General features: G+C 63.3%; 52 protein-coding genes (2 of these 52 only partly in view). 35 read left to right on the top strand and 17 right to left on the bottom strand.

Annotated features, from left to right (window positions below; genetic code table 11):
* The 6 genes from IYW40_RS17200 to IYW40_RS17175 all read left to right on the top strand — a co-directional run.
* Positions 1 to 2596, top strand: the 3' portion of a protein-coding gene (locus tag IYW40_RS17200) for a bifunctional [glutamine synthetase] adenylyltransferase/[glutamine synthetase]-adenylyl-L-tyrosine phosphorylase (protein WP_196401519.1). 362 nt of this gene lie to the left of the window's left edge; only the last 2596 of its 2958 coding nucleotides appear in the window; the start codon falls outside the window, past its left edge; the stop codon is at positions 2594 to 2596.
* Positions 2597 to 2722: 126 nt separating this feature from the next.
* On the top strand, positions 2723 to 3625 hold the full coding sequence (locus IYW40_RS17195) for a peptidylprolyl isomerase (protein WP_196401518.1): 903 nt from the start codon (positions 2723 to 2725) through the stop codon (positions 3623 to 3625).
* 203 nt (positions 3626 to 3828) lie between these two features.
* The gene (gene argJ / locus IYW40_RS17190; RefSeq protein ID WP_196401517.1) at positions 3829 to 5076 is read left to right on the top strand and encodes a bifunctional glutamate N-acetyltransferase/amino-acid acetyltransferase ArgJ; all 1248 of its coding nucleotides are present in this window, start codon (positions 3829 to 3831) and stop codon (positions 5074 to 5076) included.
* Between the two features lie 8 nt (positions 5077 to 5084).
* Positions 5085 to 5765 (top strand): HAD family phosphatase, encoded by a 681-nt coding sequence (locus IYW40_RS17185; RefSeq protein WP_196401516.1) that lies wholly within the window; start codon positions 5085 to 5087, stop codon positions 5763 to 5765.
* Positions 5766 to 5832: 67 nt separating this feature from the next.
* On the top strand, positions 5833 to 6351 hold the full coding sequence (locus IYW40_RS17180; RefSeq protein ID WP_196401515.1) for a carboxypeptidase-like regulatory domain-containing protein: 519 nt from the start codon (positions 5833 to 5835) through the stop codon (positions 6349 to 6351).
* Positions 6352 to 6368: 17 nt separating this feature from the next.
* On the top strand, positions 6369 to 6761 hold the full coding sequence (locus tag IYW40_RS17175; protein WP_196402201.1) for a (deoxy)nucleoside triphosphate pyrophosphohydrolase: 393 nt from the start codon (positions 6369 to 6371) through the stop codon (positions 6759 to 6761).
* 21 nt (positions 6762 to 6782) lie between these two features.
* On the opposite strand, the gene IYW40_RS17170 is transcribed toward IYW40_RS17175, so the two are convergent.
* Complete coding sequence (locus IYW40_RS17170; protein WP_196401514.1) at positions 6783 to 7847, bottom strand: HWE histidine kinase domain-containing protein; 1065 nt, start codon at positions 7845 to 7847, stop codon at positions 6783 to 6785.
* Between the two features lie 163 nt (positions 7848 to 8010).
* Positions 8011 to 10026, bottom strand: coding sequence for a DNA topoisomerase IV subunit B (gene parE / locus IYW40_RS17165; protein ID WP_196401513.1), 2016 nt, complete (start codon positions 10024 to 10026; stop codon positions 8011 to 8013).
* Between the two features lie 209 nt (positions 10027 to 10235).
* Here parE and IYW40_RS17160 point away from each other — a divergent pair, with 209 nt between their 5' ends.
* The 6 genes from IYW40_RS17160 (at position 10236) to IYW40_RS17135 (ending at position 15776) form a co-directional block, all read left to right on the top strand.
* The gene (locus tag IYW40_RS17160) at positions 10236 to 11786 is read left to right on the top strand and encodes an alpha/beta hydrolase (protein WP_196401512.1); all 1551 of its coding nucleotides are present in this window, start codon (positions 10236 to 10238) and stop codon (positions 11784 to 11786) included.
* A complete protein-coding gene (locus tag IYW40_RS17155) occupies positions 11783 to 12268 on the top strand; it encodes a DUF6790 family protein (protein ID WP_196401511.1) in 486 nt (161 codons plus the stop codon). The genes IYW40_RS17160 and IYW40_RS17155 overlap by 4 nt, the downstream gene beginning before the upstream one ends.
* A 61-nt stretch (positions 12269 to 12329) precedes the next feature.
* Positions 12330 to 13067, top strand: a complete 738-nt coding sequence (locus IYW40_RS17150) for an MBL fold metallo-hydrolase (protein ID WP_196401510.1) — start codon at positions 12330 to 12332, stop codon at positions 13065 to 13067.
* Positions 13068 to 13349: 282 nt separating this feature from the next.
* A complete protein-coding gene (locus tag IYW40_RS17145) occupies positions 13350 to 14333 on the top strand; it encodes an ABC transporter substrate-binding protein (RefSeq protein WP_196401509.1) in 984 nt (327 codons plus the stop codon).
* Complete coding sequence (locus IYW40_RS17140) at positions 14330 to 15085, top strand: ABC transporter permease (RefSeq protein ID WP_175093650.1); 756 nt, start codon at positions 14330 to 14332, stop codon at positions 15083 to 15085. Before IYW40_RS17145 ends, IYW40_RS17140 begins: the two co-directional genes overlap by 4 nt.
* The gene (locus tag IYW40_RS17135; RefSeq protein ID WP_196401508.1) at positions 15027 to 15776 is read left to right on the top strand and encodes an ATP-binding cassette domain-containing protein; all 750 of its coding nucleotides are present in this window, start codon (positions 15027 to 15029) and stop codon (positions 15774 to 15776) included. The genes IYW40_RS17140 and IYW40_RS17135 overlap by 59 nt, the downstream gene beginning before the upstream one ends.
* On the opposite strand, the gene IYW40_RS17130 is transcribed toward IYW40_RS17135, so the two are convergent.
* From IYW40_RS17130 to IYW40_RS17120, 3 genes are all read right to left on the bottom strand, one after another.
* A complete protein-coding gene (locus tag IYW40_RS17130) occupies positions 15749 to 16594 on the bottom strand; it encodes an SDR family oxidoreductase (RefSeq protein ID WP_246720884.1) in 846 nt (281 codons plus the stop codon). The genes IYW40_RS17135 and IYW40_RS17130 overlap by 28 nt on opposite strands.
* 23 nt (positions 16595 to 16617) lie before the next feature.
* Positions 16618 to 17502, bottom strand: coding sequence for an RNA polymerase sigma factor RpoH (gene rpoH, locus IYW40_RS17125; RefSeq protein ID WP_196401507.1), 885 nt, complete (start codon positions 17500 to 17502; stop codon positions 16618 to 16620).
* Between the two features lie 255 nt (positions 17503 to 17757).
* Positions 17758 to 19275: a helicase HerA-like domain-containing protein gene (locus tag IYW40_RS17120; RefSeq protein ID WP_196401506.1), complete on the bottom strand. Its 1518-nt coding sequence runs from the start codon at positions 19273 to 19275 to the stop codon at positions 17758 to 17760.
* 153 nt (positions 19276 to 19428) lie between these two features.
* Between IYW40_RS17120 and IYW40_RS17115 the strand changes: the two genes are divergently transcribed.
* From IYW40_RS17115 to yidD, 14 genes are all read left to right on the top strand, one after another.
* A complete protein-coding gene (locus tag IYW40_RS17115; RefSeq protein ID WP_196401505.1) occupies positions 19429 to 19779 on the top strand; it encodes a hypothetical protein in 351 nt (116 codons plus the stop codon).
* Between the two features lie 71 nt (positions 19780 to 19850).
* Complete coding sequence (locus IYW40_RS17110; RefSeq protein WP_196401504.1) at positions 19851 to 20498, top strand: SCO family protein; 648 nt, start codon at positions 19851 to 19853, stop codon at positions 20496 to 20498.
* Between the two features lie 117 nt (positions 20499 to 20615).
* The gene (locus IYW40_RS17105) at positions 20616 to 21383 is read left to right on the top strand and encodes a SprT family zinc-dependent metalloprotease (protein ID WP_196402199.1); all 768 of its coding nucleotides are present in this window, start codon (positions 20616 to 20618) and stop codon (positions 21381 to 21383) included.
* Positions 21380 to 21907: a DUF3280 domain-containing protein gene (locus IYW40_RS17100; RefSeq protein ID WP_196401503.1), complete on the top strand. Its 528-nt coding sequence runs from the start codon at positions 21380 to 21382 to the stop codon at positions 21905 to 21907. Before IYW40_RS17105 ends, IYW40_RS17100 begins: the two co-directional genes overlap by 4 nt.
* Positions 21908 to 21922: 15 nt before the next feature.
* The gene (locus IYW40_RS17095; protein ID WP_246720882.1) at positions 21923 to 22915 is read left to right on the top strand and encodes a bifunctional enoyl-CoA hydratase/phosphate acetyltransferase; all 993 of its coding nucleotides are present in this window, start codon (positions 21923 to 21925) and stop codon (positions 22913 to 22915) included.
* A gap of 323 nt (positions 22916 to 23238) precedes the next feature.
* Positions 23239 to 24318, top strand: a complete 1080-nt coding sequence (gene pheS, locus IYW40_RS17090; protein ID WP_196401502.1) for a phenylalanine--tRNA ligase subunit alpha — start codon at positions 23239 to 23241, stop codon at positions 24316 to 24318.
* 188 nt (positions 24319 to 24506) lie between these two features.
* Positions 24507 to 26921: a phenylalanine--tRNA ligase subunit beta gene (gene pheT, locus IYW40_RS17085; protein WP_196401501.1), complete on the top strand. Its 2415-nt coding sequence runs from the start codon at positions 24507 to 24509 to the stop codon at positions 26919 to 26921.
* Positions 26897 to 27310: a hypothetical protein gene (locus tag IYW40_RS17080; protein WP_196401500.1), complete on the top strand. Its 414-nt coding sequence runs from the start codon at positions 26897 to 26899 to the stop codon at positions 27308 to 27310. The genes pheT and IYW40_RS17080 overlap by 25 nt, the downstream gene beginning before the upstream one ends.
* A gap of 497 nt (positions 27311 to 27807) precedes the next feature.
* The gene (gene rplJ / locus IYW40_RS17075; protein WP_018407366.1) at positions 27808 to 28323 is read left to right on the top strand and encodes a 50S ribosomal protein L10; all 516 of its coding nucleotides are present in this window, start codon (positions 27808 to 27810) and stop codon (positions 28321 to 28323) included.
* Positions 28324 to 28365: 42 nt separating this feature from the next.
* Positions 28366 to 28743 (top strand): 50S ribosomal protein L7/L12, encoded by a 378-nt coding sequence (rplL, locus tag IYW40_RS17070; protein WP_196401499.1) that lies wholly within the window; start codon positions 28366 to 28368, stop codon positions 28741 to 28743.
* 180 nt (positions 28744 to 28923) lie between these two features.
* Positions 28924 to 33063 carry a DNA-directed RNA polymerase subunit beta gene (rpoB, locus tag IYW40_RS17065; protein WP_196401498.1) on the top strand — a complete coding sequence of 1380 codons (4140 nt, stop codon included), beginning with the start codon at positions 28924 to 28926 and terminating at the stop codon, positions 33061 to 33063.
* Positions 33064 to 33220: 157 nt separating this feature from the next.
* Complete coding sequence (gene rpoC / locus IYW40_RS17060) at positions 33221 to 37402, top strand: DNA-directed RNA polymerase subunit beta' (RefSeq protein WP_196401497.1); 4182 nt, start codon at positions 33221 to 33223, stop codon at positions 37400 to 37402.
* A 92-nt stretch (positions 37403 to 37494) separates the two neighbouring features.
* Positions 37495 to 38001 (top strand): ATP-binding protein, encoded by a 507-nt coding sequence (locus IYW40_RS17055; protein ID WP_196401496.1) that lies wholly within the window; start codon positions 37495 to 37497, stop codon positions 37999 to 38001.
* A gap of 145 nt (positions 38002 to 38146) precedes the next feature.
* Positions 38147 to 38485, top strand: coding sequence for a membrane protein insertion efficiency factor YidD (yidD, locus tag IYW40_RS17050; RefSeq protein WP_196402197.1), 339 nt, complete (start codon positions 38147 to 38149; stop codon positions 38483 to 38485).
* Here yidD and IYW40_RS17045 read toward each other — a convergent pair.
* The 6 genes from IYW40_RS17045 to IYW40_RS17020 form a co-directional block, all read right to left on the bottom strand.
* A complete protein-coding gene (locus IYW40_RS17045) occupies positions 38482 to 39051 on the bottom strand; it encodes a L,D-transpeptidase (RefSeq protein ID WP_124737527.1) in 570 nt (189 codons plus the stop codon). The two genes, yidD and IYW40_RS17045, sit on opposite strands and share 4 nt — an antisense overlap.
* 102 nt (positions 39052 to 39153) lie before the next feature.
* Positions 39154 to 39825 (bottom strand): phosphoribosyltransferase family protein, encoded by a 672-nt coding sequence (locus IYW40_RS17040; RefSeq protein ID WP_196401495.1) that lies wholly within the window; start codon positions 39823 to 39825, stop codon positions 39154 to 39156.
* A 7-nt stretch (positions 39826 to 39832) separates the two neighbouring features.
* Positions 39833 to 40897 (bottom strand): hypothetical protein, encoded by a 1065-nt coding sequence (locus tag IYW40_RS17035; protein WP_196401494.1) that lies wholly within the window; start codon positions 40895 to 40897, stop codon positions 39833 to 39835.
* Positions 40898 to 40912: 15 nt separating this feature from the next.
* Positions 40913 to 42343: an RtcB family protein gene (locus IYW40_RS17030; protein WP_196401493.1), complete on the bottom strand. Its 1431-nt coding sequence runs from the start codon at positions 42341 to 42343 to the stop codon at positions 40913 to 40915.
* A 15-nt stretch (positions 42344 to 42358) separates the two neighbouring features.
* Entirely contained in the window at positions 42359 to 42802 is a 444-nt protein-coding gene (locus tag IYW40_RS17025; RefSeq protein WP_196401492.1) for an archease, read from the bottom strand.
* A gap of 10 nt (positions 42803 to 42812) precedes the next feature.
* A complete protein-coding gene (locus IYW40_RS17020) occupies positions 42813 to 43376 on the bottom strand; it encodes an HPF/RaiA family ribosome-associated protein (RefSeq protein WP_196401491.1) in 564 nt (187 codons plus the stop codon).
* Between the two features lie 148 nt (positions 43377 to 43524).
* Here IYW40_RS17020 and IYW40_RS17015 point away from each other — a divergent pair, with 148 nt between their 5' ends.
* From IYW40_RS17015 to IYW40_RS17005, 3 genes are read left to right on the top strand one after another with little or no spacing between them, the layout of a single operon-like run.
* Entirely contained in the window at positions 43525 to 44181 is a 657-nt protein-coding gene (locus tag IYW40_RS17015) for an alpha/beta family hydrolase (protein ID WP_196401490.1), read from the top strand.
* Between the two features lie 29 nt (positions 44182 to 44210).
* Entirely contained in the window at positions 44211 to 45731 is a 1521-nt protein-coding gene (prs, locus tag IYW40_RS17010) for a ribose-phosphate diphosphokinase (RefSeq protein ID WP_196401489.1), read from the top strand.
* Between the two features lie 53 nt (positions 45732 to 45784).
* Positions 45785 to 46627, top strand: coding sequence for a GNAT family N-acetyltransferase (locus IYW40_RS17005; RefSeq protein WP_196401488.1), 843 nt, complete (start codon positions 45785 to 45787; stop codon positions 46625 to 46627).
* Here the strand turns inward: IYW40_RS17005 and IYW40_RS17000 are convergent.
* Together IYW40_RS17000 and IYW40_RS16995 are read right to left on the bottom strand one after the other, a co-directional pair.
* On the bottom strand, positions 46597 to 47340 hold the full coding sequence (locus tag IYW40_RS17000; protein ID WP_196401487.1) for an SOS response-associated peptidase: 744 nt from the start codon (positions 47338 to 47340) through the stop codon (positions 46597 to 46599). The genes IYW40_RS17005 and IYW40_RS17000 overlap by 31 nt on opposite strands.
* Before the next feature lie 19 nt (positions 47341 to 47359).
* Positions 47360 to 47662: a hypothetical protein gene (locus IYW40_RS16995; RefSeq protein WP_246720880.1), complete on the bottom strand. Its 303-nt coding sequence runs from the start codon at positions 47660 to 47662 to the stop codon at positions 47360 to 47362.
* A 383-nt stretch (positions 47663 to 48045) separates the two neighbouring features.
* Between IYW40_RS16995 and IYW40_RS16990 the strand changes: the two genes are divergently transcribed.
* From IYW40_RS16990 to IYW40_RS16980, 3 genes are read left to right on the top strand one after another with little or no spacing between them, the layout of a single operon-like run.
* Positions 48046 to 48288, top strand: coding sequence for a hypothetical protein (locus IYW40_RS16990; RefSeq protein WP_175093678.1), 243 nt, complete (start codon positions 48046 to 48048; stop codon positions 48286 to 48288).
* A complete protein-coding gene (locus IYW40_RS16985) occupies positions 48285 to 48626 on the top strand; it encodes an antibiotic biosynthesis monooxygenase (protein ID WP_196401486.1) in 342 nt (113 codons plus the stop codon). The genes IYW40_RS16990 and IYW40_RS16985 overlap by 4 nt, the downstream gene beginning before the upstream one ends.
* Positions 48627 to 48655: 29 nt before the next feature.
* Positions 48656 to 49213, top strand: coding sequence for a peroxiredoxin (locus IYW40_RS16980; RefSeq protein ID WP_196401485.1), 558 nt, complete (start codon positions 48656 to 48658; stop codon positions 49211 to 49213).
* On the opposite strand, the gene IYW40_RS16975 is transcribed toward IYW40_RS16980, so the two are convergent.
* Together IYW40_RS16975 and IYW40_RS16970 are read right to left on the bottom strand one after the other, a co-directional pair.
* Positions 49197 to 50135 (bottom strand): arginine deiminase-related protein, encoded by a 939-nt coding sequence (locus IYW40_RS16975; RefSeq protein ID WP_246720879.1) that lies wholly within the window; start codon positions 50133 to 50135, stop codon positions 49197 to 49199. The genes IYW40_RS16980 and IYW40_RS16975 overlap by 17 nt on opposite strands.
* Positions 50136 to 50149: 14 nt before the next feature.
* Entirely contained in the window at positions 50150 to 51217 is a 1068-nt protein-coding gene (locus tag IYW40_RS16970) for an ornithine cyclodeaminase (RefSeq protein WP_196401483.1), read from the bottom strand.
* Positions 51218 to 51351: 134 nt separating this feature from the next.
* On the opposite strand from IYW40_RS16970, the gene IYW40_RS16965 reads away from it, so the two are divergent.
* A complete protein-coding gene (locus IYW40_RS16965) occupies positions 51352 to 51768 on the top strand; it encodes an Lrp/AsnC family transcriptional regulator (protein WP_196401482.1) in 417 nt (138 codons plus the stop codon).
* Between the two features lie 74 nt (positions 51769 to 51842).
* Here IYW40_RS16965 and IYW40_RS16960 read toward each other — a convergent pair whose 3' ends face one another.
* Both IYW40_RS16960 and IYW40_RS16955 read right to left on the bottom strand, forming a co-directional pair.
* Complete coding sequence (locus IYW40_RS16960) at positions 51843 to 53282, bottom strand: ATP-binding protein (RefSeq protein WP_196401481.1); 1440 nt, start codon at positions 53280 to 53282, stop codon at positions 51843 to 51845.
* Positions 53279 to 53998, bottom strand: coding sequence for a response regulator transcription factor (locus IYW40_RS16955; RefSeq protein ID WP_196401480.1), 720 nt, complete (start codon positions 53996 to 53998; stop codon positions 53279 to 53281). The genes IYW40_RS16960 and IYW40_RS16955 overlap by 4 nt, the downstream gene beginning before the upstream one ends.
* A gap of 386 nt (positions 53999 to 54384) precedes the next feature.
* On the opposite strand from IYW40_RS16955, the gene IYW40_RS16950 reads away from it, so the two are divergent.
* Both IYW40_RS16950 and hyfB read left to right on the top strand, forming a co-directional pair.
* Positions 54385 to 56052 (top strand): SulP family inorganic anion transporter, encoded by a 1668-nt coding sequence (locus IYW40_RS16950; RefSeq protein ID WP_196401479.1) that lies wholly within the window; start codon positions 54385 to 54387, stop codon positions 56050 to 56052.
* A 56-nt stretch (positions 56053 to 56108) separates the two neighbouring features.
* Positions 56109 to 56866: the 5' end (the start) of a hydrogenase 4 subunit B gene (gene hyfB, locus IYW40_RS16945; RefSeq protein ID WP_196401478.1), read on the top strand. The gene runs 1240 nt beyond the window's last position; the window shows 758 of its 1998 coding nt (coding positions 1-758); its start codon is at positions 56109 to 56111; the stop codon falls past the right edge of the window.

Raw genomic sequence — 56866 nt, 5'->3', positions numbered from 1 at the left:
CATCGCCCTCGCCGATCTTGCCAAAGTCTGGGACATGCCGGAGGCGACGCGGGCGCTAACGCGGATCGCCGACGCCACCCTTTCCGCCGCCATTCGCTTCACGCTGCGCGCCGCTGCGCTCGCCGGCAAGATCGAACTCGCCGATCAGCGCGACCCGGAACGCGGATCTGGATGGATTTTCCTCGGCATGGGCAAGGGCGGCGCCTTTGAGCTGAACTACTCCTCCGACATCGATCTCATCGTGTTCTTCGACCGCTCGCGCGCGCGCCTCGCCGACCCGTCAGAGGATGTTGATTTTTTCGTCAGACTGACGAAGCGGATCGTGCGGATCATGAGCGAGCGCACGGTCGACGGCTATGTGTTTCGCACCGATTTGCGGCTGCGTCCCGATCCGGGCGCGACGCCGATCGCCATCCCTCTCGAAGCGGCGCTCAGCTATTACGAAAGCATGGGTCAGAACTGGGAGCGCGCCGCCTATATCAAGGCGCGGCCTGTCGCGGGCGACATTTTCGCTGGCGAACAATTCCTGCAGGAGCTCGCGCCCTTCGTCTGGCGGAAATATTTCGACTTCGCCGCGATCGCCGACGTGCACTCCATCAAGCGGCAGATTCACGCCCATAAGGGACACGGCAAGGTCGCCGTCGTCGGCCACAACATCAAACTAGGACGCGGCGGCATTCGCGAGATCGAATTTTTCGTTCAGACGCAGCAGCTCATCACCGGCGGCCGCGATCGGCGCCTGCGCGGGCGTTCGACTCTGGCGATGCTCGACCAGCTCGTCGAGAGCGGCTGGGTGGCGCGCGAGGCGCGCGACGATCTGCGCGAAGCCTATCTCTTTCTGCGCGACGTCGAGCATCGCATTCAGATGGTCGCCGACGAGCAGAAGCACACGCTGCCGGAAACTGAAGACGGCGTCGCCGTTATCGGCTGTATGATGGGCTTTGCGGGCTACGCCGACTTCGCCGCAGCGCTGCTGAAGCGGCTCGACGTGGTGCAGAGCCATTATGCAAAGCTTTTCGAAAGCGCGCCGCAGCTCACATCATCCGCCGGCAATCTCGTCTTCACCGGCGACGACGACGATCCGGGGACAATCGAAACGCTCGCGAATATGGGCTTCGCCAACCCCAAGACGGTGACAGCGACCATTCGCGGCTGGCATTTCGGCCGCTACGCTGCGACGCGTTCGACGATCGCCCGCGAACGGCTGACGGAGCTCACCCCCATCCTGCTCGAAGCCATCGCCGCGACGGAGAACGCCGACGCCGCCTTTCTCGCTTTCGACAGGCTCATCTCCAAACTGCCGGCCGGCGTGCAGCTGTTTTCCCTACTCGTCTCGCAGCCGCGGCTTCTCAAACTCCTCGCCGCGATTACCGGCGCGGCGCCCAAGCTCGCCGAAACGATCTCTCGGCGCCCGCGCGTGCTCGACGCGCTGATGGAGCCGGCTTTTTTCGAGACGGTGCCGACGCAAAGCGAATTGGAGGAGCGCCTTGCCGGGCAATTCGCCGAGGCGCGCTCTTACGAAGACGCGCTCGACCGCGCCCGCGTCTTCGGACAGGAGCAGAAATTCCTCATTGGCGTGCGCATCCTGACGGGCTCACTGTCGGTAGCGGAAGCCGGGTTCGCCTATACGCGACTCGCCGAAACGCTGATCGCTCAGCTCTTCGCGCGCGTCTGCGAGGAATTCGCCAAAACTCATGGAACGATCGATGGCGGCGCGTGCGCGGTCGTCGCCATGGGCAAGCTCGGCGGGTGCGAGATGACGGCCGCGTCCGATCTCGATCTGATGCTGCTCTACGACGCCGACCCGATGGCGGAATCACAGGGCGGCGGACGGCCGATTTCAACGCAGCAATATTACGGCCGGCTCACGCAGAGGCTGATCAGCGCCCTTTCCGCTCCCACGGCCGAAGGCCTGCTCTACGAGGTGGATTTTCGTTTGCGCCCTTCCGGCAACAGCGGGCCGCTCGCCGTAAGTCTCGCCGCCTTCTCGGACTATCAGGCGAATGAAGCGTGGACATGGGAGCACATGGCGTTGACCCGCGCTCGCGTCGTCGCGGGTCCTGATGCGTTCACACAACGGGTCGAAGCGGCGATCCGCGTGGCGCTGACGCGTCCTCGCGACGCGCAAAAACTAAAGGACGACGTGTTGTCCATGCGCCGGCGAATAGAAAAGGAAAAGGGCTCGACGAGCCCCTGGGAGGTTAAGCAGGTCCCCGGCGGATTGATCGACATCGAGTTCATCGCGCAATATTTGATGCTGCTGCATGGCCCGCAGCATCCTGAGCTTTTTTCAACGAACGCCACGCTCGCCCTGCAGCGTGTAAAAGACGCCGAGTTTCTCGACGCGAGCGCGGCGGACGCGCTGGCGGAGGCCTCAAAGCTCTATCAAGGGCTGACGCAATTGCTGCGGCTTGCCATCGACGACGCTTTCCGTCCCGCCGACGCGCCGCGCGGATTGACGGAGCTGTTGCTGCGCGTCGGCGACGCGCCAGATCTTTCCAACCTCGAAGCCCTGCTCGCCGATACGCAGAAGAGAACCCGGGAAATTTTCACGAGCGTCGTCGGAGAGGTCGCCGAGCGCCCGGTTTCGGCCTAAGCCGGGAGTTGTCAGAACCGCCTCCTCGGGCATAGATACGCCGGATTCCTCGCGCAGGAGCATTTCCCGCCGGCGGCGACGGCCGCTTTTGTTCAGGGCCGCCCTGGCCTCTTTTTGGAGCACATCATGTCTCACGCCCGCAAGAATGCGCGTTCTTTCGCCCGCGCCGCGCTCGGAACGACCGCGCTCGCCGTCCTGCTGGCGATGAGCGCCGTCGGCGCCACATCTGCGGTCGCGAAAACCCTCGCCAAGGTCAATGGCGTCGAGATCACCGACGAGGACCTGAAGCTCGCGATGGAGGATCTTGGCGCCGCCATTCCGCGTCAACTCGAAGGAAAGGCGCGCGAAACCTATGTGCTCGACTTCCTCATCGACGAGCAGCTCGTCGTGCAAAAGGCGCAGGCCGACAAGCTCGCCGAGACGCCGGAATTCGCCAAGAAGCTCGCCTATCTGCGCGACAAGGCGCTGATGGAGACGTTGCTCGGCGACGTCGCCAAGAATGCGGCGACTGAAGCGGCCGTCAAGCAGACCTATGACGAGGCGGCGAAGAACCAGAAGCCCGAAACGGAATATCACGCGCACCACATTCTGGTGCCAACCGAAGAAGAGGCGAAGGCCGCGCTGAAGCGCGTCAAGGCCGGCGAGGATTTCGGCAAAGTCGCGACAGAACTTTCCAAGGACCCCGGCGCCAAGGGTGGCGACCTCGGCTGGTTCACGAAAGACCGCATGGTGCCGGAGTTCGGCGACGCGGCGGCGAAGATGGAGCCGGGTCAGGTCTCCGATCCGATCAAGACGCAATTCGGCTGGCACATCATCAAGCTCGACGAGAAGCGCCCGAAAGTTTTCCCGCCGCTCAATGAGGTGAAGGATCAGGTCGCCCGCTATGTCGTGCAGAAAGCGCAGAGCGAACTCGTCATGAAATTGCGCGAGGGCGCCAAGATCGAACGTTCCGACGCGCCGGCCGAGGGCGCGCCCGGCGCCAAGCCGGCGGCCCCGACGCAAAAGCCGGCTGACGCCAAGAAGAAGTAAGCGCCGAGCCCTTCGCCCTCCCCTTTAATGGGGAGGGTTGAAGCGCGAAGCATATTCGGGTGGGGGCGCCCCCGCGTGGATGACGGCGCGACTCTCCCCCTCAAGGGGGAGCGTGAATTGCGCGGGTCCGCTTCTCGGCCTTGACGCGGAGCTGTAGCGCCGGGCACATCCGCGCAGGTCCACTCCATTGACAAGGCTCCGCTATGCCTCATGACGCCACTGTCTCCCCGCTCGCGCCGAAATCCGCGCCCGAAATCCCGCCGCTCGAGGGCGTGCGCTTCGGCGTCGGCGCCGCGGGCGTGCGCTATGCCGGACGCACCGATGTGATGCTGGCGTTGCTCGACGCGCGAACGACGGTCGCCGGCGTCTTCACCAAATCCAAATGTCCCTCGGCGCCGGTGGACTGGTGCCGCGACCGACTCAAAGGCGGCAAGGCGCGCGCGCTGCTCGTTAATTCCGGAAACGCCAACGCCTTCACCGGCAAGACCGGCGCACAGGCGGTTAAGTTCTCGGCGAAGCTCGCCGCCGCGGCCACCGGCGCGCCCGAGCGCCAGATTTTTCTGGCGTCCACGGGGGTCATCGGCGAACCGCTCGACGCGCATAAATTCGATGGCGTGCTTGAGAAGCTCGCGCAGGAGGCGCGGCCCGACGGCTGGCTGGACGCCGCGCGCGCCATCATGACGACCGACACCTATCCGAAGCTCTCGACCCGAAGAACGACGATCGCCGGCGTCGAAGTGACGATCAGCGGCTTCGCCAAGGGCGCGGGCATGATCGCGCCGGATATGGCGACGATGCTCGCCTTCGTCTTCACCGACGCCGCCATCGGCGCAGAGGCGCTGCAGGCGCTGCTCGAGAGCGGCGTTAAGGGCAGCTTCAACGCCATCACCGTCGACGGCGACACGTCGACGTCAGACACGCTGCTGCTTTTCGCCACCGGCGCAGCGAAGACGCGAGGCGTGCCGAAGATTGAGAAGGCGAGCGACAAGCGACTGATCGAATTCAAGCGTGCGCTCGACGCCGTGCTGCTCGATCTCGCCCATCAAGTGGTGAGGGACGGCGAAGGCGCGCGCAAATTCGTTGAAGTGACGGTGACGGGCGCCGACAGCGCCAAGGCGGCGAAGCGCGTCGCCTTCTCCATCGCCAATTCGCCGCTTGTGAAGACGGCGATCGCCGGAGAGGACGCCAATTGGGGCCGCATCGTCATGGCGGTCGGCAAGGCCGGCGAGAAGGCCGATCGGGACAGGCTGGCGATCTGGTTCGGCGGCGTGCGCGTCGCCCACAAAGGTCTGCGCGACCCGGACTATGACGAAGCGGAAGTGTCGCAGATCATGAAGCGGAACGACATCGTCATCAACGTCGATCTTGGTCTCGGCAAAGGCGCGGCGACCGTGTGGACCTGCGATCTCACCAAGGACTATGTCGCGATCAACGGCGATTACAGGAGCTGATTCGCCGGATGATCTTCCCGAACGCGGTTCGCGCCGCGATCTTCGACATGGACGGCACGCTCCTCGACACGGAGCGGCTCTATCTGCGCGCGATCAGCGATGCATGTTCCGCCATGCGGTTAGTCGCGGACGACGGCTACTTTCTGCAGATGCTCGGAACGCCCTGGTCGAATTGCTACGCGCTGATGGAACGCCGGTTCGGCGGCGGTTTCGTTCGGGAGCGTTTCGACGGCCTGTTCGAGGATCGCTTTGGCGCGCTCACCCGGGACGGCATTCCTGTTAAGCCCGGCGTCCGCGAACTCCTGGCGCATCTTCAGTCAAGGTCCACGCCCATGGCCGTCGCGACGTCGACGAGCGGCGAGGTTGCAAGACGCCAGCTCGAAAGCGCCGGCCTTCTGAACTATTTCACGGCGCAAGTCACGGCGGATATGGTGAAAGAAGCAAAGCCCGCGCCGGAGACCTTTCTGAAGGCCGCGGAGGAGCTTGCTGTTGCGCCTCAATATTGTCTCGCGCTTGAAGACTCCCCTGCTGGCGTCCAGTCCGCCGCTGGCTCGGGCGCGATGACGATCATGATTCCCGACCTCGCGCCGGCGACGGCGGCTGAGCGGTCGCTGTGCGTCGCAGTCGTCAGATCGATGCATGACGTGCTAGATTGCCTGATCGCCGCCGAAGCCGCCTCTTCGGTCTGATCCGCGGGGCGTGGGCGTCGGCGCTGGTCAAAGTGTGCGACCCGCGTTCTGGTGGAGCGTTATTGTCATGCGTTGCGTCAAGCTTCTCTTCGTCGCGCCGCTCGTACTGCTCTCAGCCTGCAACGCCGGGCGCGGCCCGACCCCCGGCGTCGGCTTCGATCCGTCGCAGGCGAATTACATCAGGGCGCCCGGCAGGGGCGTCATTGCCGGACAGGCCTTTCTGCGCGACGCCTCGGGATCGAATGTGCGCTACGCCGCCGGCGAAACCGTGAGGCTGATACCGGCCACGACCTATGCGCAGACCCGCATTAAGAATTTTTACGGGTCGGTGAAATTCCTGCCGGCCGCGTCAATTCCAAAGGTCGAGCCGGACACGCAATACGCCTCTCTGACCCGCACGACGACCACGGAGTCGAACGGACGATTCACCTTCGAGAATGTCGCGCCCGGACGCTATTATCTGACGACCCAGCTCATCTGGAAGCCGAAGGATGCGCCTACGCCTAAAGGCGGCGCGATGTATGAAGAAGTGACGCTCACCGGCAAGGAAAACGGCCCGGTGAAAGTCGTTCTCTCCGGCAATTGAGCGCGCCTGTGACTCTATTGCTCGTCGTGGCGGCGGCGCTCGTCGACGCCGACAATCGCGTGCTGATCGCGCAACGTCCCGAAGGCAAACAGCTCGCCGGTCTGTGGGAGTTTCCCGGCGGCAAGCTACATCCCGGCGAGCGACCGGAAGACGCTCTCGCGCGCGAACTCGAAGAGGAACTTGGCGTGCGGATCTGCGCGCCCTGCCTCGCGCCTTTGACCTTCGCGAGCCACGCCTATGACGACTTTCATCTTCTGATGCCGCTTTACGTCTGTCGTAAGTGGGAGGGCTTTATTTCGCCGATGGAGGGACAGGCGGTGAAATGGGCGCGCGCCCGCGATCTGCGCAACTATCCGATGCCGCCCGCCGACGCCCCGCTGATTGGTCCGCTGATTGATCTGCTGGGATGAGTGCGACAGGAACTTGAGTGATCAGACCTGATCGTCCCTGACGGTCGCGTAGCTCGCCGGGATCGACAGAGTCCAAATCAATCCGTCGGGCGGAAAGTTGAGCGTCGCCGTTCCATCGAGCGCCTGCGCGACAAGTCGCTTGATGACCTTATGGCCGAAGCCTTCGCGCGGCGGCATCGCCACCGCCGGGCCGCCGCTCTCGCGCCATTCGATATTGAGCCGCCCGTCCTCGAAGCGCCATGTCAGCGACACGGCGCCGTCCGGCCGTGACAGGCCGCCAAAGCTTAGCGCGTTCGTGGCGAGTTCATGCAAGGCGAGGCCGATGTTCTGCGCCGCCTCCGGCTTCAGCATGATTTTCGGGCCATCGATCGTCGCGCGCGACGACACGTCGCCCTGCGGCACGTCCATGCAATAGGCGAGCTGAGCGCGCACCAATTCGCGCATCGAGGCGCCGCGCCAATCCTGCGACACGAGCAGATCATGCGCCATCGACAGCGCCTGCAGGCGAGCGCCGAATTTGCGCTGAAAATCTTCGACCGAGGGCGAACCGGCGGCCGTCTGCCGCGACATCGCCTGCACGACGGCGAGCAGGTTCTTCGAGCGATGCACGAGTTCGCGCAAGAGCACGCGCACATGCTGCTCGCGCTGTTTGCGCGGCGTGATGTCGCGCGCAGTGCCGAGAATGCGGACCGCGCGGCCTTCGTCGAAAAAAGTGCGGCCGCGCACCGAGACCCAGCGCTCGATGCGGTCGGTCTGACCGATGACGCGATATTCGATCTCGTAATCGCCCTCGTGGGTGGGATCGAGCGCGACGCCGACAGCCTCTTTCGTACGCTTCTTGTCCTGCGGATGCAGCGCGCTGCGGAAGATTTCAAAGCTTGCCGGAACGCCCTCGGGAAGGCCCCACAGGCGGCGCACGCGCTCGTCGATATGCACTTCGCCCGTCAGGAGGTTCCAGTCCCAGATGCCGGTGCGCCCGGCGTCGAGCGCAAGCTGCATCCGCTCCAGGGCGAAGGCCTGCTCGTCGCAGACGGACCGCGGGGGGCGCGCATCCTCGGTCGTTGGGCGAATTTCCGTGTCGGTCACGCGGCGCCTATCGTCGTGGGAGGACGACACCATACTCCCGGACGCGTCCGGGCGCGAGGGGCTTGGCAAAGGGTTTCCTCATCCTGATGAGGCCTCATAGAGGCCGTCTCGAAGGACGAGGAAACCCGTTTTCGCGTATGTTTCCTCACCCGATCGCCCTGGGCTAGATATCCACGAGTTCCGTCGCGAACGCGGCGCGCTCCTGGATGAAGGCGAAGCGCGCTTCCGGCCTGTTGCCCATCAGCCGCTCGACGCAGTCCGCGGTCTCCTCGCGATCTTCCGGCTCGACGACGACTTTGAGCAGCGTGCGCTTGCTCGGGTCCATCGTCGTTTCCTTGAGCTGAGCCGCGCTCATCTCGCCAAGCCCCTTGAAGCGGCCGGTCTCGATTTTTCCCTTCCCGGTCAGTTCCTTGGCGATCAATTCCTCGCGATGTTCATTGTCGCGCGCATAGACGGTCTTCGCGCCTTGCGTCAGCTTATAGAGCGGCGGCTGCGCCAGATAGAGATGGCCGTTCTCGATGAGGCGCGGCATCTGCCGATAGAAGAAGGTGATGAGCAGCGAGGCGATGTGCGCGCCGTCGACGTCGGCGTCGGTCATCACGATCACCTTCTCGTAGCGCAGATCTTCGTCGCGGTAATGCGCGCCCAGTCCGCAGCCGAGCGCCTGGGCCAGATCGGCGAGCTGCTGATTGGCGAGGAGCTTGTCCTTCGTGGCCGAGGCGACGTTCAAAATCTTGCCACGCAGCGGCAAAATAGCCTGCGTCGTGCGGTTGCGCGCCTCCTTCGCGGAGCCGCCGGCGGAGTCGCCTTCGACGATGAACAGCTCCGAGCCCTGCGCCGAATTATTCGTGCAGTCGACGAGCTTGCCGGGCAGCCGCAGCTTGCGGGTCGCGGTCTTGCGGGCAATGTCCTTCTCGGCGCGCCGGCGCAGGCGCTCCTCGGCGCGCTCAACGGCGAAATCCAAGAGCTTATTGGCCTGCGAGGGGGCGCCGGCGAGCCAATGGTCGAAAGCGTCCCGCACCGCGCTTTCGACGATGCGCGCCGCCTCGGCGCTCATCAGCCGGCTTTTGTTCTGGCCCTGAAACTCCGGCTCGCGCATGAAGACCGAGATCATCGCGGCCGACTGGCCCATGAGATCGTCGGCGCCGATGTCCTTGGCGCGCTTCGCCTGTCCGACCCGCTCGGCGTGATCCTTGAGCGCCTTTAGGAGCGCGGCGCGAAACCCTGCTTCATGCGTGCCGCCGTCCGGCGTCGGAATCGTGTTGCAATAGGAATGGACAAAGCCGTCATCCTCGGCGAGCCAGGAGACCGCCCATTCCAGCGAGCCATGGCCGCCTTCGCGCGCGATTTTGCCGACGAAGGGCTGATCGGCGACGAGTTCCTTCCCATGGATTTCGCGCGCCAGATAATCCTTCAAGCCGCCGGGAAAACGCAGCACCGCCTCAGGCGGCGTGTCCGCGCCGGGGTCGATCAGCGAAGGATCGCAGCGCCAGCGAATTTCGACGCCGCCGAAGAGATAGGCCTTGGAGCGCGACATGCGGAAGAGCCGCGCCGGCTTCCAATGCGCGCCCGCGCCGAAAATCTGCGCGTCGGGCTTGAAGCGCACCTTGGTGCCGCGCCGGTTGTTGACGCGGCCAAGCGTCTTGAGCTTGCCGAGCGGCAGGCCGCGCGAAAACTCCTGGCCGTAAAGCTGGCCGGCGATCGCCACCTCGACGTCGAGCTTTTCGGACAGCGCATTGACGACCGAGACGCCGACGCCGTGCAGACCGCCGGAGGTCTGATAGGCGCCTGAATCGAACTTGCCGCCCGCGTGGAGCGTGGTCATCACCACTTCCAGCGCCGATTTCTTGGGAAATTTCGGATGGGACTCGACCGGAATGCCGCGGCCGTTGTCGTTGACCGTGAGCCAGCCGTCAGTTTCCAGCGTCACTTCGATGAAGGTCGCATGGCCGGCCACGGCCTCGTCCATGGCGTTGTCCAGCACCTCGGCGAAGAGGTGATGCATCGCCGCCTCGTCGGTGCCGCCGATATACATGCCGGGGCGCCGGCGGACGGGCTCGAGCCCCTCCAGCACTTCGATCGAGGCGGCGGAATATTCCGCCGGCCCGCGCTTTGGGGCGGGTTTCGACGCGGGCGCCTTGCGCGGCGCGCCGCTGAACAGATCGGGTTTTGAAGCCATGAGCGATCTTAGCGCGATTCGGGACAGTGTGGGTCGGTTCGGCGCAAGCGTCCTCGCCTGGCCGACATAGGGAGTTCACAAAAAAGGCAGACAGCGCTTCAGCTTGTCGCACAGGCGGCTTGTCGCACAGGCGACGCTGAGGCATGCTCGGACCCGGCTAAATACTCACCTTAGGTTTATCGCTCAATCAAAAATTTCGGAGCGGCCCCATGGCGCACGACAAACAATTAGCGGTGTACGAGGTCGCCCTGCCACCTGCCGCCAAGGCCTTCACGCCCGCTTTTTTCGTCGAAAGCACAGCGCCCGATAATATCGACGACAAGGAAAGCGCGCCGTCAACTCCTGAAAATTGCGAACCTTCGGAGATCGATAGGATCGTCAAGGTATTCAGCAAACAGGAGAACCCTAAACTCCTGATTACCGTCCACGGCTTCAACACGCCGCGAAAGAAAGTTCTCGAAACCTTCAAAGAGTCGTTCATCGCGTTGAACGACGACGACGCGCTCGAGAACCGCGGCCTCGTTTGCATCGGTTATCGTTGGCCGTCAGAAGCGATGGGAACCCCTTGGCGAAGCGGCTTGAACGCTGCGCCATTATTCCTCCTCGGCATTCTCTTCGTCTCGCTCGCAGCCGTATATTTCGTGAACTTCTCTTTCGAGATTTGCGACTGGTGGAAGCTCACGCGCGTCGTCGTGACGGCTGTGACTGCGGCGATGGCCATCATTCCCCTCACCCTTTTTGGCTTGCGGCTCATCGTCTATTTTCGTGACGGCTTCCGGGCGACGAATTACGGCGTGCCCGATCTCGTCAATCTTATTCGCGAGATCGACGACAGGCTTCCCAAACGGCCGAGCGAGGACCCCGACGATCTTATCGGAAGGGTCGACCTTTCCTTTATCGGCCACAGCATGGGCGGCTTCGTCGTCACCAACGCCGTGCGCATTCTCTCCGACGTGTTTTCCCCCCTCGCGATCGCCGCCATGCGCCACGGCCCAGAGACGCTTGGAAGCGAAGAGGAGCGCATGCGGCGGGAGCTCAGATCGAAGATTGGAAAGAATTTTATATTGCGCCGCCTGGTTCTCGTCTCGCCCGACATTCCCTCGGAAGTGCTGCTGCTCGGCCGAAGCAATGCGCTGCATTCGTCGTTGATCCGCTTTCAGGAGGCCCATCTTTTCTCCAATGAAGGCGACGAAGTTTTGCGCGACATTTCGACGGCGGCGAATTTCTTTTCGCTGCCGACGAAGAGCCGCAGGTTCGGCTATCGCCTCGGCAATGTCGGCGTGCTAACCGGCTGGGGACTTTCCGAACAGCTGACGCTCGGCAATCTGCGCGTCGGCGCGCGCACCCTTTACGAGCTTTACGCTGAACTCGACGCCGTGCAGTCGGAAGAATCATTCGCGCAGAGGCTGACCTATTTCGACTGCACCGACAGCATCGACGCCGAGGGCCATGGGGTGGTGACGGACGCTGCGCCCGGAGTATCGCCGAACTTATCCTGGCTAGGACATCTGCGCCTGCTTTGGGTCTATGTCAGAGGCGAGGCTGACGTCCACTCCGGCTATTTCCTGAAGCCGAGCCTGGTACGTCGGCTCATTTATCGATTCGCGTCCATCGGCTATGGCGATACTCAGGAGCTTTACGGTGGCCTCGCAGCATTGAGCGCGGAATGTGAAAAATATCAGATCAAGGCGCTGAAGCCGGGCCAGCGCAGCGTCGCCGCCGCTGCGGCCGAAGACGCGAAAGCGGCCGCGTCGTCATGATCGGCCTCATCGTCGCGCTCTTCAGCGTGCTGCTGCCGCTGGCGCATCTCGCGCTAAGCAGAGTCCCAAGGACTCGTGCGCGCGTGGTTCGTCTCCTGCTGCTTTACGCGCTGGTTCTCGACGTCGGCGTCATCGGCCTGCCGCTCGGCTTCGTCCCGCATGTGTTCTTCGCCGATGAGACCGCTCGCAGCATCGGCTGGGCGCCAGGCAGCCCGTTCCAGTTCGAAGTCGGCGTTCACGACGGCGCCTGGGGCGTTCTCGGTTTTCTCTGCATTTGGATCCGCGGCGCCTTCTGGCTCGCCACCGGGCTCGGATGGTCGTTGTTCATGCTCGGGGCGACCTACGGCCACATCGAGCAGACGCTTCGCGCTGGGGACTATGCGCCCTACAACTTTTTGACGATCTTCTCCGACGGCTTTATCGCCTTCTGGCTGCTCCTGCTGCTTTACCTTCGCCATCGATGGGACGTGGAGAAAGGCTAGGCGCAGATGAAGGGCCGCGCGGATTCACGCATGCGGCGACCGAATGCCGTCAGAGGGTGAGATGGAAACGAAGGTCGATGAAGTCGCCGAGCGCATCTATCGCCTGTCGACGTTCGTGCCGGAGATCGCGGCGCCCGCCGGATTCACCTTCAACCAGTTCCTCATTCATGCGGACGAGCCGCTGCTGTTTCATTGCGGCCCGCGTTCGCTGTTTCCGTGCGTCTCGAAGGCCTTGGCCGCGATCATGCCGATCGAGCGGCTGCGCTGGATTTCCTTCGGCCATGTCGAAGCGGATGAATGCGGCGCGATGAATCTCTGGCTCGCCGCGGCGCCGCAGGCGCAGGTGGTTCATGGCCAGACCGCCTGCATGGTGTCGCTCAACGATCTCGCCGACCGGCCGCCGCGCGCCCTTGCCGACGGCGAAATCATGGACATCGGCGGAAGGCGCGTGCGCTACATCGATACGCCGCATGTGCCGCATGCGTGGGAATCGGGGGTGATCTACGAGGAGACGACCCGCACGCTGTTCTGCGGCGATCTCCTCACGCAGATCGGTCACGGACCGGCCGTCACGAAAGAGAGTGTGCTCGAAGCGGCGATGACGGCGGAGAACGCCTTTCAGGCCACGTCGCTGACGCCGATGACGGGCCCGACGATCCGCACGCTCGCGGCGTTGGAGCCGCGCCGCCTCGCCGTGATGCATGGCTCGAGTTTTGAAGGCGACTGCGCCGCCCTGCTCTCGCGGCTCGCGGATTTTTATGACGCGGCGCTTGCAGCGAATCGACAAACCTCTCCTTGAAGGCAACCGTCATGGCCGGGCGAAGCCGTCGAAGACGGCATTGGCGCACCCAACCGTCATGGCCGGGCTTGTCCCGGCCATCCACGTGTCGACATTGCGTGCGCCTTGCAGCCGTTGCGTAACGTCCCGGCGTGGATGCCCGCGACAAGCGCGGGCATGACGAGGAGAGTCTGCGCCTGCGCCGATGGTCGCCAACCAACGGGGGAGACACGGCCAGCGTGCGCGCAATCGACGCCATGTCCATCCTGCGGTAAGACATTCAGCGAAAACCTCAAGGAAAACATGCAACGCTTCTTCGTCGCTCTCGCCGCCGGCCTCGCCAGCCTCTTCTTCGCCGCCGCGCCGGCGCAGGCGGAAAAACTGCGTATCGCGCTGCAGAAGACCGGCACGCTGGGCTGGGAGCTTGCCGTCGCTAAGGCGTTCGGCCTCGATACGGAAGCTAAGCTCGACATCGACGCCACCGAGCTCGCCTCGACCGACGCCGGCAAGATCGCCATCCAGGGCGGCGGCGCCGACATCATCATCTCCGATTGGCTATGGGTCGCCCGCCAGCGCGCGCAGGGCGCGAAGCTGACCTTCTACCCGCACTCATCGGCGATCGGCGCGGTGATGACCAAGAACCCCGCGATCAACAGCGTCAAGGACCTCGTCGGCAAGAAACTTGGCGTCGCCGGCGGGCCGCTCGACAAGAGCTGGCTGATGCTCAAAGCCTATGCGCTTAAAGATGGCGTCGATCTCGACAAGTCTGCAACCGTGCTCTATGGCGCGCCGCCGCTCATCGCCGAAAAGGCGCTGCAGGGCGAGATTGACGCGGCGCTCGAATTCTGGAATTTCGCCGCCGATCTTGAGGCGCAAGGCTTCACGCGCGCCGTCGAACTCACCGACGTCGAAAAGGCGCTCGGCGCCAAGGGCGACGTCGTCGTCACCGGCTATGTCTTCGACGAAGATTTCGCGGCGAAGAACAAGGACGTGCTGGCGCGGTTCTTCTCGATGACGAAGAAGGCCAAGGAGCTGATTGCGACATCCGACAGGGCCTGGGGCGCAGTCATCGCCCAGCGCCTCGGCGGCAAGGACGCCAAGACAGTCGACATCTACCGCAAGCGCTATGTCGCCGGCGCGCCGAAACGCTCGGTCGCGCAGGAAGAAGCCGACGCCCGGACGCTCTATGGCGCGCTCGCCGCGCTCGGCGGCGCAAAGCTTGTCGGCCCCGGCAAAACGCTCGATCCCGGAACCTTCTACAAGGACGCCAAGGGCAAGCCGCGTTGATCCGTTTCATCTCGCTTGCGGCTCTGCTCCTGCTTTGGCAGATCGGCGCGTCTCTGTCCGATCCGCGCCGACTTCCGGGACCCACGGCCGTTTTCGAGAAGATTTACGAAGAGGCGGTCTCCGGCGGGCTGTTCTTCAATCTCACGATCACGCTCGCGCGCGTCGTCGCCGCCTTCGCGCTCGCCATGAGTTTCGGGTCGGCGATCGGCTATGTCATGGGTCGCAACAAGCTCGCCGACCGGCTGCTCGATCCCTGGCTCGTCACGCTGCTCAATTTGCCGGCTTTGGTCGTCATCGTGCTCGCCTATGTCTGGGCCGGCCTCACGGAAGTCGCCGCGATCGGCGCCGTCGCGCTCAACAAGCTGCCCAACGCCATCGTCGTCGTGCGCGAAGGCGCGCGGGCGCTCGATCCGCATCTTGAGGACATGGCGCATGTCTTTCGCTTTTCGCCCGCCGCGCGTTTCAAGCATCTCGTCCTGCCGCAGCTCGCGCCCTATCTTGCGGCGGCGACGCGTTCCGGCCTGTCGCTCGTCTGGAAGATCGTCCTCGTCGTGGAGCTGCTGGGGCGCTCCAACGGCGTCGGTTTTGAAATCAATATGGCCTTTCAGCTCTTTGACATGAAGCTTCTGCTTGCTTACGCGCTTCCCTTCGTCGCGCTGATGCTCGGCGTCGAAACTTTTCTGGTGCAGCCTCTTGAACGACACGTCTCGCGCTGGCGGCGCGGCGTCTCTCGACGTCTCGATCGCGTCTAAGGATTATCATTCCGCCGGCGGCAGCCCGCTTCGCGCGCTGCAAGATTTGCGGCTGACGCTGCCTGCGGGACAGGCGGGCGCGGTGGTCGGCCCTTCCGGCTGCGGCAAGACGACTCTGCTGCGGCTCATCGCCGGACTCGACAAGGACTACGTCGGAACGATCGTCCTGCCCGAACACGGCCGACTCGGCATGGTTTTCCAAGAGCCGCGATTGCTGCCTTGGCGCAGCGTCATCGACAATATCCGCATCGCCGCGCCGCATGCGCGCGAAGACGACATCGCCGCGCTTCTCGACGAACTCGGGCTCGCCGAGCACGCCGCGCTTTTTCCACGCGAACTTTCGCTCGGCCTCGCCCGGCGTGCAGCGCTTGCGCGGGCGCTCGCGGTCAAGCCGGACCTGCTGCTACTCGACGAGCCGCTTGTGTCGCTCGACGCCGCGCTCGCCCGAGATCTGCGCGAGATGATCGCAAGGCTCATCGACGAAAGGCGCATCACGACCCTCATCGTGACGCATGATCTCGCCGAAGCGATTGCGCTCGCGGACAGGATATTCCTTTTATCACCGCGTCCTGCGCGCGTCGTCGCGACGCTCGATGTGCCGACGCCGCGAAGAGCGTTGGCGAGAGAGACGGTAGAGAAAATCGAGGCGCAGGCGCGGGCCATTTACCAGGGAAGCCCTTCGCCGCGATAGTCGAGATAGCGGCGCGTATCGGCAAGCGTCAGCGACTCGACGGTTCGAATGATGCCCGCCACGCTGTCGCGCACGTCGAGCGTGGCGTCCGGCCCGCCCATGTCGGTGCGCACCCGACCCGGACTGAGGGCGACGACGACGACGCCTTCCGCCTTCAGATCGTCAGCGAGACATTGCGCGATCTTGTTCAGACCAGCCTTCGAGACGCGGTAGGCGACATTGACCGTCCCGCCCAGCGACATCGAGCCCAGTCTGCTGGTCATCAACACGATGCGGGGATGTGCGCTGCTCCGCTTCACCAGCGGCAGGAAGGCCTGAACGACGCGCAGCGGGCCGAGCGTATTGACCGAGAGAAGATCGAGCGCGCCGTCGAAATCCATGTCGGTCGAGGATTGGCGCTGCGGCCCATAGGCGCCGGCGTTGGCGATCAGCACGTCGATCGGATCGCTGACTTGCGCGGCGGCGGCCTCGATCTCGGCCTCATTGCGCACGTCGAACTGCAGGGGCGCCGCCTGCGGCGCTGCCGCTTTCAGCGCCGCCAGGCCCGCCGCGCTGCGCACGCTCGCGGTCACGCGCTCCCCTCGCGCCGAAAGCTGACGCGCAGTTTCAAGTCCGATGCCGCGGCTGGCGCCGACAATGAGCCAGTGAGACATGTCGCTGTTCTGGCGCGCCTCCCAGTCCTCGCCAATATAGAGCGAGCGAAGGCTTGGGGCAGGTGCAACAGCTCTGGTGAGTTCGTGCGACTTTTGCGGAGAGCAAACCGACTTGGCGTAACCGGACTGAAAGCCGCGGCGCGCTTCTTGCGCCGCGTCGTTCAATCATTCCTCGGATTCCGGAGCCGTTACGCAGCCGGCGCGGACGCCGACTCGATGCGCGCGACGCCGTCGCGCACCGCCGCCTGCACCTTCTCGAAGGCGCGCACCTCGATCTGGCGCACGCGCTCACGCGACACGCCGAATTCCTCGGAGAGCGTTTCGAGCGTGAGAGGATCATCCGAAAGCCGCCGCGCCTCGAAGATGCGCCGCTCGCGCGGATTGAGCACGTCAAGCGCGCCGCGCAGCGCCTTCAGGCGATTGTCGCTTTCTTCGTGGGCGACGAGCAGATGCTCCTGATCGACGCTGTCGTCGACGAGCCAGTCCTGCCATTCGCCTTCGCCCTCCTCGCGCAATGGCGTGTTGAGCGAAGCGTCGCCGCCCATGCGGCGATTCATGTCGATGACGTCCTGCTTGGACACGCCAAGCCGATGCGCGATCTTCTCGACGTTCTCGGGCTTCAGGTCGCCTTCCTCGAAGGCGGAGATGCGGCTCTTGGCCTTGCGAAGGTTAAAGAAGAGCTTCTTCTGACTCGCGGTGGTGCCCATTTTGACGAGCGACCAGGAGCGCAAAATATACTCTTGGATGGAGGCGCGGATCCACCACATTGCATAGGTCGCGAGGCGGAAGCCGCGCTCGGGCTCGAAGCGCTTGACGGCTTGCATGAGGCCGACATTGCCTTCGGAGACGATTTCCCCGATCGGCAAGCCGTAACCGCGATACCCCATGGCGATCTTCGCCACGAGCCGCAGATGCGACGTGATCAGGTCCTGCGCGGCTTTAGCGTCTTCATGCTCGCGCCAGCGCTTGGCAAGCATATATTCCTGCTGCGGCTCCAACATTGGAAACCGCCTGATTTCAGATAGATAGCGGGCTAGGCCGTCTTCTGAGACGATTGGCAAGGCATTCGCCATAAGTCCCTCCTGGCGAACCCCCTGAGTATGGCGGGTCCGCAAAGCGCGGCCACGAAACGCCGGCCGCGACAGGGGGACATTATAGGGCGCCCCTAGAGGGCTGGAAAATGACAATTGCGTGAAGGGAGGCTAAAGCACGGATTAAGATTCAGCAATGTGAATGGCGCGTTTCAAAGGCTCGGCCGCGCAAGTTTGGCCGCGCAAGTTTTGGCAAAGATCCTGCCCGTTATGATCCCGCGATCTTCGGGCGCGAATTCACTTCGACATGCCGCCCAGCACGCCGCGCAGAATTTGGCGCGCGATCTGCGTCCCGGCGGACCGCGCCGCCGATTGAATCGCGGCGCGCGCCGCAAGTTCCGCCGGCGACATGCGCTTCTTGTCGCCCTTGCCAAAAATGCCGCCCAATATGCGGCCGAGCGCGCCGAGCAGACCGCCGCCTGCGCCGCTTTCGGCCTCGCCCTTGACGGCGCGCGCCTGCAGCATTTCGAAAGCGGATTCGCGATCCACCATCGTGTCGTATTTTCCCCCGAAGGCGCTCGCCGCCATGACGGCCTTCCGCTCCTGCGGCGATATCGGTCCAACGCGGGCGGACGGCGGCGCGATCAGCGTTCGTTCGACGACTTCCGGCGTTCCCTTGGCGTCGAGCATGGACACCAGCGCCTCGCCGACTCCAAGCTGCATGATCGCCTCGGCTTCCTCGAGGGCGCGATTGTCGCGAAACGTCTCGGCGGCGGCGCGCACCGCCTTCTGATCGCGAGGCGTGAATGCGCGCAGCACATGTTGAATGCGGTTGCCGAGCTGGCCCAGAACCGTGTCCGGCACGTCGAGCGGGTTTTGCGTGATGAAATAGACGCCGACGCCTTTCGAGCGGATGAGACGCACGACCTGCTCGATCGCGGACAGCAGCGCCTTCGGCGCGTCGTTGAACAGAAGATGCGCCTCGTCGAAGAAGAAGACGAGCTTCGGCTTGTCGAGATCGCCGACTTCCGGCAGGGCTTCGAACAGCTCGGAAAGCATCCAAAGAAGGAAGGTGGCGTAGAGCCGCGGCGCGCGCGACAGCCTGTCGGCCGCCAGAATATTGATCACCCCGCGTCCGTCGCGATCGACGCGCAGGAAATCCATGATGTCGAGCGCCGGCTCGCCGAAGAAATTTGCGCCGCCCTGCGTCTCCAACACCAACAGCTGCCGCTGAATGGCGCCGACGCTCGCGGGCGCCACGTTCCCGTGTGTCTGCTTGTATGTCGCGGCGGCCTCCGCAACATGCGCGAGCATCGCCCGCAGATCCTTCAAGTCGAGCAGCAACATGCCCTGCTCGTCGGCCGCCTTGAAAACGATATTCAGAACGCCCTCTTGCGTGTCGTTCAGATCAAGCAGGCGCGAAAGCAGCAGCGGCCCCATTTCCGAGATCGAAGCCCGAACCGGGTGTCCCTGTTCGCCAAAAACGTCCCAGAAGGCGACGGGAAACCGATCGGGCTCGTAAGCAACGCCAATCTCCTTGGCGCGTGCGACGAAGGCCGACTTGCCTTCGCCCGGCTGCGACAGTCCCGCGAGATCGCCTTTGACGTCGGCGAGAAAGACGCAGGTTCCGGCGTTCGAGAAGCCTTCGGCGAGCAGCTGCAGCGAAACGGTTTTGCCGCCGCCGGTTGCGCCCGCGATTAAGCCATGGCGATTGCCCAGCGCGAGCAGAAGATAGTGGTAAGCGCGCGGTTTCCCGTCCGTCACGCTTGCGCCGACGAGGATTTTGCCTGGAACGGCGCTCGAAGTTTCGCTCATGGTTAAAGCGCTTTCATAGTCAGGAATCGCAATTGCGCGAAGCTACACCATCGGCGAGGGACGCGCATGTCAGGCCCGTTCGGCGCGGTCTCGGCGCGACAGCGCTTGGCGAATGCAAAAGGGCGGGATAAGTTCCCGCCGGGAGAAGGTCCAATGAAGCTACGCTTGGCGATGATCGGCGTCGTCGCCGCCGCCGGCGTCGCGCAGGCGGTCGGCGCAACGAAGCCGCGAACGGCGCCGGCGAAGCTGGCGCAAACCGTCGATCTGGAGAACCAGCGTCCCGTGCCGCTGAAAAGCTTCGAGATCGTCATGGCGGCAAAAGATAAGTCCCCGGAAGCCATCGTCGGCAAGCTCGATACGCCGCTGGCCGCGGGAGGCCGCATGCGGTTTCCGATCACCGGCGCCAGAGGTTGCCGCTTTGAGGCGCGGTGGGCGTTCGACGACGCGAAGGATTCAGGCGACGTGGACTTATGCAATGACGCCCATATAGTTTTCGCGGACTGATCCTATCCGCGGTTCGCTAAGCGGACCCGCTGCGGCGCGCGCCGCCCATGACAACAATCAGGAAACGCACGATGGCCAACGGATCGAAGGGTGGCGCAAAGGGAATGAAGCGCAGCGCAAAGGGCGCACAATCCGCCAGCGGACCAGGCATCTCGAGGCCGCTGCTGATCGGCGTCGGCGCTGTCTTCGCGCTCATGTTCGGCGCCTTTGTCTACTTCACCAGCGGCAAGCCCACGACTTCGACGGAAATCATCGGCGGACCTTTTCAGCTCACCGCTCATACCGGGCAGCAGGTGACAGAGCAGGATTTTCTGGGCCGCCCCTTCCTCGTCTTCTTCGGCTATACGCACTGTCCCGATATTTGTCACACCACGCTCTTCGAGATGTCGGAGATCTTGCGGGCGATGGGACCGGATGCGAAAGTTGGCGCGCTGTTCGTCACCGTCGATCCGGAACGGGACACGCCCGAGTCTCTCAAAGACTATCTCTCCAATTTCGATCCGCGCATCATCGGCGTCACCGGTCCGCGCGCGTCGCTCGATCCCGTGTTGCGCGAATATCGCATCTTCTCTAAGCGTGCGCCCGGCAAGGACGAGGACTATTCCGTCGACCACACCACTGTCGTGTATCTGATGGACAAAAAGGGCCACTTTGTAAGCCCGTTCAACGTGGCGCGACGCCCCGCCGAAGCCGCGCGTGAGCTTGAACGCCATCTGTAGCGCGCGCAGTCTCTCGCATCGCAGAGCGCGCAAAAGAGCAACGCAAGGGAAATATTTTCATCAGGCCGCAATTTTGGAACTCGCGACTCATATGGCGTTTGCGCTAGCATGAGCGCCATGCTTCGACTCCTGCGCGAAGGACCGGCGCCAACTGGCGGCGCGTCGATTCTCACATTGGTCCACGCCGGCGAAACAATCCTCGTCGCTTTGCGTCGGTCACAGAATGCGCGGCGATTCACTTTGCGCGTGCGCTTCGCCGCACGCGATGCGGTGTTGACGATGCCGAAGCGGGCGTCATTGCGCGATGCGCGAGATTTCGCTCAGCGCAACGCCGCATGGCTTGCTTCGCGTCTCGACAGGCTTCCTGCAACCATTCCTTTCGCGCATGGTTCGGTCGCGCCTCTTCGCGGCATCGATCATATGATCGCCCATCATCCGGACCGCCGCGGGGTCACCTGGATCGAGCCAAGAGACGATGCTGAGGCTCCCTTCGCGCTTTGTGTCGCCGGTCAGACCGAACATGTGCACCGGCGCGTTCAGGATTATTTGAAGCGGGAGGCGCGGCGCGACCTTGAGGAGGCGGTCGCCCGCCATACCGGCGCACTCAGTCTGCCGCCCCGCGGCGTCGGCCTGCGCGATCCGATCAGCCGATGGGGATCGTGTTCGGCCTCCGGCTCGCTGAACTTTTCCTGGCGGCTGATCATGGCGCCGCCGTTCGTGCTCGACTACCTCGCCTCCCACGAAGTCGCGCATCTCGTGCATCTCGACCATTCGCCGCGATTTTGGAAGTTGACGCGGCGGCTCTGCGCCGACACGGATCGCGCCGAAGCTTGGCTCTCCGCCCATGGCGCGCACCTCCACAAATATGGAGCCAAAGCGCGATGATCGACCGCCGCGGCCTGCTCGGACTCGCCCTGCTCCTGCCCCTCCAGCTCTCGCAAGCCGCGTCGGCGCTGGCGGAAGAGCCGCGCAAACGCCTGCTCGTTCTCGATTTCGAGCTGGTCGACACGTCAAACGAGCCTGTCGACCAAAGCGCCGAACATGCAAAAAGACTGGCGCTGGCGCGTGACGACATCGGCGCGGGACTCGTCGCACGGCGCGTCTATGACGTCGTCGACCGGGGCCCCATCGCGGCGGATCTCGACGCGATCTTGAAGCAAACCTACATTCGCACCTGCAACGGCTGCGAATTGTCGCTTGCCCGCAAAGCCGGCGCCGATCTCGTTCTGACGGGCGTCGTCAATAAGGTCAGCACGCTGATCCTCAGCATGGGCGTTTCAATCGCGCGCGTCTCGACGGGCGAACTGATCTATCATCAAGGGTTCGATTTTCGCGGCGATAATGATCAATCCTGGGCGCGCGCGACGAAATTCTTCGTCGATCGCATCGCCCGCGAACCGCCGAATTGAGCGAAGGAGGCCCGTATGAGCCAGAGCGCTGGCTGTGAACCGACGGCGACGTCGCGCCCGCCCTGGTCGATGGTGGCGCAAGCCCGCGCGCGCGGCGCCTTGCTTGACGCCCTCGTGCGTCGGGCGCAGGCGCTGCCGCCCATCCGCATGGGCGTCATCCATCCTTGCGACGCGCGCTCGGTCGAAGGCGCGATCGCCGCGCGCGACAAAGGGCTGATCGTCCCGACTTTCATCGGACCGCGGGCGAAGATCGAGGCGGCCGCGCGCGCGAGCGGGGTCTCGCTCGAAGGCGTCGAGATCGTCGACGCGCCGCACAGCCACGCCGCCGCCGATCAGGCGGTGGAACTCGTGCGTCGCGGCCGGCTGCACGCGCTGATGAAAGGCGCGCTGCATACGGACGAACTGATGACCGCGGTCATCCGCGACGGCGCCGGCCTGCGCACGGACCGACGGATCAGCCATGTCTTTGTGATCGACGCGCCGTATTATCACAAGTTGCTGCTCGTCACCGACGCCGCGATCAACATTGCGCCGACGCTCGACACCAAGCGCGACATCGTGCGCAACGCAGTCGATCTCGCGCATGCGATCGGCATCGAGCGTCCCAAGGTGGCGCTGCTTTCGGCCGTGGAGACGGTCGAGGGGAAAATCCCGTCGACGATCGAGGCGGCGGCGCTCTGCAAGATGGCCGACCGCGGCCAGATCGCCGGCGCCGAGCTTGACGGTCCACTGGCCTTCGACAACGCCATCTCGCGCGAAGCGGCCGAAGCCAAGCACATAGAGTCCGAGGTCGCCGGCGACGCGGACATTCTGGTCGCGCCCGATCTCGAGGCGGGCAACATCCTGGCGAAGCAGCTCGTGTTTCTCGGCGGCGCCGACACGGCGGGACTGGTCCTCGGCGCGCGCGTCCCGATCGTGTTGACGAGCCGCGCCGACGACGTCGATTCGCGCGTCGTCTCTTCGGCGCTGGCGCAGATTTTCACGCATCGGCCGCGCGCCGCGCCGTAGAGCGCGCTGCGAAAAAGTGGGAACCGGTTTTTCGCGCAAAGCGGGCTCTGAACTTTGAAATCGATCACGTTATCTGCATTTGGGCGATGCCGCCCAAACGCAGCGTGATCTAGCTTTCTCGACAGAACGCCCCCCGCGTGGCAGAACGCGGCGCAAGATTTCCCGAAAAGGGCGGCTGACCTTCGCCCGCATGCTTCGAGACGGCTCCTGCCGAGCCTCCTCAGCATGAGGGCGCAAGCGGTGCGCTTTACGTTTGCTCATCCTGAGGAGCCCGCGGAGCGGGCGTCTCGAAGGACGAGGAAACGTCCACATTAGAAACCGATATGACCGACCTCGCCAAACTCGAAGAAGACACGCTGCGCCAGATCGACGAGGCCGCCGACGAGGCGGCGCTCGAAGCCGTGCGCCTCGCCTCGCTCGGCAAGAAGGGCGCGATTTCGGCGCTGCTCGCGACGCTGGGCAAAATGTCGCCCGAGGAGCGCAAGACCGAGGGCGCGAAGATCAATGCGCTAAAAGACAAGGCGGCCGAGGCGATCGCCGCGCGGCGCGAACAGCTTGCCGAAGCGGCTTTGGAGACGCGCCTTACGGCCGAGACGCTCGATATGACGCTGCCTGCGCCGGCGGGTCCGCTGGAGCGCGGGCGCATCCATCCGATTTCCCAGGTCACGGACGAGCTCTCCATCATCTTCGCCGACATGGGCTTCGCCGTCGCCGAGGGGCCGGACATCGAGAGCGACGACTATAATTTCACCAAGCTCAACTTTCCCGAAGGCCATCCGGCGCGGGAGATGCAGGACACGTTCTTTCTGACCGCCGAGTCAGGAGAGAAACGGCTGCTGCGCACCCATACGAGCCCGGTGCAGGTGCGCACCATGCTGTCGCAGACGCCGCCGATCAGAGTCATCTGCCCTGGCCGTGTCTACCGCTGCGACTTCGACCAGACGCATACGCCGATGTTCCATCAGATCGAGGGGCTCGTCATCGATGAGACGACGCATCTTGGGCATCTCAAATGGACGCTCGAAGAATTCCTAAGGAGCTTCTTCGAGGTGAAGGGCGTCAAGCTGCGCTTTCGTCCCTCCTTCTTCCCCTTCACCGAACCGTCGATGGAGGTCGACGTTCAGTGCCGGCGCCAGGGCGGCGAAATCCGCTTCGGCGAGGGCGAAGACTGGATGGAGATTTTGGGCTGCGGCATGGTGCATCCCAATGTGCTGAGAAACTGCGGCATCGATCCCGACCGCTATCAGGGTTTCGCCTTCGGCGTCGGCGTCGACCGGCTGGCGATGCTCAAATATGGCATGTCGGATCTGCGCGCCTTCTTCGACGCCGATACGCGCTGGCTGGAGCACTATGGATTCAGGCCGCTCGACTTCCCGACGCTCGCCGGCGGGTTGAGCAGCTAACGACAATCTCTCCGCGTCATGGCCGGGCTTGTCCCGGCCATCCACGCAAAGACCACCAGTAATAGAGACACGAAACGAATGACGCCGCTCACTTTCATCATTCCGCAGCCTCTCTGCGTGGATGCCCGCGACAAGCGCGGGCATGACGCGCGGTTGATTGAGGCGCGGCGTAGTATTGAAGCCGAGACATGAAACTCACCCTCTCCTGGCTCAAGGAACATCTCGACACGTCGGCCTCGCTCAGCGAGATCGTCGAGACGCTGACGCGCATCGGCCTCGAGGTCGAACATGTGCACGACCCCGCCGCGCAGCTCAAAGATTTCACCATCGCGAGGGTGATCGAGGCGACGCCGCATCCGAACGCCGACCGTTTGCGCGTCTGCATGGTCGACACGGGGAGCGGCGCGCCCGTGCAGGTGGTCTGCGGCGCGCCGAACGCCCGCACCGGCATGAAGAGCGTCTTTTCAGCCCCAGGGACATACATTCCCGGAAAGAAGATCACGCTCGGCAAGGGCGTCATCCGCGGCGTCGAGTCGCTCGGCATGCTGTGCTCTTCCGCCGAACTCGAACTTTCCAACGACCATGAGGGGATCATCGATCTGCCCGACGACGCGCCGGTCGGCGCCGTCTATGCGCAATGGGCCGGGCTCGACGATCCCATTATCGAGATCAATCTGACGCCCAATCGCCCCGACGCCGCCGGCGTCTACGGCATCGCGCGCGACCTCGCGGCGGCGGAGCTCGGCGTCCTTAAGACCAAGGACATTGCGCCCGTTGAGGGTGAATTCCCCTGCCCCGTCGGCGTGACGCTGGACTTCGCGCAAGAAGACAAATATCTCGCGCCCTTCTTCGGCCTTCGCCTCGTGCGCGGCGTCAAGAACGGACCCAGCCCCGCCTGGCTGCAGGCCAGGTTACGCGAAATCGGCCTTCGCCCGATCAACGCTCTGGTCGACATCACCAATTTTCTCACCTTCGACCGCGCTCGGCCGTTGCATGTCTTCGACGCGAAAAAGGTGAAGGGCGATCTCGTCGTGCGCCGCGCGAAGATGGGCGAGACGCTGCTCGCCCTCGACGGACGGTCATACGAACTCGACGAGAGCATGGTCGTCATCTGCGACGACAACGGGCCGGAATCGCTTGCGGGCGTCATGGGCGGCGAGGCCTCAGGCTGCGATGACTCGACGACCGACGTGCTGATCGAAACGGCGCTGTGGGACCCGATGAATATCGCGCACACCGGCCGCAAGCTCGGCATTGTCACCGACGCGCGCTACCGTTTCGAGCGCGGCGTCGATCCGGCCTTTGCGCTGCCGGGGATCGAGCTTGCGACGCAGCTCGTGCTGGAATTCTGCGGCGGCGAGCCGTCCGAACTCACGCTCGCCGGCGAACTGCCGCTGCTCTCGCGCGCCATCAATTTTCCCTGGAGCGAAACCAAGCGGCTCACGGGTATCGACGCGCCGCGTGAAGACGCGGCGAAGATTCTCGAGCGCCTCGGCTTCAGCGTCGAGAGCGCCGGCGCCGACATCGCCCATGTCGCCGCGCCGAGCTGGCGCCCGGACATCGAGGGCAAGGCCGACATTGTCGAGGAAGTCGTGCGCATGATCGGCGTCGACAATGTGCCCTCGACGCCGCTGCCGCGCGCCGAGGGCGTCGCGCCGCCCGTGCTGACCATGATGCAGAAGCGCGCCCGCAACGCCCGCCGCGCGCTCGCCGGCCAGGGCCTCGTCGAAGCGGTGACGTGGTCCTTCGTCTCCAAGGAGCAGGCGGAGGCGTTTGGCGGCGGCAAGCCGTCGCTGGCGCTCGCCAATCCGATCGCCGCCGATCTTTCCGACATGCGGCCGAGCCTGTTGCCGGGCCTCGTCGCGGCCGCCGGCCGCAACGCCGCTCGGGGGCTTGGCGATCAAAACCTGTTCGAAGTCGGCCAGATCTTCTTCGACGCCGCCGAGACCGGCCAGCGCCTCGCGGCGGCGGGCGTGCGGCGCGGACTCGCCGGAGCCGGGCGTCACTGGTCAGCGCCGGCGCGCGAGGCCGGCGCCTTCGACGCCAAGGCCGACGCCATCGCGCTGCTGAATGCGCTCGGCGTCGCGACCGGCGGCCTGCAGATCGTTTCCGGCGGGCCGGCATGGTTTCATCCTGGCCGCTCGGCGACGCTGCAATTCGGGCCGAAGACGATCGTCGGCCATTTCGGCGAATTGCATCCGCGGGCGCTGAAAATCATCGATGTCGAGGGGCCGGTCGCGGCTTTCGAGATCATTCTCGACGCGCTCCCCGCCCCCAAGGCGAAGCCGACGAAGATCAAGCCGAAGCTGGAGATTTCGGATCTCCAGCCGGTTTCGCGCGACTTCGCCTTCATCGTCGATCGCACGGCGGCGGCCGGCGATCTGGTGAAGGCGGCGCAGGGCGCCGACCGGACCCTGATCGCCGATGTCGCCGTCTTCGACGTCTATGAGGGCAAGGGCGTCCCAGAGGGCAAAAAATCGATCGGCCTCGCCGTCACGCTGCAGCCGCGCGAAAAGACCCTGACGGACGCGGAGATCGAGGCGGCGGCGCAGAAGATCGTGGCGGAGGCGCAAAAGAAATGCGGCGCGACGCTAAGGGGATGATCCGCCGTCATCTCCAGCGACACGAAGCCGTCGAGAGCCGTGAAGCGGCCGCTGGATGGCTTTTTCGCGAAGCTCCTCGTCACGGCTTGACCGTGGCGGTTGCGGCATTCCTTGCTGTCCTCGCTGCTCCGGCGCTCGCCGCGCCGCGAAGCATCGACGATTGCGAGGCGATCAAGGAAGCGGACGCCTATAACCGCTGCCTCGCCTCTTTTGGGCCGATGCGCGGCCAGCATGGGGCGACCTACCCCGGCGTCGCCAGCGAGGGCGGACACAGCGGAAAGGCTTCGGGCCGCAGCGCCTCTCGTCCCGCGTCGCGCTCAGGACGCGCCGAGCTTTCGCGCGGGCGGGGCGGCCGCGTTCGGATGGAGTTCACGCCGGGGCGGCGGTAGCGCCGCTGAACTGGGTGAGAAACATCGTTTTTCCCCTTGGCAAACTCCTCTACTCCCCTTAAATAGACGATCCGGGGCTGGCCAATCGATCTGCGGCCCCATTTTCAGTTTTGAGCTTCCGCCTGACCCAAGTCCCTACAGGACCTAGGAAAAGGCGGTGGATAGGCCGGCGGACCCGGGGGTTCTCCCTCGTGTCCCGTCCGGCCATGTCCTGTCCGAGACTGCCGGCGCACGCAAGGGGTTCAACCCTGTAGCGGCTCAATCGGCCCAAAGGAAGACGGAGCGATCCGTCGTCTTGAAGGCGGCCTGCACAGACGGGGAAACCGGAATTTTAAAGGCCGCAAGCGGGCTCCCGCGAGCGTCCTTCGAATTTGGTTCGCGCCCCTTCAACCGCCGCGGCGTTGCGCCGTGACGGGGACAGGATCTACGGCGTCGCTCGCCTCAAGCGAGCGGCATGTCGCAACCGGCGGGATTTCCCGCCAGTGGAGAGAGCAACCGTGGACAGAGCGGAGAAAAAGGAAGCGGTCGCGGCGTTGCGCGAAGTCTTTTCGAAGACCGGCGTCGTCGTCGTCGCTCACTACTCCGGCCTGACCGTGGCCCAGCTGCAAAACCTGCGCAAGCAGGCCCGCAATGCTGGCGCGACGGTCCAGGTCGCGAAGAACCGCCTCGCCAAGATCGCTCTCGATGGCGCCGACGTCGCCTCCATCGCGCCCCTGCTCAAGGGGCCGACCCTGATCGCCTATTCGGACGATCCGGTGGCGGCGCCGAAAGTCGCCGTGGCCTTCGCTAAGGACAACAACAAGTTTGTCATCCTCGGCGGCGCCATGGGCAAGACTGCTCTGAATCCGGACAGCGTCAAGTCGCTTGCGACGATGCCGTCCCTCGACGAACTGCGCGCCAAGCTCGTGGGCCTCATCCAGGCGCCCGCGACCAAGATCGCCCAGCTCTCGACCGCGCCAGCCGCCAAGCTCGCGCGTGTCTTCGGAGCCTACGCCAATCGAGACGCGGCCTAAGAGGCCGAGAACCAGACAAACCAAATTCAAAGGACGCAACAAATGGCAAATCTCGAAAAGATCGTCGAAGACCTCTCGGCGCTGACCGTCCTCGAGGCGGCTGAACTCGCGAAACTCCTCGAAGAGAAGTGGGGCGTTTCCGCCGCCGCCGCCGTCGCCGTCGCCGCCGCTCCGGGCGCCGCCGCCGCCGCGCCGGTCGCGGAAGAGAAGACCGAGTTCAACGTGATCCTGGCCGCGACCGGCGAGAAGAAGATCGAGGTCATCAAGGAGGTCCGCGCGATCACCGGCCTCGGCCTGAAGGAAGCCAAGGACCTGGTCGAAGGCGCGCCCAAGCCCATCAAGGAAGGCGTGGGCAAGGACGAGGCCGAGAAGATCAAGGCCGCTCTCGAAAAGGTCGGCGCCAAGATCGAACTCAAGTAATTACCGCCGCCTCTGGCGGCGTCGAGATCGTCGCAGCCCCGGCGCGCCGGGGCTGCGGCCAATGAAAAAAGAAGGCGCTCACGGACGCGAGAATCGCGCCGCAATGACGAGCGCTTGACGGGCAAGGACCTCTCGCAGCGGGACGGTCGGCTCAACGAAGAAAGAGGCTCGAAAAGCGACATGGCTCAGACGTCGGCGAGAAAGTTCACCGGTCGCAAGCGCATCCGCAAATTCTTCGGACATATCCGCGAAGCGGCGGAAATGCCGAATCTGATCGAGGTCCAAAAGGCCTCCTACGATCAGTTCCTCCTTGTCGACGAGCCCAAAGGCGGCCGTCCTGACGAGGGGTTGCAGTCCGTCTTCAAGTCCGTCTTTCCGATCTCCGACTTCTCGCAGGTCTCCCTGCTCGAATTCGTGCGCTACGAGTTCGAACAGCCCAAATATGACGTCGACGAGTGCCGCCAGCGCGGCATGACCTACGCTGCGCCGCTCAAGGTGACGCTGCGCCTCATCGTATTCGACGTCGATCCCGATACGCAGGCGAAGTCGGTCAAGGACATCAAGGAGCAGGACGTCTACATGGGCGACATGCCCTTCATGACGTCGAACGGCACCTTCGTCGTCAACGGCACCGAGCGCGTCATCGTCTCGCAGATGCATCGCTCGCCGGGCGTGTTCTTCGACCACGACAAGGGCAAGAGCCATTCTTCGGGCAAGCTGCTTTTCGCCGCCCGCATCATTCCCTATCGCGGATCCTGGCTCGACATCGAGTTCGACGCCAAGGACATCGTCTATGCGCGCATCGACCGCCGCCGCAAGATTCCGGTGACGTCGCTCCTGTTCGCGCTCGGCCTCGACGGCGAAGAGATTCTGTCGACGTTCTACAAGACGATCCTTTACACGCAGGACGGCGAGAACTGGCGCATGCCGTTCGACGCCGAGCGGATCAAGGGCGTGAAGGCCGTCGCCGATATGGTCGACGCCGACACGGGCCAGGTGATTCTCGAAGCCGGCAAGAAGCTCGCCGTGCGCGCCGCGCGCCAACTCGCCGAGAAGGGCGTGAAGGCGATCCGAGTCGCGCCCGAAGAGCTCTACGGCCAATATCTCGCGCAGGACCTCTTCGACCCCGCCACCGGCGAGATCTTCGCCGAAGCGGGCGAGGAGATCACTGTGAAGACGCTGCCGCTGCTGATCGAAAAGGGCTTCGATGAGCTGCCGGTGCTCGACATCGACCACATCAATATCGGCCCCTACATCCGCAATACGCTCGCCGTCGACAAGAACTCGATCCGCGAAGAAGCGCTGTTCGACATCTATCGGGTCATGCGCCCGGGCGAGCCGCCGACGATGGACACGGCGGAAAACATGTTCCACTCGCTGTTCTTCGATCCGGAGCGCTATGACCTCTCGGCCGTCGGCCGCGTGAAGATGAACATGCGCCTCGATCTCGACGCGCCGGACACGACGCGGACGCTGCGCCGCGAGGATATCCTGGCGGTCGTCAAGGCGCTCGTCGATCTGCGCGATGGTCGCGGCGAAATCGACGACATCGACCATCTCGGCAACCGCCGGGTGCGCTCGGTCGGCGAGCTGATGGAGAATCAGTATCGCCTCGGCCTGCTGCGCATGGAGCGCGCCATCAAGGAGCGCATGTCGTCGGTCGACATCGACACGGTCATGCCGCAGGACCTGATCAACGCCAAGCCGGCGGCGGCCGCCGTGCGCGAATTCTTCGGTTCGTCGCAGCTGTCGCAGTTCATGGATCAGACCAATCCGCTGTCGGAGATCACGCATAAGCGTCGTCTCTCGGCGCTTGGTCCGGGCGGACTGACCCGTGAAAGAGCGGGCTTCGAGGTGCGCGACGTGCACCCGACGCATTACGGCCGCATCTGTCCGATCGAGACGCCGGAAGGTCCGAACATCGGCCTGATCAATTCGCTCGCGACCTTCGCCCGCGTCAATAAATACGGCTTCATCGAAGCGCCGTATCGCCGCGTGCGCGACAGCAAGGTGACGGGCGAAGTCGCCTATCTGTCGGCGATGGAGGAGGCGAAATATCACGTCGCTCAGGCGAACGCGCAAGTCGACAAGGACGGCAATCTGACGGAAGACCTCGTGCTCTGCCGTCACGCCGGCGACGTCATGCTCGTGCCGCGCGAGAAAGTCGACGCGATGGACGTGTCGCCCAAGCAGCTCGTGTCGGTGGCCGCGGCGCTCATTCCGTTCCTTGAGAACGATGACGCCAACCGGGCGCTGATGGGTTCGAACATGCAGCGTCAGGCCGTGCCGCTCGTCAAGGCCGACGCGCCGCTCGTCGGCACCGGCATGGAGGCGATCGTGGCGCGCGACTCCGGCGCCGCCATCTCGGCGCGCCGCACCGGCGTGGTCGACCAGATCGACGCGACCCGTATCGTCATCCGGGCGACCGAAGAGCTTGATCCGGGCAAGCCCGGCGTCGACATCTATCGGCTGATGAAGTTCCAGCGCTCGAACCAGTCGACCTGCATCAACCAGAAGCCGCTCGTTCGCGTCGGCGACCTTGTGGTGAAGGGCGACATCATCGCCGACGGTCCGTCGACCGACCTTGGCGATCTGGCGCTCGGGCGCAACGTGCTCGTCGCCTTCATGCCTTGGAACGGCTACAACTTCGAGGACTCGATCCTCCTGAACGAGCGCATCGTCAAGGACGACGTGTTCACCTCCATTCACATCGATGAATTCGAGGTGATGGCGCGCGACACGAAGCTCGGTCCGGAAGAAATCACCCGCGATATTCCCAACGTCTCGGAAGAGACGCTGAAGAATCTCGACGAGGCGGGGATCGTCTATATCGGCGCCGAAGTGCAGGCGGGCGACATCCTCGTCGGCAAGATCACGCCAAAGGGCGAAAGCCCGATGACGCCGGAAGAAAAGCTCCTGCGCGCCATCTTCGGCGAAAAAGCCTCCGACGTGCGCGACACGTCGCTGCGCGTGCCGCCGGGCGTTCAGGGAACAATCGTCGAGGTGCGCGTCTTCAATCGCCACGGCGTTGAGAAGGACGAGCGCGCCCAGGCGATCGAACGCGAGGAGATCGAGCGTCTGGCCAAGGACCGCGACGACGAGCTCGCGATTCTGGACCGCAACGTCTATACGCGCCTTTGCGAAACGCTGATCGGCAAGGTCGGCATCGCCGGCCCGAAGTCGTTCAGGAAGGGCGAGAAGCTGACTCAGGCGATCCTCGACGAATATCCCCGCTCGCAGTGGTGGACCTTCGTCGTCGAGGACGACGCGCTGATGGGGTCGATCGAAGCCGTGCGCAAGCAATATGACGAGTCGAAGAAGGGGCTTGAAAACCGCTTCCTCGACAAGGTTGAGAAATTGCAGCGCGGCGACGAACTGCCGCCCGGCGTGATGAAGATGGTCAAAGTCTTCGTCGCGGTGAAGCGCAAGATCCAGCCCGGCGACAAAATGGCCGGCCGTCACGGCAACAAGGGCGTCGTTTCGCGCATCGTGCCGCAGGAAGACATGCCGTTCCTCGAGGACGGCACGCCTGTCGACATCGTGCTCAATCCGCTCGGCGTGCCGAGCCGGATGAACGTCGGACAGATTCTCGAGACGCATCTCGGCTGGGCCTGCGCCGGTCTCGGCAAGCAGGTCGGCCAGGCCGTTGACGCTTACTATCGCAGCAGAGACAGCAAGCCTTTGCGCAAAGCGTTGACCGAAATCTACGGCGACGATCCGGAGCTCGCCTCGCTCGACGAGACGAGCCTTGTGGAAGTCGGCAAGGATTTGAAGCGCGGAGTTCCGATCGCGACGCCGGTGTTCGACGGCGCGCGCGAGAAGGACATCGTCGACATGCTGGAGAAGGCGGGCCTGGCCTCGTCAGGTCAGGTGAGGCTCTTCGACGGACGCACCGGCGAGACCTTCGACCGCAAGGTGACCGTCGGCTACATCTATATGCTGAAGCTGCACCATCTCGTCGACGACAAGATCCACGCGCGCTCCATCGGCCCCTACTCGCTCGTCACCCAGCAGCCGCTGGGCGGCAAGGCGCAGTTCGGCGGTCAGCGCTTCGGCGAAATGGAGGTCTGGGCGCTCGAAGCCTATGGCGCCGCGTATACGCTGCAGGAGATGCTGACCGTGAAGTCGGATGACGTCGCCGGCCGCACCAAGGTCTATGAGTCGATCGTGCGCGGCGACGACACGTTCGAATCAGGCATTCCGGAAAGCTTCAACGTGCTCATCAAGGAGATGCGCTCGCTGGCGCTGAACGTCGAACTGACCAACGCGGAGCCGGAAGAAGAAGAAGCGCCGCCGACGGCAGTCGAGGCGGCGGAGTAATCCCTGCCGATGAAGCTGCAGAACGTCATTGCGAGCGAAGCGAAGCAATCCTGGATTGCTTCGCCGTTTCGCTTCTCGCGGTGACGGCCTGAATAAGGATTTCATGGCGCGCGGAAAAAGGCTCGAAGCCGCATTCGCAGCGCCCTAGGAGAAGACCATGAATCAGCAAGAGGTCATGAATCTCTTCAATCCGGTCGTGGCGACGCAGGCCTTCGACCAGATTCAGATTTCGATCGCCAGCCCGGAGAAGATTCTTTCCTGGTCTTACGGCGAGATCAAAAAGCCCGAGACGATCAACTACCGCACGTTCAAGCCAGAGCGCGACGGTCTGTTCTGCGCGCGCATCTTTGGTCCGATCAAGGACTATGAGTGCCTGTGCGGCAAATATAAGCGGATGAAATACAAGGGCGTCATTTGCGAGAAGTGCGGCGTCGAGGTCACCCTCGCGCGCGTGCGGCGTGACCGCATGGGCCACATCTCGCTCGCCGCGCCCGTCGCCCACATCTGGTTTTTGAAGTCGCTGCCCTCGCGCATCGGCCTGTTGCTCGACATGACGCTCAAGGATCTTGAGCGAATCCTCTACTTCGAGTCGTATATCGTCCTCGACGCGGGCCTGACGCCGCTCAAAGAGCGTCAGTTGCTGTCGGAAGACGAATATATGCGCGCGCAGGACGAATATGGCCAAGACACGTTCACGGCCATGATCGGCGCGGAAGCGATCCGCAAACTTCTTGAGTCGATGGACCTGGAAGCCATCGCCGCGTCGCTGCGCATCGAGATCTCCGAAGCGAAGACCGAGCTCAAGCCCAAGAAGCTGGCGAAGCGCCTCAAAATCATCGAGGCTTTCCTGCAGTCGGGCAATCGCCCCGAATGGATGATCCTCAAGGAAGTTCCGGTCATTCCGCCGGATTTGCGTCCGCTCGTGCCGCTGGACGGCGGCCGCTTCGCGACCTCGGATCTGAACGATCTCTACCGCCGCGTCATCAACCGCAACAATCGTCTGAAGCGGCTGATCGAATTGCGCGCGCCGGACATCATCATCCGCAACGAGAAGCGCATGTTGCAGGAGGCCGTCGACGCGCTGTTCGACAACGGCCGCCGCGGACGGGTGATCACGGGCGCCAACAAGCGTCCGCTGAAGTCGCTCGCCGACATGCTGAAGGGCAAGCAGGGCCGCTTCCGTCAGAACCTCTTGGGCAAGCGCGTCGATTATTCCGGCCGCTCGGTGATCGTCGTCGGCCCGGAGCTGAAGCTGCATCAGTGCGGCCTACCCAAGAAGATGGCGCTCGAGCTGTTCAAGCCCTTCATCTATTCGCGCCTCGACGCCAAGGGCTATTCGGCGACCGTCAAGCAGGCGAAGAAGCTCGTCGAAAAGGAAAAGCCGGAAGTCTGGGACATTCTCGACGAGGTCATTCGCGAGCATCCGGTGCTGCTGAATCGCGCGCCGACTCTGCACCGTCTCGGCATTCAGGCGTTCGAGCCCGTGCTGATCGAGGGCAAGGCGATCCAGCTGCATCCGCTCGTCTGCGCCGCCTTCAACGCCGACTTCGACGGCGACCAGATGGCCGTGCACGTGCCGCTGTCGCTTGAAGCGCAGCTCGAAGCGCGCGTGCTGATGATGTCGACGAACAACATCTTGCACCCGGCCAATGGTCAGCCGATCATCGTGCCGTCGCAGGATATCGTTCTCGGCCTCTATTATCTCACGCTCGAGCGCGACGGCGAACCCGGACAGGGGATGGCGTTCGCGAGCCAGGGCGAGATCGAGCACGCGATCGCCGCCAAGGCGGTCACGCTCCACACCAAGATCAAGGGCCGCGCCTGGACCTATGATGAGAAGGGCAAGCGCGTATCGAAGATTTTCGACACGACGCCCGGCCGCATGATACTCGGCCAGCTCATGCCGAGGCACGACAAGATTCCCTTTGACGTCGTCAACAGACTGATGACCAAGAAGGAAATCTCGAACATGATCGACACCGTCTACCGCAACTGCGGTCAGAAGGAGACGGTCATCTTCTGCGACCGCATCATGTCGCTTGGCTTCCGCGAAGCCTTCAAGGCGGGAATCTCCTTCGGCAAGGACGACATGGTCGTGCCGGAAAACAAGGAGGCGATCGTCTCTGAGACGCGCGCGGCGGCCAAGGAATATGAGCAGCAGTATAACGACGGCCTGATCACCCAGGGCGAAAAATACAACAAGGTCGTCGACGCCTGGATGAAGTGCACGGACAAGCTCGCCGAGGAAATGATGCAGCGCATCTCGTCGGTGAGCAAAGACGAGCATGGCCGCGACATGCCGATCAACTCGATCTATATGATGTCGCATTCCGGAGCGCGCGGCTCGCCGCAGCAGATGAAGCAGCTCGCGGCGATGCGCGGACTGATGGCCAAGCCCTCGGGCGAGATCATCGAAAGCCCGATCATCTCGAACTTCAAGGAAGGCCTCACCGTCCTTGAATACTTCAACTCCACTCACGGCGCCCGCAAGGGTCTCGCCGACACGGCGTTGAAGACCGCGAACTCGGGCTATCTTACGCGCCGCCTCGTTGACGTCGCGCAGGATTCCATCATCTCGTTGACCGACTGCGGCTCCCAGAACGGCATCCGGATGCGCGCGATCATCGACGCGGGACAGGTCGTCGCCTCGCTAACGTCGCGCATCCTCGGCCGCACCGCGGCGGAGCCTCTGATGTCGCAGGACGGCAAGACCGTGATCGTGCCGGCCGGCGAGATGATCCAGGAGCAGCACATCGACGCGATCAACGCCGCCGGCATTCAGGAGGTGAAGATCCGCTCGGTCCTGACCTGCGAGGCCAAGAACGGCGTCTGCGGCAAGTGCTATGGACGCGATCTGGCGCGCGGCACCCCCGTCAATATGGGCGAAGCCGTCGGCGTCATCGCGGCGCAGTCGATCGGGGAGCCGGGCACGCAGCTCACCATGCGCACCTTCCATATCGGCGGCGCGGCGCAGCTGGCTGACCAGTCGTTCATCGAGTCGAACTTCGAGGGCAAGGTGCATGTGCGCAATCGCCATCTCGCTCGCAACTCGGACGGCGATCTCATCGTCATGGCGCGTAACGTCGCCATCGTGATCCTCGGCCCGAATGGCGAGGAGCGGGCGGTGAACCGCCTCCTCTATGGCGCCAAAATGAAGGTCGACGAGGGCGACAAGGTGAAGCGCGGCCAGCGACTGGCCGAGTGGGACCCCTACACGCGTCCGATCATCAGCGAAGTCGACGGCGTCATCGGCTTCGAGGAACTCGTCGAAGGGCAATCGATGTCGGAGACGGTCGACGAATCGACCGGCATCACCAAGCGCATGGTCATGGACTACCGCCTCAACCTGCGTTCGGCGAGCCTGAAGCCCTCGATCCTGATCAAGGGCGCCGATGGCAAGATCGTCAAGCTGGCCCGCGGCGGCGACGCTCGCTACTTGCTGCCCGTCGACTCGATCATTGCCGTCGAACCCGGCGGCACGGTGAAGGCCGGCGACATTGTCGCGCGTATTTCGGTGGAGAGCGCCAAGACCCGCGACATCACCGGCGGTCTGCCGCGCGTCGCGGAGCTTTTCGAGGCGCGCCGTCCGAAAGATCACGCGATCATCGCGGAAATCTCCGGCACGGTCGCCTTCGGCAAGGACTACAAGAACAAGCAGCGCATCACCATCACGCCGACCGAGGAAGGCGCGGATCCGGTCGAATATCTGATCCCGAAGGGCAAACATATCCATCTTCAGGACGGCGACGTCGTCGAGAAGGGCGATTACATCGTCGACGGCAATCCGGCGCCGCATGACATTCTGGCGATCAAGGGCGTGGAGGAGCTTGCGGCTTACCTCGTCAACGAGATCCAGGAGGTCTATCGGCTGCAGGGCGTCAACATCAACGACAAGCACATCGAAGTGATCGTGCGTCAGATGTTGCAGAAGATCGACATCGTCGATCCGGGCGACACCGGCTTCCTCGAAGGCGAGCAGGTCGACAAGCTGGAGCTCGAGGAGGCGAACGCCAAGGCGCTCGAGAATGGCGGCAAGCCTGCGCATGGCACGCCGGTGCTGCTCGGCATCACCAAGGCCTCGCTGCAGACGCGTTCCTTCTTCTCGGCCGCCTCCTTCCAGGAGACGACCCGCGTCCTCACCGAGGCCGCCGTCAACGGCAAGATCGACCCGCTCGTCGGCCTCAAGGAGAACGTCATCGTTGGCCGGCTCATTCCGGCCGGCACCGGCGCTGCGATGTCCAAGTTCCGCGCCGTCGCGGGCGGGCGCGACGAACTCATCATCGAGCAGCGCGGCGCCGAAGCGGCCGAGCCTGCGCCGGCGCTGCCGCCTGCGGAGTGATCGCCTAGGCGCTGAGATCGAAAAGGCCGCCCTCGCCGGGCGGCCTTTTTCGAGATAACGCCGAGTTTCGTTTTCGAATTCCGACGTGGCGGATGACGATCGTGACTACGCATCAACCCACCCTCCATTTGGTCTGCGGCAAGATCGCCGCCGGCAAATCGACGCTCTGCAATCGCCTCGCCGCGGTGCCGGCAACCTTGCTAGTCAGCGAAGATAGGTGGATGAAACGCCTTTACGGTCCCGAGATGCATTCGGTAGAGGATTATGTGCGTTACTCGGCGCGCTTCCGCGATGTGATAGGCCCGCATATAGAGGATGTGCTGCGCGCGGGACTGTCGGTCATCCTGGATTTCCCGGCGAACACCGTCGCTACCCGGCAATGGATGCACGGCATTTTGGAGAACGCCGGCGTCGCGCATCAGCTTCATTATCTAAAAGCTTCAGACGCTCTTTGTAGAGCGCGCATGCATGCGCGTTACGCTCGCGGCGAGCACGAGTTTCTTGTAACAGACGAACAGTTCGATTTAATCACGAGCTATTTTTCGCCTCCGGCGCAGTCTGAGGGTTTCAACACCATCGTCTATCGAGAATCGGACTGATGCATACCCGCCCAATTCCCAAGACGCACGATCCTTCCCAATTCCTCCTGCGCGGCCGCCTCGCTCAGGCCCGGGAAATGTATCGCGCGCCCTTCAGATTCGCGTCCGACGGAAATAGATTGTGTTTGTGCCGACCCTCCTTTCCATGCTGCGATCCCTCCCCGCGCGCGCCGCGCGCGCGCTGATATTCGTCTACCGGGTCACCTTCTCGGCCTTCGCGGGACGCTTCTGCCGCTATGCGCCCACCTGCTCCGAATACGCCGACGAAGCCATCGCCAAACATGGCTTATGGGCCGGAGGCTGGATGGGGTTCGCACGGATCTGCCGCTGCCGTCCGGGCGGCGGCGCGGGGTTCGACCCCGTGCCCGAGACTCCGCGCGCCGACGCAAGCCCGCTTACGCCATGGCGCTATGGCGTTTGGCGCCAGCGCCCGGTCTGCGAAGCCGTCGAGCCCGAGGACAGAATGACCGCCGGCCGCCCCTAATTGAGCACGACGACTTTCGTCCCGACCTTAACGCGACTGTAGAGATCGACGACGTCCTTGTTGGTCATGCGGATGCAGCCCGATGACACGGCGGCGCCGATCGTGTCCGGCTCGTTGGAGCCATGAATGCGATATTGGCTTGACCCGAGGTAGAGCGCGCGCGCGCCAAGCGGATTTTCCATGCCGCCGGCCATATGGCGCGGCAAATCCGGTCTGCGCTTGAGCATCTGCGGCGGCGGACTCCAGTCCGGCCACTCGCGCTTGCGCGAAATCGTCTTCACGCCGGACCAGGTGAAGCCCATTCGGCCGACGCCGACGCCATATTCAATCGCGCGTCGATCGCCGAGCACGTAATAGAGCCGACGGTCCTTGGTCGAGATAACGACCGTGCCGCGCTTGAATTCCGGATGGCGCCAATAGACGGCCTGCCGCGGTATCGCCTGCTCGCGAAATACGTTGAGGAAGTCGGCGAGCGGACCGCGATTGATCGGGCTGTCGAACGCCTGCGCCGGGGCCGCCGTGAAGAGAAGCGCGGCAAAAATGATCGATCCGCTGTTTTGGCGCATGGTTGATCTCCCAAAAGCCGCGGAGAGAGTTTTTTGGGCGATTACGGCTGATTTCGGGTCGCCGCTATGACGAGGAAGATCCAATACGCTCCGTTCGGCCGCTCAGATCGTCGCGTTCGACGCGTCCCCGGCCTTCTTGGCGCATCGGTTGAGGATTTCGATCACTTCATCATCGCTGATCTGGCGAAAATCACGGTAGAAAAAGCCTATCGCGCCGAACGCGCGATGCGTCTCAAGACAGACAATCTCGTCGACTTCAGCGCTAAGAGACTCCAGCGTATCTGGAGGCGCGACCGGCACGGCCAGCACAAGCTTCTTCGGCGCACGCGCGCGGACGGCGCGCAGAGCCGCGCGCGTCGTCGCGCCGGTGGCGACGCCGTCGTCGACGACAATGGCGACGCGCCCTTTCGCCTCCGGTCGCTCCCGGCGGCCAAGATAGAGCTGCCGGCGCCGCTCGATCTCCTCAAGCTCGCGCGCGCACACGCTCTCAAACTCTTGTTCGCTCACATCCGCCATGGCGATCACGTCGTCATTGCGCACGATCACCGGAGCGCCGCCGTCCGCCACGGCGCCCATCGCCAGCTCCGGCTGGAAGGGCACGCCAATTTTCCTGACGAGCACGAGATCGAGAGGCGCCTTCAACAAAACCGCGATCGGCTCGGCGACGGGCGCTCCGCCGCGCGGCAGGGCGAAGACGACAACATCCTCGCCCTTGAATTTCTCAAGCTCGGCGGCAAGGCGACGTCCAGCGTCGGTTCGGTCGTAAAAGGACATGGCGCCCTCACCTCCCCATCCGATTGTCGGCGGCGAGCGCCGATTGCGCAAGATTCAGATAGTGCGTCGCCAGCGGCTCCCACTTCCTTGGCTCCCGCGGCGCATCATCGAGAAGATGCGCCACAGACTGCCGCGCGCGCAGCACCGCGCGCCAAGCCGCGTAAAGCGACACCAGGCGTCGCGGGGGTTCGCAGGAGAGTCGCTGCGCCACTTTGTCGACGAGTTCGACGCCGAGCGTGTGCGCGCCAAGCAGCGCACATTCGACGCCAAGATAGGCGAGTTCGTCGAAGGGATCGACCTGGCGCAGTTCGGCGTTGAACTCCAGACAGTCGAATATGGCGATGGGGTCGCGAAAGCAGATATGCTCCGGGCGCAAGTCGCCATGCCCGTCGACGACCTGGCCCTGAAAGACGCGCTCCTGCAACAGTGATCGGCTGGCCGCCAGTCTTGCGTCGAGAAGGTCGAGCAGAACTGGCGTGCGCCCATGGTCGAGCGCGAAATCCCGCCGCGTCAGAACGTCTCGATTCTTTTCCTGCTCGCGAAAAAACCGCAGCGCATAATCCTCGGCGCTGATCGAGGAGCGTTCCACGCCGCGATAGAACGCCGCCAAGGTGTCGCAGAGCGCGTCAATCTGCGCCGCGCTCAAGCGCTCTTCGGCGATCAGCCGATCGAGCATCGCGTCCCGCGGCAGGCGGCGCATTTCGACAAGCCAGTCGACGACGGCGCCATGGCCGCCAAGCGCCATGCGGCGCATCGGACCACAGGTCAACGGCGCGACGCCCAAATACACGTCGGCCGCGAGCCGGCGGTTGAGGCGAGCCTCTTCGCGACAATTGTGTTCGCGAGCATCGATCGTCGAGAAGTCAAGAAAAGGATAGCGCACGGGCTTCTTGAGCTTGTAGACCTTATCGCCTGCCAGAAAGACATAGGACATATGCGTTTCCAGCACGGCAACCGACGCCGGAGCGTGCGGATAGGCGCCGGGCGCACTGAGAAATCGAACCTTCTCGGCAATTGAGGGCAAGCCCGCGTCGCCGATGGCGCTCGCTCCGCTATGGGGGATCGACTCCATCGTCGCGCTGCTTTCTCAGCCCTTGACGCAGATGAGCGGCTTCAGAAAGGCGACCTTTCGCGCCAATCCTGCCGCCTCGGCGGAATCGACGACCGCGCGAACGTCCTTGTAGGCGCCAGGCGCTTCTTCAGCGACGCCGCGCAGCGACGGACTCTTGACGATGATCCCCTGTGCGCGAAGATCGTCAACGACTTGGCGTCCGCCCCAGGTCCGCGTCGCCGCATGGCGGCTCATGCGTCGGCCCGCGCCGTGACAGGCGGATGAAAACGCCTGGGGCTCGCTCGTCTTCACACCGGCGAGAACATAGGAGCCCGCGCCCATGCTGCCGCCGATCAGCACCGGCTGCCCATAAGGCCGCAGCGTCTCCGGCAAACTTTCATGGCCGGGACCGAACGCGCGCGTCGCGCCCTTGCGATGAACGAAAAGCTGGCGCGTCTCGCCGCCGATCGCATGGCGCTCGACCTTGCAGGTGTTGTGGGAAACATCAAACATGAGCGGCAAGTCTTCCTGCGCGAAAAATCTGGCGAAGACCTGTCGCGCCAGATGGCCGATGATCTCGCGATTGGCGAGCGCGCAATTGATCGCCGCGCGCATGGCGCCGAGATATTTCTGGCCGAGTTCCGATTTGATCGGCGCGCAGGCCAATTCACGATCGGGCAACTCAATCCCGTAATTTGGCGCCGACAACACCATCTCGCGCAAATATTCAGTGCCGATCTGATGGCCGAGGCCGCGCGAGCCGCAATGGATCGTCACAACGCACGCGCCCTTGACGAGGCCATATGCGGCGGCGATTTTGTCATCGAAGATTTCGGCGACGTCTTGCACCTCCAGGTAATGATTGCCCGACCCCAGCGTGCCCATTTCGCGCCGCTGGCGCTTTCGCGCATGTTCCGACACTGCGGCGGGGTCGGCGCCCGACGCGCATCCTCTCTCCTCGATGCGATCGAGATCCTCGGGCCGCCCGAAGCCGCGCTCGATCGCCCATTGCGCGCCGCCGAGCAGCATGGCGTCCATGCCCTGCGCATCGAGGGAGATCTCGCCCTCTGAGCCGACTCCGGCCGGGACATGCTCAAAGAGCGCGTCGGCGAGTTCCTGCTGAACGGAAACGACCTGCTCGCGCGTCAGATGCGTCAGATGCGTCCGTACGCCGCAGGAGACGTCGAACCCGACGCCGCCAGCGGACACCACGCCGCCTTCGTCTGCATCAAAAGCCGCAACGCCGCCGATAGGAAAGCCATAGCCCCAATGCGCGTCGGGCATGGCGTAGGAAGCGCGCACGATGCCCGGCAATTTCGCGACGTTGGTCACCTGATCGAAGACCTTGTCGTCCATTTCCGTCATGAGGTCTTCAGTCGCATAAACGATCGCCGGCACGCGCATGCCTCCGAAGGGCGCAATTCGCCACGCCGTCTCCGAGAGCTTTTCGAAACGTGAAACGTCCATCGCATCCTCCGGCGGCTAAACGTCGATGACGCACTGCGCGCACCAAAGTCCTGGCCTATCCTCGACGAAGGCAAGTTCGGTGTAGGTCGCGCCTTTCACTTCCACGGCGGGCGCATGTCGCGCGCGCGACACCGCCTCGCCGAGAGCGCGGCCCTTGAGACGATCGTTCTCGATCTTTACATGGAACGCGCCAAACACCATCCGACGCTCCGCCATTTCGTATATGAGCGCGTTAAGCCAGTCGACGAGCAGCAGGTCGAGGCTGGGCGCTTCGAGCGCAAAGTCAACCGTCTGCTCAAGCCGAACGGTCGCGAGATCGAGAATGGCCGCCATCATCGCGAGCGCGGCCTGCTCACAGGCTTCGTCTGGCGTCGCGCCATAGCCGCGCACGCCGATGTCGGCGTCATGCGGGAAATGCTCCCAGCGCCCGGTCGGGACGTGATCGCCCGCAGCGGCCATCGCCGGCAGTTCAGGCGGCGTCGCGGCCGAGCGGCGTCACGCGGCTGGCTTGCGGGCCCTCTCTGCCCTCCTCCTCGCTATAGCGAACGCGCACGCCGGGCTTCAACGCGTCAAATTCGGAACCTTCAACGCTGTTGCGATGGAAGTAGATCTCGCGACCGTCGGACGCTGCGATGAAGCCGTAGCCATCCTCGGCCACCATTTTCTTCACGACGCCCGTCGGCGCGGTCTCGTGATGTTTCACCTCGCCGCGCATGCGCCGCACCTGATCTTGCAAACGGCGTCGCGCCCGCTTGAACGCGTCATTGAGCGCGAAATCGAAATCCTGGAACCGCTCATCCTGATGGGGCGTGCGCTCGATCACGACCTCGCGCTTGTTTGGAAGGACGAGATGCAGCTTGATCTCATAGAGCCCGCCCGTGTGATGATGCGCGCCCGGACCCTTCACGACGACGCGACAGGCTGTCGCACGTCCGTAGCGATCCTCGAGCTTGTCTATCTGCCACATGATTTGTTCTTGCTGGCGGGATGACGGCTCAACGCCCTGGAAATCAATCTTCGGCTGCGTTTGCATGCGAACCTCCCTCTCAGCTGAGGCGGACGAGCGAGCGTCCTTAAGGGAATATGGCGAGGGCTGAGCGGTTTCTCCAGAAGAAGATTCATACCGCGACGCCATGTAGGACGCCATGTAGGCTGAAACGTCCAATCTGCACGAGGTCCCTATGACGCGCGACTTCACGATCGCCGACGTCGCCATCGGCCCCCATCGATTGGAGGGATCGCTGTACCTGCCTCAATCGCCACAGGGGCTCATCATTTTCGCGCATGGCAGCGGCTCCTCGCGCTTCAGTCCGCGCAACAGATATGTCGCCGAGCAGCTCGTCGCGCAGGGATTCGCCTGTTTGCTGTTCGATCTACTGACCGCCACGGAAGGCGAGCTCCGCCGCAATGTTTTCGACATTGAACTGCTCGGCGCGCGCGTCGGCGAGGCGATCGACTGGATGAGGAACAGCGATATTGCTCGCTTGCCCATCGGGCTGTTCGGCGCGAGCACGGGCGCCGCCGCCGCGCTCGTCGCCGCGGCCGACGAACCACGCGTCGCCGCCGTCGTCTCGCGCGGCGGCCGGCCAGATCTTGCAGGCGACGCGCTGCGGCGGGTTCAAGCGCCGACGTTGCTGATCGTCGGCGGACTGGACTATGGCGTGATCGAACTCAATCGCAGCGCGCAGCAGCTGCTCAGATGCCGGAACCGTCTCGACATCGTTCCCGGCGCCACCCATCTCTTCGAGGAGCCCGGCACATTGGAAAGCGCCGTCGAGCGCGCGACCAAATGGTTTGTCGACTATCTTTGCGCGAGTCGCGGCGCGGTAGACGAATAACGTCCTTGCACGGCAGAAGGTTTCAAGAAATGACGACGATGGCGCAGACCGAACCACCGCTCAAGCGGCTTTTCGACCGTCTGGACTTCGCGCCTCAGCCAAAACGACTGGAACTCGATCTCTTACATGAGCGCTGGGAGGCGGCGCGCGCTGGCGCTGTCGCGCCTCGGCGAAGCGCGATCCGCTTCGCGCCGGAAGAGCGCGACGCCGCCGAAACCTTGTTCGTTCATCAATTTGAGGGACCGGACGATGACGGCGTCCTGACCGAAGGCGCGTCGGCCGCGGCGATGTTGCTTGGCCCGTACCGGATCGGCGACAGGCTGAGCAAAGCGGGAAATCGGCGCGGCGCGGTGCGGCTGCGTCGTCTGTTCAAGGAGGTGCGGCGAACCGGCCAACCTGTGCTCGCGCAATACACCAGCGCGGAACGTGGACGCGATCGCGCCATTGTGGAAATTCTGGTGGCGCCGCTTTCGGAAGACGGGAGCACGATCGACTCGGCGCTCACCGCGATTTCGGCGCATGTTCTGGATGGCGCGCCCAGACGGGCGACGCGCGAAACAGCAGAGAGCAGCCTTGCGCTATTCGCGCTCGGCGCCAGCATATCCGTTGGCGAAGACGTCGCACAGGCGCTTGGCGCTGAACTCGCGCCGCTGGAAGACCGCGAGTTCGAAGACGGCGAATATAAGATCAGGCCGCTCGAAAATGTGCGCGGCCGCGACTGCTACATCGTCTTCACCCTGAATGGCGATCACATCGCGAGCAGCGCCGACAAGCTCTGCAAACTCCTGTTCTTCGTTGGCGCGCTGAAGGATGCGGGCGCCCAGCGCGTCACGGCCGTCACGCCCTATCTGTGCTTCGCGCGCAAGGACCGGCGCACCAAGCCCCGCGATCCGGTCACCACGCGCTATGTCGCGCAGCTGTTTGAAGCGCTTGGAACGGATCGCGTGGTCTGCGTCGACGTACACAACATCGCCGCTTTTCAGAACGCCTTTCGTTGCGAGACGGTTCACCTTGACGCTCAGGCGCTGTTTGCGCGTCATGTCGTGGCCAACATCGGGGACGGGCCTGTCGCCGTCGTCTCTCCCGATCTTGGCGGCGAGAAGCGCGCGGAGCTTTTTCGGCTGCGGCTTGAACGCATGTTGAAGCGGCCCGTGGCCAAGGCCTTCATGGATAAATACCGAAGTGAGGGCCACGTCGTTGGTGATATTTTCGCGGGCGACGTCAAGGATCGCACCGCGATCATCATCGACGACCTGATCGCCGGCGGCGGCACGGTGGCGCGCACCGCTGCGGCCTGCCGCGCGAATGGCGCGGCGCGCGTCTGGGTCGCGGCGACCCACGGCGTCTTTTCCGAAAAGGCTGCGTCCGCGCTAAAGAACGCGCCGATCGACCAGCTCATCATCACCGATTCAGTGCGGCTGCAGCCGTCCATGGCGGCCGCGCTTGGCGATCGGCTGATTGTGATCAGCGTCGCCGGTCTCCTGGCCGAGGCGATCAGACGCCTGCACGCAAATGGTTCGATCACGCAGCTTCTGGAGGACGGGCCCTAGCCGCCGGGCGCGCTTTGGTTGCGTCCTGCCGCGACTCGCGCCACAAGCCTCGCATGAACTTGGAAGACATCGTCATTCGCCGCATGTCCAAGAGCGAAGTTGATCGCGCGCTCGATTGGGCTGCGGCCGAGGGCTGGAATCCCGGACGTTATGACGCGGAGAGTTTCTACGCCGTCGATCCGAAAGGGTTCTTCATCGCCGAACGCGCGGGCGAGCCTCTGGGCTGCGTCTCCGCCGTCGCCTATGACGATTCCTTCGGCTATGTCGGGCTTTTCGTCGTTCGTCCGCCCTACCGTGGACAGGGCGTCGGCCTTCGGCTCTTGAACGTCGCGTTGCGGCATGTGCAGGGGCGCAATGTCGGGCTCGACGCCGCGATCGACCTTCAGCAGACCTATGCGCGGTACGGATTCACATTCGCCTATCGCAACATCCGTCATCGATGCGGCGGCGGCGGCGAAGCGCCTCCCGACGTGACTGAATTGGCTGAAGTCCCCTTCGACGAGATCGTGCGATATGACCAAACAGTCTTTCCGACGTCGCGACCGAATTTTCTTTCGCGCTGGATCGCTCAGCCGCAGAGCGCGGCGCTCGCCGTGGTGAAGCAAGGCCGGCTCGCCGGCTATGGCGTGCTGCGCGCGTGTCGCGACGGCTACAAGATCGGGCCGCTGTTCGCGGATGATTTACAAATCGCCGACGCACTGTTTCAAGGCTTATCCGCGCGAGCCGCGGGTGCGCCGGTGTTTCTCGATACGCCCGAAGCAAACGCCGCCGCCATCGCGCTGGCGCAACGACGCCAGATGACCGCCGTGTTCGACACGGCGCGCATGTATACGGAAGGACCGCCGCCGGGACGCATCGACCGCTGCTACGGCGTCACGACCTTCGAACTCGGGTGATTCGCTTCGCCGGACAGCGCGCCGAGGCGATCGATAAGATCAGAGGCCGTGACGCTCGGCGCAATCAGCGTCGGATCGTCGTCTGCTTCGCCCGAACGATTGACGCGCGGCGACACGATCCATTCCTGCAGAGCCTCTTCGGGCGGCGCGCGAAGCAATGCCCCGGGATCCTCGCCCGACATCCATGCATTGGCGTCGCGCCAGTCGAGGATGACCGGCATCCGGTCATGGAAGCGGCGCATCCAGCCATTCGCTGGACCGACGATGATCGTCGCGGACTCGATCTTCGCATCGCTTTCAATATCGCGACAGCTCTCGCACAAGCCGGCGAATGCGAGCGGGGCGCCGTCGGGCGCCGTGAAATAATGCGGAGTCCTGGCGCCTTTCGCCCCGGTCCATTCATAGAAGCCCGACGCCGGGATAATGCAGCGCCGAGATGCGAAGGCCGAGCGAAACATCGGTTTCTCGGCGATCGTCTCGGCGCGCGCATTGAAGGTTGCAGGCAGTTCGCGCAGCGGCTTCTTCCACCAGGAGGGCGCGAAACCCCAGCGCATCTGGACAAGCTCATGTCCCGCCGGCGTCGGTCTGATGACCTCGATCATCGTCGTCGGCGCCACATTGTAGCGCGGCTGCAGATTGCGCGGCTGTCCGATCAAATCGGCAAGCCGCTGGAGCTCCTCCCAGGAAAGATGCTGCGTGAAGCGCCCGCACATTAAGCGAGACCGTCCTGTCTCAGTAGTAGTAGTGCCGGTGACGGCGGTAATATGGGCGCGGCGCCGTCGCGGCGCCAATGATCGCGCCGCCCGCTGCACCGACCGCCGCAGTGGCGAGCGTCGGACCGGCGAGTCCGCCCGAAGCAAGCGCGCCAATGCCGGCGCCGCCCAGACCGCCGATGACGCCGCCGCCGAGAGCGCGCTCCGCGGGCGTGTAGCAGCCATAAAGCGGCATTGAGGCCGTCAGAAGCGTCGCAAGGACGAGGGCTTTCTTGACCCGGCGGGGCGTGGCGATGCTGTGCATTTTCATTCCCTTATTCATTGGTCTCGCCGCGTTGGCGCTGAAGCCAGGCCTTCGCGGCGTATTGTCGAATGAACCCAGATTTGCGCCGGAACGATGGCCCTGTCGTGAAGCCACAGGCCAGAACGATGGCCTCGAGAAGGCCCCGGTCGGCGGCGCCGATGACGACGTGCAACGCTGATGTCTTGTGTTCCTTCTAATTGGAATATTTCGCAAATAAGAACGCTTCGAACGACGCTTTCTGAAAGACTTCCGATAAGGGATCAATTGTATTGACGCAGGAAGTCGCCTGTTAAATCTTTCGAGCATACACGCGGCGCCGCTGAGACTTTCGGCATCGAACCCTCAAGCAAAGGATCAGGGCGCGCAACCCACGCGTGACGTGTCGGACCCTCAAGGAGATAATGATGTGCGAACTGGCGCGAGAGAGAAAACGCATTGACTCGATTCTCGCCGAAGCGATGAACCAAAACTCGGTTCGACTGTCGATCAATGAAGTCGAACTCGCCGGCTATGGGCTCGCGGCGCTGCGCAGCCACTATGCGCTTTCCTGTTCTGATGAATGCATGCGCAAGAGATGTGACGAATTCGCCGCGCTCGTCGCGCTGTCACGTCGTGCGCAGCAGCATGCGTGGCAGACGCCATGAAATATTCGGCAACAGGAAAGAAGGAACGCGCGATGTTCATGGCCTCGAACCAGTTCAAGGTCGTCAAGGGCTGCGAAGAAACATTCGAAACGGCTTGGCGAGAGACAAGCGTCCGGCTGCGGGAAGCGGCCGGTCTCATCGGCTTTCAATTCCATCGGGGAAAGGAGTGCGGTCCGCACGTGCTCTATTTCTCGGTGACCATGTGGGAGACGGAAGAGCGCTTCATCGATTGGCGACGCGCCGAACTCTATGGTCCGCCGAGCGGCGACACTGGACCGCGCTGCGCCTCGAGGCTGGAGGAGTTCGACGCGACTGTCTCCAGAAGCAATCCGCAATAAGCGCCGACGGCGTTTTCTAGGAGAAAGACATGTTGGGAATTGGGGACAGCATACCGCCTTTCGTTGTTACCGGCGTGAAGCCGGGATTTAACGAGATCGAGGAAAACGGCGAGACAGCCTTCGAAACGCTCTGCGAGACGAGCTTTCCAGGCATGTGGAAAATCATCTTCTTCTATCCGAAGGACTTCACTTTCGTTTGTCCGACGGAAATCGCCGCCTTCGCGCGCTTGTCGAAGGATTTCGCCGAGCGCGACGCCGTCGTTCTCGGCGGCTCGACCGACAATGAGTTCGTGAAGCTTGCTTGGCGGCGCGACCACCGCGACCTGAAGAGCTTGCCGATCTGGCAGTTCGCCGACTCGAGGGGCGATCTCATCGATGGGCTCGGCGTGCGCGCCCCTTCAGGCGTCGCCTATCGCGCCACCTTCGTCGTCGATCCCGACAATGTCATTCAACATGTCTATGCGACGAATCTCGACGTCGGCCGCGCGCCGGACGATACGCTGCGCGTGCTCGACGCCTTGCGGACCGGCGCGCTTTGCCCCTGTAGCCGGCCGGTCGGCGGAGAAACGCTTATCCCTGCGGCATGACCGTGGACGCGGCGCCCGGCAACTGCAACGTCAGACATTTCGCGGCGCCGCCCGCCTTCATGAATTCCGAGAGCGGCGTGACGACGGGCGTGAAGCCCGCGTCGATCAGGCGCGATCGAAGATCGTCGGAACAGGCGTTGAGGAAAACGCGCCCGGCGACTTCGACAGCGTTGCAGGCGAAAGAGAGCGCGTCTTTCTCGCCGACTTCGATCCGCTTCTCCACTGGCGCGATGGCACGGATCGCTTCCTGTGACGCAATATCGAAGGCCGCCGGGTAATACATCAGCCAGCCGCCGCTCAGCGGGCAGAAGCAGGTGTCGAGATGATAGAAGCGCGGATCGACGAGCTTCAGCGCGACGGCGCGCAGACCAAAGATCTTTTGAAGATGCTTGGGCGCTTCCTCGTCTGAGCGCCAGCCGTATCCGCACCAGACAATGCCCCGCGCATGATCGAGAAGCGCGTCGCCGGCGCCCTCAAAGGGAATGTTCTCCGGCCAGCGTGCGATCGAATAGCCTTGCGCTTCGAACCATTCACAAAACAGACGCTCTTCGGGCCGCCGCTCCTTGGCGTGGAATCGGCTCACGACGGCCGTGTCGCCGATCGCGAGCCCGGCATTGGCGGTGAAGACCATGTCCGGCAGGCCGGGCGTCGGCGCGACGAAAGCGATATCGCTATGCGCCGCCAGCTTGCCGCGCAAGTTCTCCCATTGCGCCTGCGCGCGCGGCAGCGCTGCTCGCCCGATCTGATTTTCCATCCACGGATTGATGATGTAGTCGACGCCGAAATAGTCCGGCGCGCACATCAGTAGCGCGCGACGAGCAGGCGCAGGCCGTGGCGGCGCAGCCTCGCGCGCGTCGCTTCGCGGCGTATCGTTCCATACAGCGGCTTCAGCGTCGAGGCTCGTCAGCGAATTCTCTGGCATTGAACGTCCGTCGATCATGCGGGCTGTCCCATCCTTACGCGAGTTGCGACGTCTTCCTGCTCCGCGTCGAGCGGATGCAGCAGTGAGAACAGATCCTTCGGGTCTGCGGGCTCAGCGATCAGCTCGATCGTGCGGCCGACGCCGGTCTCCCGCGCAAGGTCGCGCAACAGGCGCAACACCGAAAAATCCTCGATGGCAAAACCGACGCTGTCGAAGATCGTGATCGCGTCTTTGGAGGTGCGCCCTGGTCGATGACCCGCAAGAATCTCCCGCAGTTCCGTCACCGGATGCTCCGGGCCGAGTTGCTGAATTTCGCCCTCGCTGCGCGTCTGCGGCGCATATTCGACGAAGATCTCGGAACGCAGCAGCAGTTCGCGCGCAAGCTCGGTCTTGCCCGGACAATCGCCGCCGACCGCATTGATATGGGTTCCAGGCTGAACCATGTCGTCGGCAAGTATCGTGGCGAATTTCTTATCCGCCGTGATCGTCGTGATGATGTCCGCGCCGGATGCGGCGCTGCGCGCGTTGGCGCACCGAATGATCGTCAGGCCGAAGTCGGCCATGTTGCGCTCGAACTTCTCGACGGCGTAAGGGTCGACATCGAAGACGCGAAGCCGGTCGACGCCAAGAACGACGTGAAAGGCGCAGGCCTGAAACTCCGATTGGGCGCCAAGGCCGATCAGCGCCATTGTCTTGCTGTCGGGCCGCGCGAGATGCGCCGCCGCCAGCGCCGAGGTGGCGCCGGTCCGGAAGGCGGTGGCGAGCGTCATGTCGGCGATGAGCGTCGGATAGCCGGTTTCGACGTCGGCGAGGGCGCCGAAGGCGACGACGGTCTGCAGGTTGAAGTGCGTGTTGCCGGGATGACCGTTGACGAATTTAAAGGCGAAAGCCTCGCCGTCGCTCGTTGGCATCAGTTCGATGACGCCGCGCGGCGAATGGCTCGCGTAACGCGGCGACTTCTCGAACGCGTCCCAGCGCATAAAATCGTGACGCAGATAGTCGACAAGCCGCGACCAAAAGCGTCGCGCGCCCACTTCTCCAACGATGCGGGCGATATCTCGCGCGCTCAGAAACGTTACCATGCCTTCTCCCATCGATCCATGTCGGGGAGACTAGAACGCGGCGCCGCTAATCAAAATCGCCATAAACTATCGAAATGACTGTAATTTTGTAATTTCCGTCATAGATATTGACCGTTTCCACAGAGACATAGGTCATGGACGATCTCGACCACCGATTGATCGCGCTGCTGCGGACCGACGCACGCGCCTCCTTGTCCCACCTCGCAAAGGCGCTCGGCGTCTCGCGCGGGACGGTCCAGAACCGACTCGACAAGCTGATCGCGTCCGATGTGATCCTGGGCTTTACGGTTCGGCTGAAAAATCCCGCCGCCTCCGATCGCATCCGCGCGATCATGATGGTCGAAGTCTCCGGCAAGAATTCCCGTCGCGTCGCTCAGGCGCTGCGCGGACTCCCGCAGATCCACACGCTTTACAGCACCAACGGGCCTTTCGACCTCATCGCGGAAATCGAGTGCGCCAATCTCGAGGAATTCGATCGGGTGCTTTCGGGCGTGAGGATGATCGAGGGCATTGCCAGAAGCGAGACGAGCCTGCTGCTTGCGCCCGCATGAACGCGCTCCGGCTGCAGTTCGCGCGCGCCTGCGCGTGCAAGCGCGGCGGGTCAAGGCGAACCGTTCGATATCGTTCAGAAAAGCGCCGGCGCGGCCTTGGAGTCCGTGGGAAACGGCTTATCGTGCCCTTCCACCGCGCGGGGCAGACAGACACGCGCGATCAGCCCGTTGGGCTCCCGATCGATCAGCGAGACGGATCCGCCATGGTGCTCAACGAGCGAGCGCACAATCGATAGGCCGAGTCCAAATCCGCTGTGCTCGTCAAGCGTTCGTCCCGGCTGACCGCGAACGAAGGGCTCAAATGCGGTGTTCTTGCCTTCCGCTGACATTCCCGGTCCGTCGTCAACGACGTCGACCTCGATGAGCGCTCCCGGGCCTTCCGCGATGTAGATGTCCACAGTCTTCGCGTGATGCGTCGCGTTTTCGACGAGATTGGTGAAAATGCGTTGTACATCGCAAAGCGATCCGAAGACCATTTGATGACCGTCGCCATGGTAGGTCACATGATGCCCGAGGTCGCAGAACTCGTCGGCGACAGTTTGCAGAACGCTATCGAGATCGACCAGGGAACAGTCGGACGTGTCGTCTCCTTCAGCGCGCAAATACTGCAGATTCTTGAACAGCATTGCGTCCATGAGATCGACGTCGCGCATTATCCGCTGCTGAAGGCTTTGATCTGACACAAACTCCGTTTTCAGCTTCAAGCGCGTGATGATCGTTCGCAAGTCATGACTGACCGCCGCGAGCACATGGGCGCGCGCGGCGATCATCTTGCTGATGCGCGCCTGCATGCGATTCAGCGAGCGGGTCAATTCGCGAACTTCCTGAGGACCTCGCTCCGGGAGCTGCGCTTTCGTATCGACATCATTCGGAATCTGCTCAGCATATTTTGCCAGTCGTCGCAGCGGCGCCATGATCGCGTTCAGCGCCCAGAACACGAAGATCGCAGTGAATATGATGAAGGACAGGGCCGTTCGCGCGCCCTGAGTCAGGATGAACGGTTCGTCATCGGCATGCTGCCAAAGCCATCGCCATATCGAACCGGGAGATTTTTGATGCTCGGCGATTGAGACCGTCGCATAGCCGCCCTTATGCAATTCGACGGCGAGCACGCCGTAATCTCCGGGCGTTGAACTTTCGACCTCGAACACGTCTGCGCCGCCCCACAACAGCGAGTCGATGTGACGAATTTCGTTTTCAAAGGCGAGATCGCCGCCGCCGGTCGAAGATGTCGCCGCCGGAGGGCGCGCCTCCTGAATCTCGATACTGGCGTAAGGAACGGCGTGAGACAGCGCTGAAATGACATTGGCTCTCTCTGAGAGCGGAGCGACGTCCAAAGCGAGGATTATGCTCGCGATGAAATCTCCTTGGTCGACGATGTGCCGCCTACCGAACACATGGAACATGCCGATGACGATCGTTTGGAACGCCACGATCGACACGAAAATCAGCAGCGTGATTTGAACGGCCAGTTTGTTGAGCCGGAAACGCCAGGGAAGGCGAGTAGGGTTCATGCGCGCGCCACGTGAGTGGAGAAAATATAGCCCTCGGAGCGAACCGTCTGGATGAACGCGGGCTTTTTTGGATCCGCTTCTATCTTCTGTCGAAGCCGGCTGATCAGAACGTCGATGCTGCGCTCGAAGGGTCCAGTCGTCGGGCCATGCGTCATGTTGATCAGTTGCTCGCGCGTCAACACCCGATGGGGATTTTCGCACAAAGCATGCAACAGATCGAATTCGGCGCCGGTCATGGCCACCTTTATGCCGCACGGCGCGACGACCTCCCGCGCCAGCACATCGACGCGCCAGCCCGAGAAAAGATACGCTTGCCGTACGGCGCGCCCGTCGACGGCGTTCGGGTTTTCAGTTCGTCTCAGTACGGCGCGGATGCGCGCCAGCAGTTCGCGCGAATTGAACGGCTTGACGATGTAATCGTCGGCCCCGAGCTCCAGACCCAATATTTTGTCGATGTCCTCCGACTGCGCCGTCAGTATGATTATAGGGATACGTCTCTCGGATCGCACCCGCCGGCAGATCGACAAGCCGTCTTCGCCGGGAAGATTAAGATCGAGGATCAGCAGGTCATAGGCCCCGGCGCTGAACGCAGCGTCCATTGCCTGGGCGTTTGCGGCCACCTTTGCCTGAATATCGTGCGCCGCGAGATAGAGCGAGATGAATTCGCCGATTTCGGCGTCATCCTCGACGATCAGAATTGAAATGGGAGGGGTCAAAGGAGGCGCAATCGCTTTCGTTGGAGCTCGCCGGAACCTAATAATGCAATGTTTCTAGAGTGTTTCCACCACAAAAGAGCCTCCGCCCCGCGACGCTTCAGTAGCTCTGCTCTGATTTCGTCGGATTTGGGAAATGAATCAGAAACAATCTCTGTGGCCTGAAAAACTGGAGAAACACCACAGCCACTGGCCTGTCCTATGTTGCGGCCGCGCTAACCTGTCGGCGCCAAGGTTTCGACTGAGCGCGATGGCGAGGACACCCTATGAAAAGCAAAGCTCAGGCTGTCACCCACGACCTGGAAGCGGCCGCGGCAGAGGCGAGCGCCTCTCAGCGCCCCAGCTCGTCGTCGCAAGAATGGCTGGGCAAGGCCCTAGGCGAACCCGCCATGGATGAGAATCGCTCAAATTTCACAGGGACGTTTCCAACCCGGTTCACGCCGAAGACCGGCCTCGCCGGATTGGCCGAAAATTGGCGCGCCGACGTTCTGTCCGGCTTTCTGGTCTTTCTTATCGCGCTGCCGCTATGCCTTGGCATTTCGATGGCGTCGGGTTTTCCGCCCCAGGCGGGCATCATCACCGCCGTCGTCGGCGGCCTGCTGGTGTCACGAATCAATGGCTCCTTCGTCACCATCACCGGCCCGGCGGCGGGCCTCATCGTGGTCATTCTGGACTCGGTGCAGGCGCTCGGCGACGGCGACGCCAAAGCCGGCTACCACTACACCTTGGCGGCGATTGTATGCGCCAGCGTCATTCAGATGCTGATGGGCATCATGAAAGCCGGCAAGATGAGCGCCTTTTTTCCGTCCTCGGCCGTGCATGGCATGTTGGCGGCGATCGGCATCATCATTATGGCCAAGCAGATTCACGTCATGCTCGGCGTGAAGCCGGATGCGCAGTCTCTGTTTGAGACGATCGGCGCCATCCCCGCTAGCCTGCGCGACATGAATCCGGAGGTCGCCATTATTGGCGTCATTGGGCTTTTGATCCTGATCGCCTGGTCGTTGGTGAAGAGTCGCCGACTAAAAATGATCCCGGCGCCGCTCGTCGTCGTCATCATCGGCATGGCGCTCGCGCAATATTATGATCTCGACGATGAACATATCTATCTCTTCCTGCCGGACTATCCGTTTCTGCCGCATCACGAATTCACGATCGGTCCGAAATTCCTTGTCTCGATTCCGCAGAACTTCCTGTCCGGCTTCGCCTTCCCGGATTTCTCTCTGATCGGCTCCAGCATGTTCTGGCAGCAAGTCTTCGCCATCTGTCTCGTTGGCAGCCTGGAGAGCCTGCTCAGCTCGGCGGCGGTCGATAAGCTCGATCCCTATAAGCGCACCTCAGATCTCAACCGCGACCTCGCGGCGGTCGGCTTCGGCAATATCATCTGCGGCCTGATCGGCGGTCTGCCGATGATCGCGGAAATCGTCCGCAGCTCCGCCAATGTGAGTAATGGCGCGCGCACGGGGTGGGCGAATTTCTTCCACGGGTTGTTCCTGCTGACCTTCGTCGCGCTTTTCCCGAGGGTCATTCACGAGATCCCGCTTGCCTCGCTCGCGGCGCTGCTGGTGTTCACCGGCTACCGACTTGCGTCGCCGCTCGAGTTCAAGAAGACGCTGGCGATCGGCTGGGACCAGCTCACCGTTTTCGTGATTACGATCATCGGCGTGCTGGGGACCGATCTCTTGATCGGCGTCGCCATCGGCATCGCCGCCGAGTTCCTGTTCCACTTCTGGCGTAGCGTTAACTGGGGACAGGTGTTTAAGCTGCATCGCGACGTCGTGGAGCACGCGCCCGGCGTTTATCAGGTCAAGATCGGCGGCGCGGCCTTTTTCGCCAACTACCTCGCGCTCAAGGGCGATCTCGCCAAGCTCCCAAAGGGCAAGACGGTCATCTTTGATCTCTCAGACTCCTGGTGCGTCGATCATACGGTGATGGAGAACCTTCATCACTTTTGCGAGGACTATGAAGCAAACGGCGGCCACGCGGAGATTTGCGGACTGGATCAACACGTCGCGACGTCAAAGCATCCTCTCGCCCCGCGCAAGCGCAGCGTCTAGCCTGTAAAGTTCACGCAAGGCGCGACCGACCGCCGCGCCGATTCGAAGGTGACCGCATGCCGCTCTACCTCGCGTTGACCTGTGTCAGCGCCCTGCTCGCCGTCAGCGTCTACGCCATCGTCGACAGGCGGAACCACGACGTCAGCCGAAACGTTTACCGCCTTTGCGTCGGCCTCTGCGGCGTCCTCTTCCTCGCGGCGGTCATGCCCAGGGGCGCTCATGTCGTTTCGACGGCTCTGCCGCTCGGACTGCCGTGGATCGGCATGCATTTTCGCATCGACGTCCTGACCGCCTTTTTTCTCGCTGTCGTCAATCTGGGCGGCGCGGCGGCGAGCGCCTATGCGATCGGCTATGGCGCGCATGAGAGAGAGCCGATGCGCGTGCTGCCGTTCTATCCGGCTTTTCTCGCTGGCATGAACCTCGTCGTGCTGGCCGACGACGCCTTCACCTTCCTCGTCGCTTGGGAGTTCATGTCGCTTACTTCATGGGCGCTCGTGCTGACGCATCATCATGAGGAGGAGAACAGGCGCGCTGGCTTCGTCTATTTGTTGATGGCGAGCTTCGGCGGTTTTGCGCTGTTGATGGCGTTTGGCGTTCTCGGTGGCGTCGCCGGCGCCTACGACTTCGCCTCGATTCGCGAGTCGACCAAGGAGGGATGGAAGGCGGGCCTCGTCCTGGCTCTCGCGTTAGTCGGAATGGGGTCGAAAGCCGGACTCGCGCCCTTGCATATCTGGCTCCCGCTCGCCCATCCCGCGGCGCCAAGCCACGTCTCGGCGCTGATGAGCGGCGTTATGACGAAGGTCGCCATCTACGG

This window comes from Methylocystis sp. H4A (assembly GCF_015709545.1).
GTDB lineage: Bacteria > Pseudomonadota > Alphaproteobacteria > Rhizobiales > Beijerinckiaceae > Methylocystis > Methylocystis silviterrae.
The sequence above is the reverse complement of the archived record's forward strand: the minus strand, read 5'-3'. Positions and strand labels throughout refer to the sequence as shown.

Bases quoted from the DNA above. Each gene is read 5' to 3' on its own strand.
- IYW40_RS17195 (WP_196401518.1), top strand. From the start codon at position 2,723: ATGTCTCACGCCCGCAAGAATGCGCGTTCTTTCGCCCGCGCCGCGCTC.
- argJ (WP_196401517.1), top strand. From the start codon at position 3,829: ATGCCTCATGACGCCACTGTCTCCCCGCTCGCGCCGAAATCCGCGCCC.
- IYW40_RS17185 (WP_196401516.1), top strand. From the start codon at position 5,085: ATGATCTTCCCGAACGCGGTTCGCGCCGCGATCTTCGACATGGACGGC.
- IYW40_RS17180 (WP_196401515.1), top strand. From the start codon at position 5,833: ATGCGTTGCGTCAAGCTTCTCTTCGTCGCGCCGCTCGTACTGCTCTCA.
- parE (WP_196401513.1), bottom strand. From the start codon at position 10,026: ATGGCTTCAAAACCCGATCTGTTCAGCGGCGCGCCGCGCAAGGCGCCC.
- IYW40_RS17160 (WP_196401512.1), top strand. From the start codon at position 10,236: ATGGCGCACGACAAACAATTAGCGGTGTACGAGGTCGCCCTGCCACCT.
- IYW40_RS17155 (WP_196401511.1), top strand. From the start codon at position 11,783: ATGATCGGCCTCATCGTCGCGCTCTTCAGCGTGCTGCTGCCGCTGGCG.
- IYW40_RS17150 (WP_196401510.1), top strand. From the start codon at position 12,330: ATGGAAACGAAGGTCGATGAAGTCGCCGAGCGCATCTATCGCCTGTCG.
- IYW40_RS17145 (WP_196401509.1), top strand. From the start codon at position 13,350: ATGCAACGCTTCTTCGTCGCTCTCGCCGCCGGCCTCGCCAGCCTCTTC.
- rpoH (WP_196401507.1), bottom strand. From the start codon at position 17,502: ATGGCGAATGCCTTGCCAATCGTCTCAGAAGACGGCCTAGCCCGCTAT.
- IYW40_RS17120 (WP_196401506.1), bottom strand. From the start codon at position 19,275: ATGAGCGAAACTTCGAGCGCCGTTCCAGGCAAAATCCTCGTCGGCGCA.
- IYW40_RS17115 (WP_196401505.1), top strand. From the start codon at position 19,429: ATGAAGCTACGCTTGGCGATGATCGGCGTCGTCGCCGCCGCCGGCGTC.
- IYW40_RS17110 (WP_196401504.1), top strand. From the start codon at position 19,851: ATGGCCAACGGATCGAAGGGTGGCGCAAAGGGAATGAAGCGCAGCGCA.
- IYW40_RS17105 (WP_196402199.1), top strand. From the start codon at position 20,616: ATGCTTCGACTCCTGCGCGAAGGACCGGCGCCAACTGGCGGCGCGTCG.
- IYW40_RS17100 (WP_196401503.1), top strand. From the start codon at position 21,380: ATGATCGACCGCCGCGGCCTGCTCGGACTCGCCCTGCTCCTGCCCCTC.
- IYW40_RS17095 (WP_246720882.1), top strand. From the start codon at position 21,923: ATGAGCCAGAGCGCTGGCTGTGAACCGACGGCGACGTCGCGCCCGCCC.
- pheS (WP_196401502.1), top strand. From the start codon at position 23,239: ATGACCGACCTCGCCAAACTCGAAGAAGACACGCTGCGCCAGATCGAC.
- pheT (WP_196401501.1), top strand. From the start codon at position 24,507: ATGAAACTCACCCTCTCCTGGCTCAAGGAACATCTCGACACGTCGGCC.
- IYW40_RS17080 (WP_196401500.1), top strand. From the start codon at position 26,897: ATGCGGCGCGACGCTAAGGGGATGATCCGCCGTCATCTCCAGCGACAC.
- rplL (WP_196401499.1), top strand. From the start codon at position 28,366: ATGGCAAATCTCGAAAAGATCGTCGAAGACCTCTCGGCGCTGACCGTC.
- rpoB (WP_196401498.1), top strand. From the start codon at position 28,924: ATGGCTCAGACGTCGGCGAGAAAGTTCACCGGTCGCAAGCGCATCCGC.
- rpoC (WP_196401497.1), top strand. From the start codon at position 33,221: ATGAATCAGCAAGAGGTCATGAATCTCTTCAATCCGGTCGTGGCGACG.
- IYW40_RS17055 (WP_196401496.1), top strand. From the start codon at position 37,495: ATGACGATCGTGACTACGCATCAACCCACCCTCCATTTGGTCTGCGGC.
- yidD (WP_196402197.1), top strand. From the start codon at position 38,147: ATGCTGCGATCCCTCCCCGCGCGCGCCGCGCGCGCGCTGATATTCGTC.
- IYW40_RS17045 (WP_124737527.1), bottom strand. From the start codon at position 39,051: ATGCGCCAAAACAGCGGATCGATCATTTTTGCCGCGCTTCTCTTCACG.
- IYW40_RS17040 (WP_196401495.1), bottom strand. From the start codon at position 39,825: ATGTCCTTTTACGACCGAACCGACGCTGGACGTCGCCTTGCCGCCGAG.
- IYW40_RS17035 (WP_196401494.1), bottom strand. From the start codon at position 40,897: ATGGAGTCGATCCCCCATAGCGGAGCGAGCGCCATCGGCGACGCGGGC.
- IYW40_RS17030 (WP_196401493.1), bottom strand. From the start codon at position 42,343: ATGGACGTTTCACGTTTCGAAAAGCTCTCGGAGACGGCGTGGCGAATT.
- IYW40_RS17025 (WP_196401492.1), bottom strand. From the start codon at position 42,802: ATGGCCGCTGCGGGCGATCACGTCCCGACCGGGCGCTGGGAGCATTTC.
- IYW40_RS17020 (WP_196401491.1), bottom strand. From the start codon at position 43,376: ATGCAAACGCAGCCGAAGATTGATTTCCAGGGCGTTGAGCCGTCATCC.
- IYW40_RS17015 (WP_196401490.1), top strand. From the start codon at position 43,525: ATGACGCGCGACTTCACGATCGCCGACGTCGCCATCGGCCCCCATCGA.
- prs (WP_196401489.1), top strand. From the start codon at position 44,211: ATGACGACGATGGCGCAGACCGAACCACCGCTCAAGCGGCTTTTCGAC.
- IYW40_RS17005 (WP_196401488.1), top strand. From the start codon at position 45,785: ATGAACTTGGAAGACATCGTCATTCGCCGCATGTCCAAGAGCGAAGTT.
- IYW40_RS17000 (WP_196401487.1), bottom strand. From the start codon at position 47,340: ATGTGCGGGCGCTTCACGCAGCATCTTTCCTGGGAGGAGCTCCAGCGG.
- IYW40_RS16995 (WP_246720880.1), bottom strand. From the start codon at position 47,662: ATGAATAAGGGAATGAAAATGCACAGCATCGCCACGCCCCGCCGGGTC.
- IYW40_RS16990 (WP_175093678.1), top strand. From the start codon at position 48,046: ATGATGTGCGAACTGGCGCGAGAGAGAAAACGCATTGACTCGATTCTC.
- IYW40_RS16985 (WP_196401486.1), top strand. From the start codon at position 48,285: ATGAAATATTCGGCAACAGGAAAGAAGGAACGCGCGATGTTCATGGCC.
- IYW40_RS16980 (WP_196401485.1), top strand. From the start codon at position 48,656: ATGTTGGGAATTGGGGACAGCATACCGCCTTTCGTTGTTACCGGCGTG.
- IYW40_RS16975 (WP_246720879.1), bottom strand. From the start codon at position 50,135: ATGCCAGAGAATTCGCTGACGAGCCTCGACGCTGAAGCCGCTGTATGG.
- IYW40_RS16970 (WP_196401483.1), bottom strand. From the start codon at position 51,217: ATGGTAACGTTTCTGAGCGCGCGAGATATCGCCCGCATCGTTGGAGAA.
- IYW40_RS16965 (WP_196401482.1), top strand. From the start codon at position 51,352: ATGGACGATCTCGACCACCGATTGATCGCGCTGCTGCGGACCGACGCA.
- IYW40_RS16960 (WP_196401481.1), bottom strand. From the start codon at position 53,282: ATGAACCCTACTCGCCTTCCCTGGCGTTTCCGGCTCAACAAACTGGCC.
- IYW40_RS16950 (WP_196401479.1), top strand. From the start codon at position 54,385: ATGGATGAGAATCGCTCAAATTTCACAGGGACGTTTCCAACCCGGTTC.